Annotated in this window: 48 protein-coding genes and 1 pseudogene (2 of these 49 only partly in view); 17 read left to right on the plus strand and 32 right to left on the minus strand. The window is 65.0% G+C overall.

Annotation, left to right across the window (positions count from 1 at the left end):
- The 9 genes from GRB80_RS13150 to pilM form a co-directional block, all read right to left on the minus strand.
- Positions 1-540, minus strand: partial view of an FAD-dependent oxidoreductase gene (locus tag GRB80_RS13150; RefSeq protein ID WP_161423868.1) — the 5' portion only. It extends 879 nt beyond the left edge of the window; only the first 540 of its 1,419 coding nucleotides appear in the window; its start codon is at positions 538-540; the stop codon falls past the left edge of the window.
- A 204-nt stretch (positions 541-744) separates the two neighbouring features.
- On the minus strand, positions 745-5,196 hold the full coding sequence (gltB, locus tag GRB80_RS13155) for a glutamate synthase large subunit (protein ID WP_161423869.1): 4,452 nt from the start codon (positions 5,194-5,196) through the stop codon (positions 745-747).
- 459 nt (positions 5,197-5,655) lie between these two features.
- Positions 5,656-6,762 carry a 3-dehydroquinate synthase gene (gene aroB / locus GRB80_RS13160; protein ID WP_161423870.1) on the minus strand — a complete coding sequence of 369 codons (1,107 nt, stop codon included), beginning with the start codon at positions 6,760-6,762 and terminating at the stop codon, positions 5,656-5,658.
- 3 nt (positions 6,763-6,765) lie between these two features.
- Positions 6,766-7,308 (minus strand): shikimate kinase AroK, encoded by a 543-nt coding sequence (gene aroK / locus GRB80_RS13165; RefSeq protein WP_161423871.1) that lies wholly within the window; start codon positions 7,306-7,308, stop codon positions 6,766-6,768.
- Entirely contained in the window at positions 7,308-9,467 is a 2,160-nt protein-coding gene (locus tag GRB80_RS13170) for a type IV pilus secretin PilQ (protein WP_161423872.1), read from the minus strand. The genes aroK and GRB80_RS13170 overlap by 1 nt, the downstream gene beginning before the upstream one ends.
- A gap of 96 nt (positions 9,468-9,563) precedes the next feature.
- Positions 9,564-10,058, minus strand: coding sequence for a pilus assembly protein PilP (locus tag GRB80_RS13175; protein ID WP_237561993.1), 495 nt, complete (start codon positions 10,056-10,058; stop codon positions 9,564-9,566).
- 38 nt (positions 10,059-10,096) lie between these two features.
- Positions 10,097-10,720, minus strand: a complete 624-nt coding sequence (locus tag GRB80_RS13180) for a type IV pilus inner membrane component PilO (protein WP_132042769.1) — start codon at positions 10,718-10,720, stop codon at positions 10,097-10,099.
- The gene (locus tag GRB80_RS13185; protein WP_161423874.1) at positions 10,717-11,304 is read right to left on the minus strand and encodes a PilN domain-containing protein; all 588 of its coding nucleotides are present in this window, start codon (positions 11,302-11,304) and stop codon (positions 10,717-10,719) included. Before GRB80_RS13185 ends, GRB80_RS13180 begins: the two co-directional genes overlap by 4 nt.
- The gene (gene pilM / locus GRB80_RS13190) at positions 11,301-12,362 is read right to left on the minus strand and encodes a type IV pilus assembly protein PilM (protein WP_161423875.1); all 1,062 of its coding nucleotides are present in this window, start codon (positions 12,360-12,362) and stop codon (positions 11,301-11,303) included. The genes GRB80_RS13185 and pilM overlap by 4 nt, the downstream gene beginning before the upstream one ends.
- 274 nt (positions 12,363-12,636) lie before the next feature.
- Here pilM and GRB80_RS13195 point away from each other — a divergent pair, with 274 nt between their 5' ends.
- Together GRB80_RS13195 and GRB80_RS13200 are read left to right on the plus strand one after the other, a co-directional pair.
- Positions 12,637-15,153, plus strand: coding sequence for a penicillin-binding protein 1A (locus GRB80_RS13195; protein ID WP_161423876.1), 2,517 nt, complete (start codon positions 12,637-12,639; stop codon positions 15,151-15,153).
- Positions 15,154-15,368: 215 nt separating this feature from the next.
- Positions 15,369-16,028: a DUF481 domain-containing protein gene (locus tag GRB80_RS13200; RefSeq protein WP_309663446.1), complete on the plus strand. Its 660-nt coding sequence runs from the start codon at positions 15,369-15,371 to the stop codon at positions 16,026-16,028.
- Positions 16,029-16,101: 73 nt separating this feature from the next.
- Here the strand turns inward: GRB80_RS13200 and GRB80_RS13205 are convergent, their stop codons facing one another.
- Both GRB80_RS13205 and rpmE read right to left on the minus strand, forming a co-directional pair.
- Positions 16,102-17,370 (minus strand): malic enzyme-like NAD(P)-binding protein, encoded by a 1,269-nt coding sequence (locus GRB80_RS13205; protein ID WP_132042779.1) that lies wholly within the window; start codon positions 17,368-17,370, stop codon positions 16,102-16,104.
- A 185-nt stretch (positions 17,371-17,555) separates the two neighbouring features.
- Positions 17,556-17,768, minus strand: coding sequence for a 50S ribosomal protein L31 (rpmE, locus tag GRB80_RS13210; protein WP_132042781.1), 213 nt, complete (start codon positions 17,766-17,768; stop codon positions 17,556-17,558).
- Positions 17,769-17,967: 199 nt separating this feature from the next.
- Between rpmE and GRB80_RS13215 the strand changes: the two genes are divergently transcribed.
- The 13 genes from GRB80_RS13215 (at position 17,968) to tatC (ending at position 30,400) form a co-directional block, all read left to right on the plus strand.
- Positions 17,968-20,184: a primosomal protein N' gene (locus tag GRB80_RS13215; protein WP_337194369.1), complete on the plus strand. Its 2,217-nt coding sequence runs from the start codon at positions 17,968-17,970 to the stop codon at positions 20,182-20,184.
- Positions 20,185-20,334: 150 nt separating this feature from the next.
- Positions 20,335-22,020: an arginine--tRNA ligase gene (gene argS, locus GRB80_RS13220; protein WP_132042785.1), complete on the plus strand. Its 1,686-nt coding sequence runs from the start codon at positions 20,335-20,337 to the stop codon at positions 22,018-22,020.
- A 3-nt stretch (positions 22,021-22,023) separates the two neighbouring features.
- Entirely contained in the window at positions 22,024-22,746 is a 723-nt protein-coding gene (locus GRB80_RS13225) for an SPOR domain-containing protein (protein WP_132042787.1), read from the plus strand.
- Positions 22,747-22,892: 146 nt separating this feature from the next.
- A complete protein-coding gene (gene hslV, locus GRB80_RS13230; protein WP_132042789.1) occupies positions 22,893-23,426 on the plus strand; it encodes an ATP-dependent protease subunit HslV in 534 nt (177 codons plus the stop codon).
- A gap of 10 nt (positions 23,427-23,436) precedes the next feature.
- Positions 23,437-24,759, plus strand: coding sequence for an ATP-dependent protease ATPase subunit HslU (gene hslU, locus GRB80_RS13235; protein WP_132042791.1), 1,323 nt, complete (start codon positions 23,437-23,439; stop codon positions 24,757-24,759).
- Between the two features lie 221 nt (positions 24,760-24,980).
- On the plus strand, positions 24,981-25,364 hold the full coding sequence (locus tag GRB80_RS13240) for a gamma-butyrobetaine hydroxylase family protein (RefSeq protein WP_132042793.1): 384 nt from the start codon (positions 24,981-24,983) through the stop codon (positions 25,362-25,364).
- A gap of 93 nt (positions 25,365-25,457) precedes the next feature.
- Positions 25,458-26,225, plus strand: a complete 768-nt coding sequence (gene ubiE, locus GRB80_RS13245; protein ID WP_161423879.1) for a bifunctional demethylmenaquinone methyltransferase/2-methoxy-6-polyprenyl-1,4-benzoquinol methylase UbiE — start codon at positions 25,458-25,460, stop codon at positions 26,223-26,225.
- Positions 26,226-26,232: 7 nt separating this feature from the next.
- Positions 26,233-26,871 (plus strand): ubiquinone biosynthesis accessory factor UbiJ, encoded by a 639-nt coding sequence (locus GRB80_RS13250; protein WP_161423880.1) that lies wholly within the window; start codon positions 26,233-26,235, stop codon positions 26,869-26,871.
- Positions 26,871-28,493, plus strand: a complete 1,623-nt coding sequence (gene ubiB / locus GRB80_RS13255; RefSeq protein WP_161424353.1) for a ubiquinone biosynthesis regulatory protein kinase UbiB — start codon at positions 26,871-26,873, stop codon at positions 28,491-28,493. The genes GRB80_RS13250 and ubiB overlap by 1 nt, the downstream gene beginning before the upstream one ends.
- A gap of 40 nt (positions 28,494-28,533) precedes the next feature.
- Positions 28,534-28,869: a phosphoribosyl-ATP diphosphatase gene (locus tag GRB80_RS13260; protein ID WP_132042797.1), complete on the plus strand. Its 336-nt coding sequence runs from the start codon at positions 28,534-28,536 to the stop codon at positions 28,867-28,869.
- Positions 28,870-28,934: 65 nt separating this feature from the next.
- Positions 28,935-29,207 (plus strand): Sec-independent protein translocase subunit TatA, encoded by a 273-nt coding sequence (gene tatA / locus GRB80_RS13265; protein WP_132042799.1) that lies wholly within the window; start codon positions 28,935-28,937, stop codon positions 29,205-29,207.
- A 6-nt stretch (positions 29,208-29,213) separates the two neighbouring features.
- Entirely contained in the window at positions 29,214-29,636 is a 423-nt protein-coding gene (gene tatB / locus GRB80_RS13270) for a Sec-independent protein translocase protein TatB (protein ID WP_161423881.1), read from the plus strand.
- Entirely contained in the window at positions 29,633-30,400 is a 768-nt protein-coding gene (gene tatC / locus GRB80_RS13275) for a twin-arginine translocase subunit TatC (protein WP_132042803.1), read from the plus strand. The genes tatB and tatC overlap by 4 nt, the downstream gene beginning before the upstream one ends.
- Positions 30,401-30,523: 123 nt before the next feature.
- Here the strand turns inward: tatC and elbB are convergent, their stop codons facing one another.
- Positions 30,524-31,186, minus strand: coding sequence for an isoprenoid biosynthesis glyoxalase ElbB (elbB, locus tag GRB80_RS13280; RefSeq protein ID WP_132042805.1), 663 nt, complete (start codon positions 31,184-31,186; stop codon positions 30,524-30,526).
- A 203-nt stretch (positions 31,187-31,389) separates the two neighbouring features.
- Here elbB and hemB point away from each other — a divergent pair, with 203 nt between their 5' ends.
- A complete protein-coding gene (gene hemB / locus GRB80_RS13285) occupies positions 31,390-32,400 on the plus strand; it encodes a porphobilinogen synthase (protein ID WP_132042807.1) in 1,011 nt (336 codons plus the stop codon).
- A gap of 65 nt (positions 32,401-32,465) precedes the next feature.
- Here the strand turns inward: hemB and GRB80_RS13290 are convergent, their stop codons facing one another.
- The 9 genes from GRB80_RS13290 to rho form a co-directional block, all read right to left on the minus strand.
- Positions 32,466-34,589 carry a PhoX family protein gene (locus GRB80_RS13290; RefSeq protein WP_132042809.1) on the minus strand — a complete coding sequence of 708 codons (2,124 nt, stop codon included), beginning with the start codon at positions 34,587-34,589 and terminating at the stop codon, positions 32,466-32,468.
- A gap of 138 nt (positions 34,590-34,727) precedes the next feature.
- On the minus strand, positions 34,728-35,240 hold the full coding sequence (locus GRB80_RS13295) for a DUF3087 family protein (RefSeq protein ID WP_132042811.1): 513 nt from the start codon (positions 35,238-35,240) through the stop codon (positions 34,728-34,730).
- Between the two features lie 127 nt (positions 35,241-35,367).
- Positions 35,368-36,432 carry a 3-deoxy-7-phosphoheptulonate synthase gene (locus GRB80_RS13300; RefSeq protein WP_161423882.1) on the minus strand — a complete coding sequence of 355 codons (1,065 nt, stop codon included), beginning with the start codon at positions 36,430-36,432 and terminating at the stop codon, positions 35,368-35,370.
- A 324-nt stretch (positions 36,433-36,756) separates the two neighbouring features.
- Positions 36,757-36,885, minus strand: a complete 129-nt coding sequence (locus tag GRB80_RS16480) for a hypothetical protein (RefSeq protein WP_272922911.1) — start codon at positions 36,883-36,885, stop codon at positions 36,757-36,759.
- 80 nt (positions 36,886-36,965) lie between these two features.
- Entirely contained in the window at positions 36,966-37,094 is a 129-nt protein-coding gene (locus tag GRB80_RS16485) for a hypothetical protein (RefSeq protein WP_272922912.1), read from the minus strand.
- Positions 37,095-37,209: 115 nt separating this feature from the next.
- Positions 37,210-37,923: a dihydromonapterin reductase gene (gene folM, locus GRB80_RS13305; RefSeq protein WP_161423883.1), complete on the minus strand. Its 714-nt coding sequence runs from the start codon at positions 37,921-37,923 to the stop codon at positions 37,210-37,212.
- A complete protein-coding gene (locus GRB80_RS13310) occupies positions 37,920-38,699 on the minus strand; it encodes an NAD(P)H-flavin reductase (protein WP_161423884.1) in 780 nt (259 codons plus the stop codon). Before GRB80_RS13310 ends, folM begins: the two co-directional genes overlap by 4 nt.
- Positions 38,700-38,756: 57 nt before the next feature.
- Positions 38,757-40,220, minus strand: coding sequence for a 4-hydroxy-3-polyprenylbenzoate decarboxylase (ubiD, locus tag GRB80_RS13315; RefSeq protein ID WP_132042819.1), 1,464 nt, complete (start codon positions 40,218-40,220; stop codon positions 38,757-38,759).
- Between the two features lie 73 nt (positions 40,221-40,293).
- Entirely contained in the window at positions 40,294-41,553 is a 1,260-nt protein-coding gene (gene rho, locus GRB80_RS13320; protein WP_132042821.1) for a transcription termination factor Rho, read from the minus strand.
- Between the two features lie 436 nt (positions 41,554-41,989).
- On the opposite strand from rho, the pseudogene GRB80_RS13325 reads away from it, so the two are divergent.
- A pseudogene (locus tag GRB80_RS13325) lies at positions 41,990-42,964 on the plus strand (Ppx/GppA phosphatase family protein); the annotation flags it as partial.
- Positions 42,965-42,972: 8 nt separating this feature from the next.
- Here the strand turns inward: GRB80_RS13325 and tilS are convergent.
- The 11 genes from tilS to rseP all read right to left on the minus strand — a co-directional run.
- Entirely contained in the window at positions 42,973-44,256 is a 1,284-nt protein-coding gene (gene tilS, locus GRB80_RS13330) for a tRNA lysidine(34) synthetase TilS (protein ID WP_161423886.1), read from the minus strand.
- Positions 44,257-44,342: 86 nt separating this feature from the next.
- Positions 44,343-45,296 carry an acetyl-CoA carboxylase carboxyl transferase subunit alpha gene (gene accA / locus GRB80_RS13335; RefSeq protein ID WP_132042827.1) on the minus strand — a complete coding sequence of 318 codons (954 nt, stop codon included), beginning with the start codon at positions 45,294-45,296 and terminating at the stop codon, positions 44,343-44,345.
- Positions 45,297-45,550: 254 nt separating this feature from the next.
- A complete protein-coding gene (gene dnaE / locus GRB80_RS13340) occupies positions 45,551-49,054 on the minus strand; it encodes a DNA polymerase III subunit alpha (protein WP_161423887.1) in 3,504 nt (1,167 codons plus the stop codon).
- A 108-nt stretch (positions 49,055-49,162) separates the two neighbouring features.
- Positions 49,163-49,801: a ribonuclease HII gene (gene rnhB, locus GRB80_RS13345; protein ID WP_132042831.1), complete on the minus strand. Its 639-nt coding sequence runs from the start codon at positions 49,799-49,801 to the stop codon at positions 49,163-49,165.
- Positions 49,798-51,012: a lipid-A-disaccharide synthase gene (lpxB, locus tag GRB80_RS13350; protein WP_161423888.1), complete on the minus strand. Its 1,215-nt coding sequence runs from the start codon at positions 51,010-51,012 to the stop codon at positions 49,798-49,800. The genes rnhB and lpxB overlap by 4 nt, the downstream gene beginning before the upstream one ends.
- A 2-nt stretch (positions 51,013-51,014) precedes the next feature.
- A complete protein-coding gene (lpxA, locus tag GRB80_RS13355; RefSeq protein WP_161423889.1) occupies positions 51,015-51,782 on the minus strand; it encodes an acyl-ACP--UDP-N-acetylglucosamine O-acyltransferase in 768 nt (255 codons plus the stop codon).
- Positions 51,779-52,222, minus strand: a complete 444-nt coding sequence (gene fabZ / locus GRB80_RS13360; RefSeq protein WP_132042837.1) for a 3-hydroxyacyl-ACP dehydratase FabZ — start codon at positions 52,220-52,222, stop codon at positions 51,779-51,781. The genes lpxA and fabZ overlap by 4 nt, the downstream gene beginning before the upstream one ends.
- A gap of 100 nt (positions 52,223-52,322) precedes the next feature.
- Entirely contained in the window at positions 52,323-53,360 is a 1,038-nt protein-coding gene (gene lpxD, locus GRB80_RS13365; RefSeq protein WP_161423890.1) for a UDP-3-O-(3-hydroxymyristoyl)glucosamine N-acyltransferase, read from the minus strand.
- Positions 53,361-53,378: 18 nt separating this feature from the next.
- A complete protein-coding gene (locus GRB80_RS13370) occupies positions 53,379-53,858 on the minus strand; it encodes an OmpH/Skp family outer membrane protein (protein ID WP_161423891.1) in 480 nt (159 codons plus the stop codon).
- A gap of 60 nt (positions 53,859-53,918) precedes the next feature.
- Positions 53,919-56,264 (minus strand): outer membrane protein assembly factor BamA, encoded by a 2,346-nt coding sequence (gene bamA, locus GRB80_RS13375; protein ID WP_237561994.1) that lies wholly within the window; start codon positions 56,262-56,264, stop codon positions 53,919-53,921.
- A gap of 89 nt (positions 56,265-56,353) precedes the next feature.
- Positions 56,354-57,671 carry the 3' portion of an RIP metalloprotease RseP gene (gene rseP, locus GRB80_RS13380; RefSeq protein ID WP_161423892.1) on the minus strand. Its footprint extends 41 nt past the window's final position, so the window shows 1,318 of its 1,359 coding nt (coding positions 42-1,359); the start codon falls outside the window, past its right edge; it ends in the stop codon at positions 56,354-56,356.

The raw sequence follows: 57,671 nt of genomic DNA on the forward strand, positions 1-57,671 counted from the left end.
GCGATCGAACACCACCGGCTTGACGCCGTTACGCACCAGAATATCGGCGCACCCCAGCCCCGCGGGTCCCGCACCGATCACTGCCACCTTGCGGTCGGTCCAGGTGACCCGAGACAGGTCCGGGCGCCAGCCCATGGCAAAGGCGGTATCGGTGATGTACTTCTCGACCGAGCCGATGGTAACGGCACCGAAGCCGTCATTGAGGGTACAGGCTCCCTCGCAGAGACGATCCTGAGGGCACACCCGGCCGCACACCTCGGGCAGCGAGTTGGTCTTGTGGCAGAGTTCGACCGCCTCGAGGATATTGCCCTCGCTGACCAGCTGCAGCCAGTTCGGTATGTAGTTGTGTACCGGACACTTCCACTCGCAATAGGGGTTGCCACAGTGCAGGCAGCGATGCGACTGACCCGCCGCCTCCTGGGGCCTGAAGGGCTCATAGATCTCGGCAAACTCCCGCGAGCGGGTACGGGCATCCTTCTTGCTCGGATCCTGTCGACCCACCTCGATAAACTGGAAATCGTTGCTCAAACGGTTAGCCATGTTCTCTACTCCTGGAGTTCCTGTCGACCGTCCGCCCGCGCTCCGAACTCGACGGGCGCAGGTCACCCTGACGGTGAAGGCTGATGCCGGCTCTCTGCTCCGGCTGTTGTCGGCTCTTATTCCGGCAGACGCCGCCTCTTATTCCGGCAGACGCCGCCTCTTATTCCGGCAGACACCGCCTCTTATTCCGGCTGACGCCGCCTCTTATTCCGGCTGACGCCGGGACTGGGCCAACAGGCTCTTCAGGCTCGCCGCCTTGGGCTTCACCAGCCAGAAGTTGCGGACAAAGTCACTGAAGTCCTCGAGAATGGCGTGACCGCGGGCCGAGTCGGTCTCGAGGACAAACTCCTCGATGACCTCGCGCAGGTGACGCCGATGGGCTTCCATGGCCTCGGTATTGATTCGGTGGATCTCCACCAGCTCGTGGTTGACCTTGTCGACGAAGCTGCGGTCCTCGTCGAGCACGTAGGCGAAGCCACCGGTCATGCCCGCACCGAAGTTGTCCCCGCTCTCACCGAGCACGGCCACCAGCCCGCCGGTCATGTACTCACAGCCATGGTCGCCGAGGCCCTCGACCACCGCATGGACACCGGAGTTGCGCACGGCAAAACGCTCACCGGCGGTGCCCGCCGCAAACAGCTTGCCGCCGGTGGCTCCATACAGGCAGGTATTGCCGATGATGGCCGTCCTGTGACTCTCGAAGCGACTGCCACGGGGCGGCGTGATCACCACCTTGCCACCGTTCATGCCCTTGCCGACGTAGTCGTTGGCGTCACCTTCCAGATAGAGGTTGAGTCCGCGGGCATTCCATACGCCGAAGCTCTGGCCAGCCACCCCGGTAAAGCGTGCGGTGACAGGTGCCTCCGCAAGGCCCGCCTCGCCGTAACGCTTGGCGATCACCCCCGAGGCAAGCGCCCCCACGCTGCGATCGCAGTTGGTAATGGTGAAGGTGAACTCACCACCACTGCCGTGCGCGATGGCTTCCTCCAGCGCCGCCAATACTTCCTGGTTCTTGGCACCCGGGTCGTGAGGCACGTTGCGGTTCACCTTGCAGAACTGCGGCGCATCCGCCGGCACATGATCGTTACCGAGCAGTGGCGTCAGATCCAGCTTGCGCTGGGAGGCGGTCGCGCCCTCGATCACCTCGAGCAGGTCGGTACGGCCGATCAGGTCGGTCAGCCTGGCCACGCCCAGCATGGCCATCAGCTCGCGCACCTCCTCGGCGATAAAGCGGAAGTAATGCTTGACCATATCCACGGTGCCTCGGAAGTGCTCGTCACGCAGATAGTCGTCCTGGGTGGCCACGCCGGTGGCACAGTTGTTGAGATGACAGATGCGCAGGTACTTGCAACCCAGTGCCACCATGGGCGCGGTACCAAACCCGAAGCTCTCGGCGCCAAGGATCGCCGCCTTCACCACATCGAGGCCGGTCTTGAGGCCGCCGTCGGTCTGCAGACGAATCTTGTCGCGCAGACCATTGATACGCAGCGCCTGATGCACCTCGGGCAGCCCCAGCTCCCAGGGGGAACCGGCGTGCTTGATGGAGGTAATCGGGCTCGCCGCCGTCCCGCCGTCATAGCCCGAGACGGTGATCAGGTCGGCATAGGCCTTGGCAACCCCTGTGGCGATGGTGCCGATACCGGGCTCGGAGACCAGCTTCACCGACACCTGGGCGTCAGGGTTGACCTGCTTGAGGTCGAATATCAGCTGCGCCAGGTCCTCGATCGAGTAGATATCGTGATGCGGCGGGGGCGAGATCAGGGTCACCCCGGGTACCGCATAGCGCAGCCGTGCGATCAACTCGTTGACCTTGCCGCCAGGTAGCTGGCCGCCCTCGCCGGGCTTGGCGCCCTGGGCCACCTTGATCTGCAGTACCTCGGCGTTGACCAGGTAGGCCGGGGTAACGCCGAAGCGCCCCGAAGCGATCTGCTTGATCTTGGAGGAACGAATCGTGCCATAGCGCGCCGGATCCTCGCCCCCCTCGCCGGAGTTGGAGCGCCCGCCGGACTCGTTCATGGCCTGGGCAAGCGCCTCGTGGGCTTCGGGCGAGAGTGCCCCCAATGACATGCCGGCGCTGTCGAAACGCGGCAGCAGTGCCTCGACCGGCTCGACCTCCGAGAGCGGCAACGGCTCTGCTACCGGCTTCAGTCTAAGCAGGTCGCGCAGAGTGGCAGGAGAGCGCTCGTTGACCAGTGCGGCGAAGCACTTCCACTTGGCGTAACTCCCCTCCTGTACCGCCTCCTGAAGTGACTTGACCACGTCGGGATTGAAGGCGTGGTATTCGTGACCGTGCACATACTTGAACAACCCTCCCTGGCTGATGCCCTTGCGTGGAACCCAGGCATCGCGGGCAAGCAGCTCCTGCTGGAGCTGCAGCTCGGCAAAACCGGCGCCCTGAATGCGCGAGGCCATGCCCGGAAAGCATAGCGCCATCACCTCATCGTCGAGTCCAACCGCTTCGAACAGCTGGGAGCCGCGATAGGAGGCGAGGGTCGAGATCCCCATCTTGGAGAGAATCTTGAACAGCCCCTTCTGCAGACCCTTGCGGTAGTTCTCACGGGCATCGGCGGGATTACCGACCAGCTCACCGGTGCGATGCATGTCGGCCATCACCTGGTAGGCGAGCCAGGGAAAGACGGCGGTGGCCCCCACCCCGAACAGCACCGCCATCTGGTGGGCGTCGCGGGCATAACCGGTCTCTACCACGATGTTGCAGCGCGGGCGCAACGACAGCCGCCCCAGATGGTGGTGCACGGCACCAACGGCCAGGGCCGCATGAATTGGCAGCTCGCCCTTCTCGAGGCCGGCATCGGTAAGCACCAGAATCACCTTGCCCGCCTTGACCGCCTCCGTGGCCTGACGGCACAGCTCACTCAGGGCGGCCTGCAGGCCGTGGTGTTCGGGGTCATAGGCCATGCGCAGCCGATGACTGGCATAGGCCGCATCCTCCTGCTCCACCAGGGCGGTGAACTTGCGCGGCGAGAGGATTGGCGTCGTCAGGATGATGCGATGGGCATGCTCGGGAGTCGCCTTGAAGACGTTGCGCTCGGCACCGATACAGGTCTCCAGCGACATCACGATCGCCTCGCGCAGCGGGTCGATGGCCGGATTGGTGACCTGAGCGAACTTCTGGCGAAAATAGTCGCTGAGCAGACGCGGCCTGGCGGAAAGCACCGCCATGGGGGTATCGTCGCCCATGGAGCCTACCGCCTCCTGGCCGCTCTCGCCCAGCGGACGCAGCAGGAGGTCCCGCTCCTCGAAACTGACCTGGAACATCTTCTGGGCCACGGCCAGGCCATCGGCGTCCATGTTATGGAAGCTGGCCAGCTCGGTGAGCGACGACTCCAGATATTGCGCCTCTTCCTTGAGCCAGCGCTTGTAGGGATAGGCCGACTTCAGCCGGGCATCGATATCCTCGGTATGCAGCACCTCGCCGGTCACGGTGTCGACGGCCAGCACCTGCCCCGGTCCCACGCGCCCCTTGGCCACCACATCCTCCGGCGCATAGTCGTAGGTGCCGATCTCCGAGGCCAGGGTGATAAAGCCGTTCTTGGTGATCACCCAGCGCGCCGGTCTCAGGCCGTTACGGTCGAGCATGCAGAGTGCCTGGCGCCCGTCGGTCATCACCACGCCGGCGGGGCCATCCCAGGGCTCCACATGCATGGAATTGTATTCATAGAAGGCGCGCAGCTCGGGATCCATCAACTCGACGTTCTGCCAGGCCGGCGGCACCATCATGCGCACCGCACGGTGCAGCCCCATGCCCCCCATCAGCAGCACCTCGAGCATGTTGTCCATGCTCGAGGAGTCGGAACCCACGGTGTTGACGATCTCGTCGAGCTCGGCAATGTCGGGAAGCCGCTCGCAGACGAAATTCTCCTTGCGTGAATTGGCCCAGCCGCGATTGGCCTCGATGGTATTGATCTCGCCGTTATGGGCCAGCAGACGGAACGGCTGCGCCAGCGGCCAGCGTGGCGCGGTGTTGGTGGAGAAGCGCTGATGGAAGACGCAGATGGCGGTCTCCAGGCGCTCGTCACCCAGGTCCCGATAGAAGGCCGGCAGGTCCACCGGCATCACCAGCCCCTTGTAGGAGATCACCCTCTCGGAGAGCGAGCAGACGTAGAACGCCTCCTCATCGCGTAGCGACTGCTCGGCCAGGCGACGAGCCATGAACAGGTCGACCTCGAAGCGCTCGGCGCTGCCGTTTCTGCCCGGCTCCACGAACAGATGGCGAATACGCGGCAGGCACTCCAGCGCCATGGGGCCACACACCGAAGCATCCACCGGCACCTCACGCCAGCCACGAATCACCAGGCCGCGGGCGCGTAGCTCGCCCTCGAGCACCTCGGCAGCATGCTCGGCGCGGGCATCGTCATCGGGCAGGAACACCGCCCCCACCGCATAACGCTCGCCCAGGGCGGTGCCCAGCGCCTCCTCGGCCACTTCACGCATGAAGGTGTCGGGCAACTGCAGCAGCAGGCCGCAACCGTCGCCGGTCTTGCCGTCGGCGGCAATACCACCGCGATGCGTCATGCAGGTGAGAGATTCGATGGCGGTGCGCAGCAGCTCATGGCTGGCACGCCCCTCCATATGGGCGATCAGGCCGAACCCGCAGTTGTCGCGGAACTCGCCGGGCTGATATAGACCACTGTTCATAGGCGCGCCTCGATGAAATGGGTTTTTTCTTGCAGTAACCCCATGCTATATTCAAAGGTTTTTATCTCATGATGCCAGGCGAGTGCCTCGCACCGACCTGCGCGGAAAAGGTGCGCCCAGAATAGCCAGCCGCCACACTGCAGCGCAATACCGGCGACCTCTCCTTACTCAAAAACCACCGACAAATCCGTGTGTTGCCTTTCAGGCTCGCTAAAAAAAACCCCACCGCTCAGTCACTTGCAATCACCATAAACGGAAAACAAACGAAACGAATCCCGCATTAGACTTTTGTCTAAACAGAGCCATATCACCCATGCCAATAGCGCATACTCCATGCCAATCAATGGCTACCACCTCCTCCGGAGCCGCCTACTCAGCAGCATAGACGAGGAACGCCCGCACCAAGGTGGCGCGGGCGTTCCGGTCAAAAGAGGTAGCGATCAAAAGAGAAAGACGAGGTCAGCCGCGAGGAAACTGCTCCAGCAACTCCACCAGAAGCGCTTCCGGGGTGGCGTCATACACACAGGCATCGCCCATGGCACGCAGCAGCACCAGGCGCAGGCGACTGTCGACGTTCTTCTTGTCGAGACGCATGCGCGACAGGAAGTCATCAACACCCATTCCGGCCGGGGCATCCAGCGGCAACCCCGCCAGCCGCAGGATCACCCGCAACCGCTCGACATCACGCACCGAGAGCCAGCCCAGTCGCGCCGAAAGCTCGGCGGCCATCAGCATCCCGGCACCCACCGCCTCGCCGTGCAGCCAATCGCCATAGCCCTGATGCGCCTCGATGGCATGACCGAAGGTATGCCCAAGATTGAGCAGCGCCCGCACCCCCTGCTCGGTCTCATCCTCGGCGACGATCTCCGCCTTGAGCGCACAGCTGCGCTGGATGGCGCCTGCCAGGGCGTCGGGTTCCAGCTCGCGCAATGCGGGCAGCGACCGCTCCAGCCAGGCGAGGAAGTCCGCATCGCGAATCAGGCCATACTTGATCACCTCGGCCAGCCCGGCGGAAAGCTCGCGGGGCGGCAGGGTGTCCAGGGTATCGGTATCGATCAACACCCCTCGCGGCTGCCAGAAGGCGCCGACCATGTTCTTGCCCAGCGGGTGGTTGATTCCGGTCTTGCCACCCACCGATGAGTCCACCTGGGCCAGCAGGGTGGTCGGCACCTGGATAAAGGCCACGCCACGCTGATAGCAGGCCGCGGCGAAGCCCACCATGTCACCGACCACCCCACCCCCCAGGGCCACCAGGGTACAGCGCCGATTGAAGCCCGCCTCGAGCAGCGCATCCCAGATGCGCGAGACATGCTCTAGGTTCTTGGTGGCCTCGCCATCCGGCAGCACCAGCTCGCGCACCTCCACGCCCTCGGGCAGAGCGGCGCGGCAGCGCTCAAGGTAGAGTGGCGCCACCGTCTCGTTGGTGACGATCATCGCCTGCTGTCCGGCCAGCCAGGGGGCCAGGACACCGGGCTCATTGAGCAGGCCGGGGCCGATATGAATGGGGTAGCTGCGACTGCCCAGCGCCACCTCGAGGGTGTGCGGGCCGGAAGGGGTCTGGGTCATGGTTCAGGCCTTGGCTTGCAGAGGGTCGACCAGCCGCGTCAAGCGGCGGACGATATCGTTGACCACCGAGCGCGGACCACGCCGATCGGTGCGTACCGTCAGGTCGGCGGTGGCACGGTAGAGGGGGTCACGCTCACCGAACATCTGGCGCAGCACCGCCTCCTTGTCGGGGCGCTGCAACAACGGACGATTGCGATCCTTGGCGGTTCGCCTGAGCTGCTGCTCCACGGTGGTGAAGAGGTAGATGACGGTGCCACGCTCACGCAGCATGCGACGATTCTCCTCGCGTAGTACCGCACCCCCGCCGGTGGCGATCACCACCCCCTCGCGGTGGGTCAGCTCGTCGATCATCAAGGTCTCGCGATCGCGAAAGCCACCCTCACCCTCGACGTCGAAGATCCACGGGATATCGGCACCGCAACGGTCCTGGATCTCATGGTCGGTATCCAGGAAGTCGCGAGAAAGCTCGGCCGCCAGGAGGCGGCCGATGGTGCTCTTGCCGGCCCCCATGGGGCCGATCAGTATCAGGTTGGGTAGTGCCAGCATCAGCGAAGGGCCACACCGTCATCCAGGATTCGTGGGGTAATGAACACCAGCAACTCTACCTTGTCATCGCTCTGTTGGGTATAGCGGAACAGGTTGCCGAGCACCGGAATATCCCCCAGGAAGGGCGTCTTGATAAAGTTTTCCAGCTCTTCGGTCTGCAGGATCCCCCCCAACACCACGGTCTCGCCATTATCCACCAGCACCTGGGTCTCGATCTCGTTCTTGTTGATCGGCGGCTCCTCGCCAGGGTTGAACTCCCCGAAGGTGTCGTTGGTGATCGCCACATCCATGATGATGCGATTATCCGGGGTGATCTGCGGCGTCACCTCCAGGGAGAGCACCGCTTCCTTGAACTCCACCGCCGAGGCGCCACTGGCCGATGCCTCGCGGTAGGCACGCTCCTGCCCCTGCTTGATCACCGCGGTACTCTGATTGGCGGTAATCACCCGTGGCTGGGAGATCGTATAGCTCTTGCCATCGCTTTCCAGCGCTCTCAGCTCGAGGTCGAGCAGAATATCACCAGACAAATACCCGAAGCTAAATGCTGAGACAGGGTTTGCACTACCTAGGTCAACAGTTAGCCCACCCCGACTAAATAGATCAGGTGCATCGTTTTCAATCTGAACAACCCCATCCGTGACTGTTGTTGTCGTACTGCCTTGCAACTGCTCACCGCCTGAGTAGCGACGCCCACCATCACCAATATAAGGATTTCCTGTTGATGCACCTCGCGTATTAAAACGCCCACTGCTAGTTGATGACGCCCCCCAGTTCACGCCTAGCTCCCGAGCAGCACTATTGCTAGCAATGACGATACGCGCCTCGATCTGTACCTGGCGCACCGCCACATCGAGACGCTCAAGCGTATCCATGATCGTGCTGATCTGCTCGGCGGTATCTTGAATCAGCAGGGTATTGGTACGCGGATCCACCGCCACCTTCCCGCGCTCGGTCAACAGGCCGAAACCATCCTGCCCCCGCAGCAGCGCGGCGATATCATTCGCCTTGGCGTAATTGACCTGAATATATTCGGTCTCCAGCGGCGCCAGAACCTCCAGCTGCTCGCGGGTCTCGAGCTCCAGCTGCTCGCGCTGGGCCAGCTCGGCGGCCGGAGCCACCACGATCACATTGCCCTCCTGGCGGCTGGCCAGACCATGACTCTTGAGCACCAGGTCCAGCGCCTGATCCCAGGGCACATCCTCGAGATTGAGGGTCACGCGACCCTGCACGCTATCGCTTGCGACCAGGTTGAGACCGGTGAAGTCGGCGATGATCGCCAGCACCGAGCGCACCTCGATATCCTGGAAATTGAGGGTAATCCGCTTGCCGGTGTAGGGAAACTGCTCGCGCACCCGCCGCTCCTGCTGCTGGCGGGTAACCGGCTGGGCCTCGATGGTCAGCTGGCGGCCGCTCTGGGTAGAGACCATGGCATAGTCTCCACTTCCCTGAATATTCAGGACGACACCGTTGCGCCCCACCTGCGGCGTCACCCGCTGCAGCGGGGTGTCGAAGTCGCTGACATCGTAGACCTGGTCCAGCGAGGCGGGCAGATCGACCCCCATCAGCTCGGCGGTGATCCGGTTGCGACCGGTCTCGCGCACCCGGGCATCGATGCCGGCACGATCGAAGGTGACCACCAGCCGGCCGGCACCATCGTTACCACGACGAAAGTCGATATCTTCGACGCTTGGTCCGCGACTGACCGGCTGGCGGGAGGACGATGCGGGCTCAGCCGTCGACGCGTCGGTAGTCGACGCCACGCCGGTATCGGCGGCACCGCCACCAATGGCCAGGCGCAAGCGGTTGCCCTGCTCTCGGGTGTTGTAGGGCAGCGGCCCCTCGAGATCGAATACCAGACGGGTCCTCGAGCCCGCCTCCAGGGCGGTAACCCGCTGCACCCCGCCAATACCCAGGGAGTAGCTGCGACGATCGAGGCGGTTATCGGTCTCCATCAGATCGATGGTCAGCCGTGCAGGATCGTCAATGCGATAACCACGCACCTCGGGAACCAGGCCGGAAAACTCAAGATCGACCTCAAGCTCACCGCTGGATCCTTGCCGAAAATCGAGCTCTTCGAGCGTCGACGCGGCCATAGCAGCCCCCGAGACCGCCAACATGGCGAGCAGCGCCACGGTACGCTTGATAATGTGTGCTTGCATGGCTGGTTCCCTTCCCCCTGCTTGACGTTGCTCCCCGGGAGCAATGATAAACTGCTGCGCTGTTCGCACTTGTTATTGACTGCCGAGCCTGCTGAGCTAGCCGCTCTGCTGGCCGTTGAGCTCGAGCCGCGTGGTGCGCTCGACCCAACCACCACGCCCGGTTGGCACGATCTCGATCAACTGTACCGTTGATGAGGTGATACTGACGATACGACCGAAATCGCTCCCCATATGGTTGCCCACCCGCAGCCGGTGAACCTGGCCATCCGGTGCATGCACCAGCGCGGAGGGCTGACCACCCTCGGTCAGGGTGCCTACCAGACGTAGCTCCCCGAGGCTATAGGCCTCCAGCGCTTCCCGCTCACGGCCCAGATCGGGCGCCAGGTCGGTGGCAACCTGAGTCTGCTGCTCCTCCTCGGGCATGCGCGGCACAAAGGGGCTGCGCAGATCGGCATATGTGTAGGGCACTGCTTCGAAATCGGGTATCTCCGGTAGCTCGATCTCCGGTGCGGGGGCGGGATTGTTACGAATCTCGGCCAACTCGCGGTCGAGACTGGTCAGCTGCGGATCGGCACAGCCGACGACCAACAACAGGACTGCACTCCCTGCGACTACTCTCTGCCCGGCCCTCATGAGTCGCCCTCCGCGTCTTTCCGATAGCTGTAAGTTCGCGCCACCAGGGCAAGCCGCAGGTTGTGACCGTTATCCCCCTCCGGTGACAACGTCATGTCATGCAGGGTAACAATGCGTGGCAGGCCGGCGACGCCGGCCAGGAAGGCGGCGATACGGTGATAGTCGCCACGCACCTGAATATCGAAAGGCTGCACGACATAGTGTTCCTGGGCCGCCGTGCCACGCAGACGGATGTAGTCGATCGTCAGCTGGTTGTCGAGGGCAGTCTCGGTGATATTGTCGAGCAGGGCCGGAATCTCCGCACCACTGGGCAACATCTCGCGCAGTTCGTCCATGCGCACCTCGAGAGCCTCCACCTGCTCACGAAGAGGCTCAAGCCTGGCGGCCAGCGCCGCCTTGGTTCTGAAGGCGCGAATCAACTGTGGCTCTTCGGCCCTGACCTGCTCGAGCTGTGCTTTGGCTGGCGCAGCCAGATACCAGTGCATGGCGAAGAAAGTCACACCCAGCGTCAACAGACAGAGCAGCAGCTGCAATGACCAGGGCCACACCCCGGCCTCCTTGATATCGAGCTCGCGCCAGTCCAGCTCGCGCAGCCGACGCATCTCGGCATTGAGGTTCATGGCCTCTCCTCCTCGGTTCCGCCGGATGACTTTTCCGCGTGCGTTGCGGGCATGCGCTGACTCATGCTGAGACTGAAGCTTCTACGCTCCCCGCCGCCCTCGGCTTCGACTCCCGATAGCACCGGCTCGGTAAAGGAGGCTGCCGCCCCCAGCCGGCGCAGCTGATCCGACACCTGGCCGTTATCCTCGGCTCGCCCGGAGAGGCGCAGACCGTCATCCTGTCGGCTGAACTGGGTGTAATGCACTCCCTCCTCGAGACTGGTGATCAGATCGCTCATCACGTGAACCGTCTGGCTGCGCCCGTTCTGCAGCTCGGTAAAGACGCCAACCTTCTCGATCACCTGATCACGAACCGTCTCCAGGTCGCCGACCTCTCTGATCGATGAGTCAAACTGACGAGTCTGGGTCTCGATATAGGCATTGCGCTGACGCTGAACCTCGACTTGCTGCTGATAGAACCAGGTCATGGCATAGCCTCCAGCAATTCCCAGCAGCGCCGCCCCCCCCAGTGCCACATAGAAGCGCTTGCTGCGCCGCGCCCGCTTCTCTTCTCGCCATGGCAGCAGGTTGATCTCGATCGTCATGAGCGCGCCCTCAATGCCAGACCACAGGCCGTCAACATGGCTGGCGCTTCGCCGGAAAGCGTCTGTACATCGATGCGGCTGTTGACCTTCATGCGCGCCAATGGATTGGCGATGGAGACCTCCATTCCGCTCTCCTGGGCCAGGCGCTCGGCCAGGCCAGGCAGTACGCTGGTACCTCCGGCCAGCACCATATGACGCACCTCCTGCTTGCGCCCGGCGGTGTAGTAGAGCTGCAGCGAACGCCCGACCTGCTGGGCCAGGGTATCCAGGAAGGGAGTAAGGACGCTGTGCTGGTAGTCTTCCGGCAAGCCGCCGCGCTTCTTGGCGAGCCCCGCTTCGTCATAGCTCAGGCCGTAGCGATTACGAATCTCCTCGGTCAGCTGACGACCGCCGAATACGGTGTCACGACTGTAGACGATCCGCCCATGACGCAGCACATGGAAGGTATTCATGTTGGCTCCGATATCCACCAGTGCCACGCAATCCTCCTCTTCGACATGTGCCGGCAACTGGCGGCGCAACTCGGTGAAGGCCCTCTCCATGGCAAAGGTCTCGACATCTACTGCTGCCGGCGTCAACCCTGACTGCATCACGGCGTCGGTCAGCTGGCTGACCTCCTGCTGCCGGCAGGCCACCAGCAGCACGTCCTGCTGGTCGGCATAGCGCGCATTGAGTCCCAGGCGCTGGAAGTCATAGGCGACTTCACTGAACGGAAAGGGAATGTGCTTGTCAGATTCAAGCTCGATTCGCGACTCGATTTCATCGCTGCTTAGCGATGCGGGTAGCGTGAGCGTCTTGGTGATCGCTGCGCTGGCGGGTACGGCTACCACTGCCTTGCGGGTGCGAGGCTTGGCCTGATGGACGGCTCGGGTAAGGGCGTCAACCACCTCGTCCATATCCTGTATGCGTCGCTCGACCACCGCGCCCTCGCGCAGCGGCCTGACGGCATAGCTCTCCACCTGATACGTGGCGCCAGTTCGCCTGAGCTCCACAAGCTTGACCGTGGCCGAGGTGATATCGACACCGATCACTCCCTTGCTTGATGCCATCAATCGCATCTCTGCTTTGCCCCTGCTGAGTCGTGCGGCATGCTTGCCTTGACGTGGTGCCTGCCTTGCTTCTACCACGGCAGGTCTCGATTGTTTATCTCAGTCTTGTCGCATGAGGTTACATGATCTTGCCATTACTAACACGGTAAACCTTGGGCTAGCATCGTCAACGCTGGTGACCCTCGGCCGGGCTTTCTATAATGGCCCGGCAACCAATGTCGCAACCAACGTATCGTCATCGCTTCACATCCGCTCCAGTTCCCAGCATGGACACCGCCATTTCATGACGTTTATCAGAACCCTGCTCTTTTCCCTGGTCTGGCTCACCGTCTCGCTGATCGCCGCGGCGGGCCTGGGCGTAGTGGGCGCCGCCCTCTACTTTGCGCCCGGGCTGCCCGACGTGCGCCAGCTCCAGGACTTCGAGCTGCATTCACCACTGCGCATCTATACCCGCGATGGCAAGTTGATCGGCGAATATGGTGAAGAGCGCCGCCTGCCCATCGACCATGACGAAATCCCTGCCGAGTTTATCCAGGCACTGCTGGCCGCCGAGGATGACGGCTTCTTCGAGCACCGTGGCGTCGACCCCATGGGCCTGCTGCGGGCGGCCGGGGAACTGGTAGCAAGCGGCGGCGAGATTCAGTCCGGCGGCTCCACCATTACGATGCAGGTAGCGCGCAACTATTTGCTGACCCTGGACCGTACCTTTACCCGCAAGATTCGGGAGATCCTGCTCGCCCTGCAAATGGAGCGAGTGCTCAGCAAGGAAGAGATCCTCGAGCTCTACGTCAACAAGATCTTCCTGGGTCATCGCGCCTACGGCATCGCCGCCGCCGCCGAAATCTACTATAACCGTCCGCTGGCCGAGTTGACCCTGGCCGAGAAGGCGATGATTGCCGGCCTGCCCAAGGCCCCCTCCAGCTTCAACCCTCTGACCAACCCCGAGCGCGCGCTGATTCGCCGCAACTGGATTCTGTTCCGCATGCGGGAACTGGGGCATATCGACCAGGCCACCTATGATGAGGCGGTGCAGGCCCCCATCACCGCCGAGCGCCATGTGGCTAAGGCCGAAGTCGATGCCGATTACGTCGCCGAGATGGCGAGACAGTATGCCGTCGACCGCTTCGGCGAAAGCGAGGTCTATACCGGCGGATACAAGATCACCACCAGCCTGGATAGCGAGCTCCAGCCCATGGCGCGCCGCGCCCTGGCCCGTGGCCTGATCGACTACGACACCCGCCACGGCTGGCGCGGGTCGGAAGAGCAGCAACTGCCGCCGAGTCTGGCAGAGGCCCAGGATCGCACCGAGCGCAGCGGCCTGGAGGAGGAGCTCGAGGAGTCCCCCGAAGTGCTGGAGACCGCCCGACGCGCCGCCGAGCGAAGCGAGACCCGTATCGAAGGAATCGACGGCGACGTCAGCAACTGGGTGCAGGTGCTGGAGCGCACGCCACGCTATGGCCTTCTCCAACCTGCCATCGTGGTAGAGAGTGAAGGCCGCCAGATGCGCGTGCTGATGCGCGAAGGCAAGCTGCGGACCATCGAGTGGGACGGCCTCTCCTGGGCCCGCGAGTACAAGAGCGCACGCTACCGCGGCGCCGAGCCAGGCTCGGCGGCCGAGATCGCCGGCCGTGGCGACCTGGTGCGCGTGATGGAGCGCGACGACGGCAGCCTGCGCCTGGCTCAGCGCCCCGACGCGGAAGGCTCCCTGGTGGTGATGCATCCCGATACCGGCGCCATTCTCGCCCTTCAGGGCGGTTTCGACTTCAACGCCAGCAAGTTTAATCGCGCCGTACAGGCTCAGCGCCAGTCGGGCTCCATCTTCAAGCCCTTCATCTATCTGGCGGCGCTCGAGAGCGGCATGATGACCGCCGCCAGCGTCGTCAACGACGCTCCGGTGGTGATCGACGACGGCAGCAACGAGCTGTGGCGCCCGGTCAACTCAAGCGGTGACTTCCTCGGCCCGATGCGCCTGCGCAATGCCTTGGCGCGATCTCGCAACCTGGTGACCATCCGCGTGCTTCGCGAGGTGGGCCTCAGCGAGACCATCGAGTTCCTCAAGGGGTTCGGTTTCGATGAATCGCGCCTTCCCCATGGCCTCTCCCTGGCGCTGGGCAGCGCCAGCCTGACCCCTCTGGAGATGACCAGCGCCTATGCGATTCTGGCCAACGGCGGCTTCAAGATCTCGCCCTGGTTTATCGAGCGCGTCGCCAAGGGCGAAACGATTGTAGAAGAGACGCAGACGGTCGTGGCTTGCCGCGAGTGCAGCGCCGGGCAGGAGGAGGTAACGATTGAGGGTGAGCGCCATGCCGTCGCCGAGCGCGTGGTCGATCCCATCAACCTCTATATCCTGCGCGACATGCTGCGTGATGTGATCGAGAACGGCACCGGCCGCCGTGCCCTGGAGCTGGGCCGCGAGGATATCGTCGGCAAGACCGGCACCACCAACGGCCAGCGCGACACCTGGTTCGCCGGTTTCAACAGCGATCTGGTGGCCACGGTCTGGCTAGGCAAGGATGACAACACCACCACCGCCGAATACGGCGCCAATGCGGCCCTGCCGATCTGGATAGCGTTCATGGGCGAGGCCCTCGACGGCAAGCCCCTGGCCATGCCCGAGGCTCCTGGCGAGCTGATCACCGCACGCGTCGACCCCGAGACCGGCCGACGCGTATCGAGCGGCGGCATCAGCGAGCTCTTCCACCCCGACCACCTTCCTGAGCGGCAACCACGCCGTGTGGAGCGTGAGGTGGAACAACAGAGTGGCTCCCAGGGTACGGGCGTCTACGAGGCAATCTTCTAACGTTTCGACCAATCCCGGCATTCGCTGGCAGCGGCGCGGAGGCTCTCGTCCCTCGACTGATTCACGCGCCGCTCTCCACTTACGATACCTGGCAACCCGAGAGACCGACCATGCCGCATTCTGCGTTTCGGTCCTGCACATCTGTATGGCTGGCGCTTTTCGGCCTGTTAGCAATTGCGGGCCAGGTGCACTCCAGCCCCTTCTATGCTCCGCCCTTGCCCACAGAGGACGACGAGGCCTTCAGCGGCAGCACCGAGCTGGGCTACACCCATATGTCTGGCAACACCGACAGCCAGACCTTGATCGCCAAGGGCCGACTCACCTGGTTTACCGACAACTGGACTCACACCCTGCGCGGCGAGGTACGCAATGTCAGCCGTGATGGCGACACCAGCGCCGAGCAGTACCTGGTGGCCGGTCGCGAACGCTTTGACCTCGAAGGCCCCCACTACCTCTTTGGCTTCGCTCGCGGAGAGAGAGACCGCTTCAGCGGCTATGACCAGCAATTCACCACCATCGCCGGCTATGGACGAGACCTGCTCGACGACGAGCGTCACCGACTTTCACTGGAATCGGGACCGGGCTATCGCTACGACCGCATCGAGGGGAAGGAGAACGCCTCGCTGGGCGTGGCATATGGCGCGATGGCCTACGAATGGGCTTTCTCGAAGACCGCGAGTCTGGAGCAAGAGCTGTCGGTGGAGGCCACTGACGACAACACCACCTCACGCTCACTTTCGTCACTCACCGCTCGGCTAAACTCACACCTGGCCTTGAAGCTGTCGCACGAGATCAAGGATACCTCGCGCCCTCCGGCGGACGCTGAGGCACGTACCGACGAGACCACCAGCGCCTCCATTCTCTACGACTGGTAATCCAGTAACACATAAATACTGACGCCGGCTCGAGGGCCGGCGTCGTCATGGGCGGTGGCGAGTACTCAGAGGCTCATGCTCCGTAGATGTCATCCACTGCGGTCAGCGGGTAATGGGAGGGGTAGGGCTTGCGCGCCACACCGGAGTCCACGGCAGCCTGAGCGACGGCGGAGGTCACCCGGTCCAGCAGGCGTACATCGACCGGCGTGGGAATGATGTAGTCGCGACCGAAGCTCATGCTCTCCTTGCCATAGGCCTCGAGCACATCTCCGGGCACCGGCTCCCGCGCCAGGTCCTTGAGCGCGTGCACCGCCGCCACCTTCATCTCCTCGTTGATTCGCGTGGCCCGAACATCCAGGGCACCGCGGAAAATGAACGGGAAACCCAGTACATTGTTGACCTGGTTGGGATAGTCGGAACGACCGGTGGCCATGATCACATCATCACGGGTCTCGTGAGCGACATCGGGGTGGATTTCCGGGTCCGGATTGGTGCAGGCGAACACCACCGGGTTCGAGGCCATCTTGCGCAAATGATCGGCACTCATCAGCCCTGGGCCGGAAAGTCCCACGAAGGCGTCGGCGCCATCGATGGCATCATCGAGGGTGCGCTTGTCGGTCTCCACGGCAAACATCGCCTTGTACTGGTTGAGATCCTCTCGCCCACTATGGATCACGCCCTTGCGATCGAGCATCACGATATTCTCGGCGCGAGCACCACAGGAGACCAGTAGCTTCATGCAGGCGATGGCCGCGGCGCCAGCCCCCATGCAGACAATTTTCGCTTCGGAAAGCTTCTTTCCGGCAATATCCAGGGCATTGAGCATGCCGGCCGCGGTGACGATGGCGGTTCCATGCTGGTCATCATGGAACACCGGGATGCTGCACTGCTCGATGAGCGTGCGCTCGATCTCGAAGCACTCTGGCGCCTTGATATCCTCGAGGTTGATTCCCCCCCAGGTATCGGCGATGCGCGCCACGGTATCGATAAAGGCCTGAGGACTTTCGGCATTGACCTCGATATCCACGGAGTTGATACCGGCGAAGCGCTTGAACAGCACTCCCTTGCCTTCCATGACCGGCTTGCTGGCCAACGCCCCGAGATTGCCCAGGCCTAGGATGGCAGTCCCATCGGAGATCACTGCCACCAGGTTACCCTTGCCGGTGTAACGGTAGGCATTTTCAGGGTCCCGAGCGATCTCGCGCACCGGCTCGGCCACGCCGGGGCTGTAGGCCAGTGCCAGATCCCTGGCAGTGGCGGTAGGCTTGGTGAGCTCGATGGAGAGTTTTCCGGGAATGGGTTTTGCGTGGTAGTCCAGCGCCGCCTGTCTTGCATCAGTCATGCTCGAGATCCATCAGGAAGGGTGACTTGTTCAACAAGTATAGAAAAATATTCCACAACTGAACAGCGCCCCACGAAGCGCCTGCTGGACGCTCGTTTGACGCCGTTGCCGGCACCTTGTCGCCAAAACGCAAGAACCCGCCAGGAAGGCGGGTTCTCGTGACGGCTGACCGACATCGGTCACGATCAGCGCTTGAGCGCGGCGCCGAAACGCTTGTTGAAGCGCTCGACACGACCACCGGTGGTGGCCTGCTTCTGCTTGCCGGTATAGAAGGGATGGCACTGAGAGCAGACGTCCAGTTCCAGATCGCGACCGGCGGTGGAGCCGACCTCGAAGGTGGCGCCGCAGGAACAGGTTGCGCTGATCGTCTTGTATTCGGGGTGGATACCTTGTTTCATCTTGAGCCTCGTTGCGCTGTATGCCGCCACCTGATCCGCTGCCAGGCACCGCACACGGTTGTCTATCGATTGACGAGCAACACTATTGATTGCCAAACAATCATGGGATCACCGGAACCCCTCGTCGCCGACCAGGCGCCGGGGAGCGCCGCATACTACCAGAGTCGCCGCCGGAGGCCAATTGCCAGGTTCACCAATTTTGCGGGTACTACGCGTCGCCATTCCCTCGCCACTGCATCGCCTGTTCGACTACCGCCCAGCCCCCGACGTTCCGGCCTGCGGCTGGCAGCCGGGGCTACGAGTGCGAGTGCCCTTCGGTCGCCGCGAGGTGGTCGGTATCGTGGTGGAGTGTCGCGAGCAGAGTGACCTGCCGCTGACTGCCCTCAAGCGAGTCACTGCCTGCCTGGACGACGCCCCGCTGCCCCCGGACTGGCTATGGCTGTGCCGCTTTACCGCACGCTACTATCAACACCCACTGGGCGACACCCTGCACCAGGCATTGCCGGTCCTGCTGCGTCAGGGACGTGCGCTGGCCCCACGCACACGCGAGCGCTGGGCGCTTACCCAGGCGGGACACACCGCGGGGAGCGACGCCCTGCCCCGTGCCCCACGCCAGGCGGCGTTGCTGGAGATGCTGCGCCAGCACCCCCACGGCCTGGTCAGTCAGGCGATCCTCGCCCAGTCATTCAGCCGCGACCAGCTCAAGGCTCTCACCGCCAAGGGGCTTGTCGAGCGTCACGAAGAACCCCTCACCGCCGCGCCCCTCCCCGACCCTGACCATCTGCTGGCCAGCCCTGCGCTGCCGCTCAACCGCGAGCAGGCTCATGCTCTTTCGGCGCTCCACGAGCGGCTCGATGGCTACCATCCCTGCCTGCTGGAGGGCGTCACCGGCAGCGGCAAGACCGAGGTCTACCTGCAGTTGATCGAAGCGGTCGTGGGACGCGGCCGCCAGGCGCTGATACTGGTGCCGGAGATCGGACTCACCCCCCAGACCCTGGCACGCTTCCGCAAGCGCTTCCGAGTACCGGTGGTCGCCCTGCACTCGGGGCTCACCGAGCATGAGCGACTGGATGCCTGGGAGGCCGCGGCCAGCGGCCGGGCCCCCATCGTGGTCGGCACCCGCTCGGCGATCTTCACCCCTCTGGCCCGCCCTGGTGCGCTAATCGTCGACGAGGAGCATGACGCCTCCTACAAGCAGCAGGATGGGCTGCGTTACCATGCCCGAGACCTCGCCGTGGCCCGCGCCCATCACCACCGTATCCCGCTATTGCTGGGCAGCGCCACGCCCTCGCTGGAGAGCCTGGCCCGAGCGCACCGCGGCGAGTGGCGTCACCTGCCACTGACCCGGCGCGCTACTCGCCACGCCCCCGCGCGCCTGGAGCTGCTCGACCTGCGGGGGCGCCCTCGCCTGGGTGGCCTGGCCCCACCGGCGCTGGAGGCGATCTCGGAGACCCTCGACGCCGGCCACCAGGTATTGGTGTTCATCAATCGCCGCGGCTTCGCGCCCACCCTGGCCTGCCATGCCTGCGGCTGGCTGGCCGAGTGCGACAGCTGCGACGCGCGCATGACGCTTCATCGCCAGCCGCCGCTACTGGCCTGCCACCACTGCGATCGCCGCCGCGTCTTGCCCGACGCCTGTCCCGAGTGCCAGAGCATCGACCTGCGGCCGCTGGGCAGTGGCACCGAGCGCACCGAGGAGACTCTCGCCGAGCGCTTCCCCAAGGTGCCGGTGCACCGCATCGATCGCGACAGCACCCGCCGTCGCGACGCCTTCGAACAGGCCCTGACCGAGGTTCGCCGAGGTGACCCCTGCCTGCTGGTGGGCACCCAGATGCTCGCCAAGGGACACCACCTGCCTCATGTCACACTGGTCGTGGTAGTCAATGCTGACGCCGGCCTCTATGCCAGTGACTTCCGCGCCCTTGAGCAGGGTGCTCAGCTGCTGGTGCAGGTGGCCGGCCGCGCCGGTCGTGCCGCCCACCCCGGGCGAGTGCTGGTCCAGACCATGCATCCCGACGACCCTCACCTGCGCCTGCTGGCCGAGCGCGGTTATGCCGCCCTCGCCGAGCGCCTCCTGGAAGAACGACGCGCCGCCGCGCTGCCACCATTCCGCTTCCTGGCCCTGCTGCGCCTGGAAAGTGCCAGGGAAGAGGCCGCCGGCGAGTTGGGCCGCCGCACCGCCGCCGCACTGCGGGCCTGGCTGGCCGAACGCCAGCTGACGGTGGACTGCCTGGGCCCGGTGCCGGCCCCCATGGAGCGGCGCCAGGGTCGCTATCATCTGCAGCTGATGCTCGGCGCCGAAAAGCGTAGCGCCCTTCACGAGGCCGGCGCCTGGCTCACCGCCTGGCTGGAGGCCACCCCCGAAGCCCGCCGGGTACGCTGGTCGCTGGATATTGATCCGCAGACGCTCAGCTGAAGCCTGCCCTTTAAAGCCGCCCCACAATTGCCGATAATGGCCGGCCATGCCCGCTCAGGGCTCCATTTCCATGCCCACGCCGGGGCGAGCGCCTCTTTATCGCCGGTTCATCGGCCGCTCACCCCGACGCCACAGGACATCCAACGCCCCATGAAAGAGACCATCGTTGCGCTGCTCGAGGACGCCCTCGACTCCCTCAGGCAGCAGGGCGTGCTGCCCGCCGACCTCGCCCCGACCATCAAGGTCGATCCCACCCGAGACAAGGCGCATGGCGATTACGCCACCAACCTGGCACTGATGCTGGCCAAGCCAGCCGGCCGCAAGCCCCGTGAGCTGGCCGATATCCTGGTGGCCGCCCTGCCCGAGAGCCCGGCGGTCAGCCGGGTCGAAATCGCCGGTCCCGGCTTCGTCAACTTCTTCGCCGCCACCGACGCCGCCGCCCAGGTGGTCCGCCAGGTGCTCGATTCGGGCGATGCCTATGGACGCAGCCTCACCGGCCAGGGGCAGAAGGTGCAGGTGGAGTTCGTCTCCGCCAACCCCACCGGGCCGCTGCATGTCGGCCACGGTCGCGGGGCGGCCATCGGCGACTGCGTCTGTCGCCTGCTCGAAGCCACCGGCTTCGATGTGACCCGCGAGTTCTACTACAACGACGCGGGCGCCCAGATCACCAACCTGGCGCTCTCGGTACAGGCCCGCGTCAAGGGGCTCGGCCCGGAGGATGAAGGCTGGCCGGCGGACGGTTACCGCGGCGGCTATATCATCGATGTGGCCAATGCCTACCTGGGTGGCGAGACCGTGCATGCCGACGACCGCCACGTTACCGCCAAGGCCGACCCGGACGACCTGGCGGCGATCCAGGAGTTTGCCGTGGCCTATCTGCGCCGCGAGCAGGACCTCGACCTCAAGGCCTTCGGCGTGAACTTCGACGTCTACTTCCTCGAGTCCTCGCTCTACCGCGACGGCAAGGTGGAGGCGACCGTCGAGCGTCTGGTCGAGAATGGCCACACCTACGAGCAGGATGGCGCCCTGTGGCTGCGCACCACCGATTTCGGTGATGACAAGGACCGGGTGATGCGCAAGACCGACGGTCAGTACACCTACTTCCTGCCCGACGTGGCCTATCACCTCGACAAGTGGCAGCGCGGTTTCACCACCGTGATCAACGAACAGGGGGCCGACCACCACTCCACCGTGACCCGGGTACGCGCCGGTCTGCAGGCCCTGGAAGCCGGCATCCCTAAGGGCTGGCCCGACTACGTGCTGCATCAGATGGTAATGGTGACCCGCTCCGGCGTGGAGGTGAAGCTCTCCAAGCGCGCCGGCAGCTACGTGACCGTTCGCGATCTGATCGACGAGGTGGGGCGCGATGCCACCCGCTTCTTCCTGGCCGCGCGACGAGCCGATTCCCAGCTCACCTTCGATATCGACCTGGCGCGCTCGCAGTCCAACGACAACCCGGTCTACTACGTGCAGTACGCCCACGCCCGGGTGTGCAGCGTCGAACGTCGTGCAACGAATGACGGACTGCCCTTCGACCACGCCCTGGCCATGGGCAATCTGGGTCGTCTGGAGGAGGACCAGGAGAAGGCGCTGCTGAACCGCCTGGCCCGCTTCCCCGAAGCGGTGACACACGCGGCCGCCGCCCGCGAGCCTCAGCAGATCGCCCAGTACCTCCTCGATCTGGCCGCCGACTTCCACACCTGCTACAACGCGGTGAAGGTAATGGTCGAGGATGACGCCCTGCGCAACGCCCGCCTGGCCCTGGGCCTGGCCACCCGCCAGGTGCTGCGCAACGGCCTGGAGCTGATGGGAGTCGGCGCCCCGGAGGAAATGTAACCCATGGCGACTCGCAAGCAGCCTGCGAAAAAGCGCGGCGCCACCAACAACCGGCGCCAGCCCAGCAAGAAGCCCCGTCGCGAATGGCGTCTTCCCGGCTGGATATGGGGCCTGGCCGGCCTGGTGGCCGGCTTCCTGCTCTCCCAACACCAGCACGGTGTGGCACCCTGGCAGGTAGAGGACTCACCGCTGGCCACGGTACTGCCGCGGAGCGTCTCGCCCGAGAGCGCACCAGCGCCACCCGCGGAGCCCAGCGAGCCGCCGATGCCGACCTTCGAGTTCTATACCCTGCTGCCGGAGTCCGAGGTGATCGCCCCCGGCGGGGAGATGCCCGCCTCCACGGCGACCCCGCCACCGGCGGCGGAGGTCGCAACCAATGCTGACTCGGCTCCCGCGGACGATCCGATCGCCGAGGTGATCGCCGCCAATCAGGCCGGCGACCGCCGGAGGTCGACTGAGCAGAGTACGACCGCCACCAACGCTTCGGGTCAGCGCTATATGCTACAGGCCGCCTCCTTCCGCGAGGCCAGCGATGCCCGGCAGCTGCGCAGTCGGCTACGTGACTTCGGCCTGCTGGCGCAGGTCAGCGAGGTCAAGGCAGGCGGCGGTCAGACCTGGCACCGCGTTCAGGTGGGACCCTACGAGGACCGCCGAGAACTGTCGCGCGCCCAGGACCTGATGACCACCCAGGGCATCGAGCCACTGCTTATCCAGCTCAACAACTGAGCAGGAACGCCCCATCTGCACGCTGCCCGCTTGAATTTCTGGCGCCACGCCCACACCTACTCCCACCAGACAGATCCATTACGGCGCCCGCAGGGCGCCGAAAGTCATCGGGAGCCGTTGACCCGCTCCCCCAAGGAGTCCCCTCCATGACGACGATCGTATCCGTGCGCCGCGGTGACCAGGTAGCGCTGGCCGGCGACGGCCAGGTTTCACTAGGCAACACCGTAATGAAGGGCAACGCCAGCAAGGTGCGGCGCCTCTACCGCGGCGACGTGCTGGCCGGTTTCGCCGGCGGCACCGCCGATGCCTTTACCCTCTTCGAGCGCTTCGAGGCCCAGCTGGAGAAATATCAGGGCAACCTGGTCAAGGCCGCCGTGGAGCTGGCCAAGGAGTGGCGCACCGACCGCGCCCTGCGCCGCCTGGAGGCGCTGCTCGCCGTGGCCAACAAGGACGCCTCGCTGATCATCACCGGCAACGGTGATGTGCTGGAACCCGAGGGCGGCATCATCGCCATCGGCTCCGGTGGCAATTTCGCCCTGGCCGCGGCGCGTGCCCTGATCGAGAACACCGACCTCGGAGCCCGCGAGATCACCGAGAAGTCGCTCGAGATCGCCGGCGATATCTGCGTGTTCACCAACCATAACGTCACCCTCGAGGAGCTGCCTGCCAAGGCGGGCTAAGGCCGACACCATGACCCAGATGACCCCCCGCGAGATCGTTCACGCCCTGGACCAGTTCATCATCGGCCAACAGGATGCCAAGCGCGCCGTGGCCATTGCCCTGCGCAATCGCTGGCGGCGCATGCAGCTCGACGGCGATCTTCGCCAGGAAGTGACGCCCAAGAACATTCTGATGATCGGTCCCACCGGCGTCGGCAAGACCGAGATCGCCCGCCGCCTGGCCAAGCTGGCCCGTGCCCCCTTCATCAAGGTCGAGGCCACCAAGTTCACCGAAGTGGGTTACGTGGGCCGCGACGTGGAGTCGATCGTGCGCGACCTTACCGAGGCGGCCATCAAGCTGGTTCGCGAACAGGCCAAGGAGGAGGTCGCGCATCGCGCCGAGGATGCCGCCGAAGAGCGCATCCTCGATGCCCTGCTGCCACCGCCCCGGGGCCAGGAAGACGAGCCCCGCCACGACAGCTCCACCCGCCAGATCTTCCGCAAGAAGCTTCGCGAAGGGCAGCTCGACGACAAGGAGATCGATATCGAGGTCTCCCAGCAGGGGCCCAATGTCGACATCATGACCCCGCCGGGCATGGAGGAGATGACCAGTCAGCTACAGAGCCTCTTCTCGGGCATGGGCAAGCAGAAGACCGAGACGCGCCGCATCGCGGTGAAGGATGCCTTCGCCGTGCTGCGCGACGAGGAGGCCGGCAAGCTGGTCAACGAGGAGGAGATCAAGGCCCGCGCCATCGAGTCGGTGGAACAGAATGGCATCGTCTTCCTCGACGAGATCGACAAGGTCTGCAAGGGCGGCGGCCAGTCCAGCGGTGGCGAAGTCTCCCGCGAGGGCGTGCAACGCGACCTGCTGCCGCTGATCGAGGGCTCCTCGGTCTCGACCAAGTACGGCATCGTGAAGACCGATCATGTGCTGTTTATCGCGTCCGGCGCCTTCCATCTGTCGCGCCCCTCGGACCTGATTCCGGAGCTGCAGGGCCGCCTGCCGATCCGCGTCGAGCTCAACGCCCTGACCCCGGATGACTTCAAGCGCATCCTCACCGAGCCCTCCGCAGCGCTGACCAAACAGTACCAGGCACTGCTGAACACCGAGGGGCTGGAGGTCGCCTTCACCGAAGACGGTATCGAGCGCATCGCCGAGATCGCCTGGAAGGTCAACGAGGGCACCGAGAACATCGGCGCACGCCGCCTGCACACCGTGATGGAGCGACTGCTGGAGGAGGCCTCCTTCCAGGGCAGCGATATCGGCACCCCGTTGACCATCGACGCGGCCTACGTCGACTCCCAGCTCGGCGAACTGGCGATGGACGAGGATCTGTCGCGGTATATCCTGTAACCCCAGCTTTAAGCCATAAGCCATAAGCCATAAGCTGGAAGCTGGAAGCTGGAAGCTGGAAGACATCATGCCCCCGCTAACTCTGGAGCCAGAGTTTGTCTTCCAGCCCCAGGCATAAGCCTGCAAAGCGGGCTCTCTTCCCATTCTCGGCGTAACCAGACGCTTCCAGCTTCCAGCCGCGAAGCGGCGCTCTTCCAGCTTCAAGCTCACAGGAGGTGCCCATGACCGCCCCTATTCCCGCGAATGTTCACTACCATCGCAAGGCCCGTGAGCTGGAGCTCGGCTATGCCGATGGCCAGAGTTACCGGCTCGCCATCGAGTACCTGAGGGTCTTCTCACCCTCCGCCGAGGTACGCGGCCATGGCAAGGGCCAGGAGACCCTGCAGACGGGCAAGCAGTTCGTCGGCCTCAAGGACATCACGCCTGCCGGTCGCTACGCCCTCAAGCTGCACTTCGATGATGGCCACGACAGTGGCCTCTTCAGCTGGGACTACCTGTGGTGGCTGATCAACCACCGCGAGGCCAACTGGGCCGACTATCTCCAGCGTCTGGAGGCGGCCGGCGCCAGCCGCGAGCCACTGGGCATAGAAATCAAGCAGCTGTAACCCGCGTCAAGACAATCGCCGCTGCGGGAGGCTACAATGGCGCCCATCCGAGGCCTTGACCTCTCCCATGCAGCGATTCGGGAGCCCCATCGCATGAGCGCCAACTCCAGCTCCAGGGACCAGCAGACCACCGATTTCGGCTACCAGGAAGTGCCTCTCGACGAGAAGGCCTCCCGGGTCGCCGATGTGTTTCACTCCGTGGCGGCTCGCTACGACGTCATGAACGACCTGATGTCGTTCGGCATCCACCGCCTCTGGAAGCGCCTGACCATCGAGCGTGCCGGCGTGCGCCCGGGGCACAGTGTGCTCGACATCGCCGGCGGCACCGGCGATCTGACGCTGAAGTTCTCGCGCACGGTGGGGCCTCGCGGACGTGTCGTCCTGGCCGATATCAACGAGTCGATGCTGCGCGTCGGCCGCGACAAGCTGCTCGACCACGGCGTGGGCGGCAATGTCGAGTATGTCCAGGCCAATGCCGAATGCCTGCCCTTTCCGGACAATACCTTCGACTGCATCACCATCGCCTTCGGCCTGCGCAACGTGACCGACAAGGATGCCGCCCTGCGCTCGATGACCCGGGTACTCAAGCCGGGCGGCCGACTGCTGGTGCTGGAGTTCTCCAAGCCGCGCAACCCCCTGCTGACCCGTGCCTACGACGAGTACTCCTTCCGTCTGCTGCCGAGAATCGGGCAGGTGGTGGCCAGCGATGCCGACAGCTACCGCTACCTGGCCGAGTCGATCCGCATGCATCCCGATCAGGAGACACTCAAGTCGATGATGGAGGCGGCCGGCCTCGAGCGGGTGGAGTACACCAACATGACCGGGGGCATCGTGGCCCTGCACCGCGGCATAAAGCTCTGAGGTGGGCATGGCCGTGACCCCGACCCTGCTGCTCGCCGCCGCCGAGAGAACCCTGAACGCCCTGCTGGCCCGTGACCCGGCGGCGCCCTCACGTCTCGCCCGCCTCGCGGGCCAGCGCCTGCTGTTGCGTCTCGAGAACCCCGAGCTGGCACTCGCCATCCACTTCCATCCCGGTGGCCTCGACCTGCTGCGCGCCGAAGGCGGCGCCGAGGAGGACCATGATGCCGTGGTCGAGCTTGACGCCGAGAGCCTCGGTGCCCTGCTTGGCGGCGCCTCCATGGAACGTCTGATGTTCCAGGGACGTCTGGCGGTGCGTGGCCGCATCCCGCTGCTGGAAGCTACCCGCGACCTGTTGCTGGACCTCGACCTGGACTGGGAAGGAGAGCTGGCCCGCTGGCTCGGGGATATCCCGGCCCACAGCCTGGCCGAGGGTCTGCGCCGCCTGGGCCGCTTCGGGCTGCGCTCCCGCGACGAGTTCTATGCCGACCTCTCGGAGTACCTGGTCGAGGAGGCGCGCCTGCTGCCGGGCCGCCCTCAGCTCGAGGTGCTGCGCGACCACCTTACCGAGCTCGAGGTAGCCTCCGACCGCCTCGAGGCACGCCTGGCCCGCCTGCACCGGCGCCTGGCGGACAGGGTGACGGCATGATCCTGCTGCGTCTGCTGCGCATCCTGTGGGTGATCACCCGCTACCGTCTCGACACCCTGCTGCCCTTCGAGCGTCTTCCCTGGCCGCTGCGGACCCTGTTCAGGCTTTCGCCGCTGCGACTGGTCCCCATCGGTGAGCGCTCACGCGGGGAGCGCCTGCGCCTGGCCCTCGAGTCGCTGGGTCCCATCTTCATCAAGTTCGGCCAGGTACTCTCCACCCGCCGCGACCTGTTGCCCGAGGACGTGGCCGACGAGCTCAAGCGGCTACAGGACCAGGTCCCCCCCTTCCCCGGCCAACAGGCCCGAGAGGTGGTGGAAGCGGAGCTTGGGCTATCGGTGACCGAGGCCTTCGCCCGGTTCGACACCGAGCCGCTGGCCTCGGCCTCGATCGCCCAGGTACACGGTGCCCGGCTGCACGGCGGCGAGGAGGTCGTCGTCAAGATCATCCGCCCCGGCATCGAACGGGTGATGCGCCAGGACATGGCCCTGCTCTACCGTTTCGCGCGACTGCTGAGCCTCGTGCCCGAGGCGCGACGCCTGCGTCCGGTAGAGGTGGTGCGCGACTACGAGACCACCCTGTTCGACGAGCTCGACCTGCACAAGGAGGCCGCCAACACCTCCCAGCTCAAGCGCAATTTCAAGGACTCCCCACTGCTCTATGTGCCCGCCATTCACTGGGAGCTGACCCGCCAACGGGTGATGGTTCAGGAGCGTATCTATGGCGTGCCGGTCGCCGATATCGACGCACTCGAGGCCCAGGGCACCGACCTCAGGAAGCTTGCCGAGCGCGGCGTGGAGATCTTCTTCACCCAGGTGTTTCGTGACAACTTCTTCCACGCCGACATGCATCCGGGGAATATCTTCGTCTCCCGCAAGCACCCCCACGACCCCCAGTACATCGCGATCGACTGCGGCATCGTCGGCAGCCTGACCCGCGAGGATCAGGACTACCTCGCCCGCAACCTGCTGGCCTTCTTCCATCAGGACTACTACGAGGTAGCGGCGCTGCATATCGAATCGGGCTGGGTCGGCGAGCACACCCGCGCCAACGAGTTTGCCGCGGCGATTCGCACCGTGTGTGAGCCGATCCTCGAGAAACCGCTCAAGGACATCTCCTTCGGCCAGGTGCTTCTGGGCCTGTTCCAGACCGCCCGTCGCTTCGACATGGAGGTACAGCCCCAGCTGGTCCTGCTGCAGAAGACCCTGCTCAATATCGAAGGCCTGGGGCGTCAGCTCTATCCCGAGCTGGACCTGTGGCAGACCGCCAAGCCCTATCTGGAGCGCTGGATGCAGGAGCGCGCCGGGGTAAAGGGGCTATGGGCCTCTCTCAAGCGTCACGCCCCCGAGCTCAGCCACCAGTTGCCCGAGCTGCCAACCCTGGCCCACCAGGCGCTGGCTCAGGCCGAGCTGGAAAATCGTCAGCGCCGGCGCCAGGGCGAGGCCCTGGGGGGCATCCAATATCAGCTGGAACGCCAGGGGAGGCGTCATCGCCGATTGCGACTGGGCCTGCTGCTGGTGGCGCTGGCCATGGCCTGGCAGCCTCTGGTCGAATGGGCCGATGGCCAACCCTGGCCGGCGCTGGTCGCCACTGCCATCGGGCTGGTACTGCTGGCCTGGTACTGACCCCGTTTCACGCCCCCCTTTTTTCACGGAGACGTCATCGATGAGCGATATTCTTGAGCGGCTTCAGGTTGTCCTGGATCAACGTCGCGAGGCCAATCCAGCAGACTCCTACGTCGCTGCCTTGCATCACAAGGGCTTGAACAAGATACTCGAGAAGGTCGGCGAAGAGGCTACCGAGACCCTGCTTGCGGCAAAGGACGCTGAGGACGGCGGTGACGCCGAACGTCAGGCATTGATCGCCGAAACCGCCGACCTGTGGTTTCATAGCCTGGTGATGCTGTCGCATCTCGGGCTCGAGCATGGTGCACTACTCGACGAACTGGCTCGTCGCTTCGGCATCTCCGGCCACGACGAGAAGGCCGCACGCGAGCCATAACCCGCTGGACACGACATCACTGGCCGTTCCGGGTGAGCCGGAACCCCCAACAAGAGGAAGCACTAATGTTAGGTGGCATCAGTATCTGGCAGCTGCTGATCGTACTCGGCATCATCATTCTGATCTTCGGCACCAAGAAGCTGCGCAACGTCGGCACCGATCTGGGTGGCGCCGTGAAAGGCTTCAAGAAGGCGATGAGCGAGGAAGAGAAGGGCGAGCAGGACGAGAAGAGCGGCGCCGAGAGCGAAGCACAGGCCCGCGTCGACCACAAGGAAGCGCCCAACACCTACGACGTTCAGGCCGAGCGAAAGCCCGAGGAACAAGAAGAGCGCAAATAAACCGCCATGTTCGATATCGGCTTTCTCGAACTCCTGCTGCTCGGCGTGGTAGGCCTGCTGGTGCTGGGACCGGAGCGGCTGCCCAAGGCGGCGCGCACCCTGGGCTTATGGATCGGCAAGATCAAGCGAACCGTTTCCGGCATGCAGCGCGAGATCAGCGCCCAGCTGGAGGCGGAGGAGCTGCGCCAGAAGCTCGACGAGCAGCAGAAGAAGCTGGACGACAGCGTCTCCCGGGTGAAACACGGCGTCGAGGGCCTCGCCAAGTCCGAGGATAGGACCCACGATGCCGTGAAGCCGCCTCAGCAGGCGCCCGCATCATCCCCGGAACAGCGCCTGGATGATGCCCTGGCACGCGCCCGCGAGGGTGCCGCCGACGCTGACGCCGCTCCCCAGCCCTCCTCCGTCGACAAGGACGCCCCACAACGATGAGCAACCCCGGTGACGGCCCGGAACAGCACCAGGCCCCGCTGATCGAGCACCTGATCGAGCTGCGCTCGCGTCTGTTGCGCGCGGTGGTGGCGGTGCTGGTGATCTTCCTCGGCCTCTACGCCTTCGCCAACGACATCTACCTCTTCGTGGCCCAGCCGCTGATGGCGCTGCTGCCGGAAGGATCACAGATGATCGCGACCGAAGTCGCCTCGCCCTTCCTGGCCCCCTTCAAGTTGACCCTGGTGGCGGCCGTGTTTATCGCCGTGCCCTATGTCCTGCATCAGGCATGGGCCTTCGTGGCCCCGGGCCTCTACGACAACGAGAAGGCCCTGGCCATCCCGATCCTGGCCTCCAGCGTGCTGCTGTTCTACGCCGGCGCGGCATTCGCCTATTACGCGGTCTTTCCGCTGCTGTTCGAGTTCTTCACCCAGACCGGGCCGGAGAACGTGACGGTGATGACCGATATCAATGCCTACCTCAACTTCGTTCTGAAGTTGTTCTTCGCCTTTGGCATGGCCTTCGAGATCCCCATCGCCACCTTCCTGCTGATCGCCTCGGGCGCCACCACGGTGGAGAGCCTGTCGAAGAAGCGTCCCTATGTGGTGCTTGGCTGCTTCGTGGTCGGCATGCTGCTCACCCCACCGGATGTGATCTCCCAGAGCCTGCTGGCGATCCCCATGTATCTGCTCTACGAGGTGGGGCTGCTGTTCGGCCGCCTGGCCCGACGCAAGAAGGAGCGGCGCGAGGTGGAGGACGACTCGTAAGCTGGAAGCTGGTCCGCAGCCTAGAACAGATCGCCCCCATGGCAACGCCATGGGGGCGATTTATCTTCCAGCTTCCAGGCGCGAAGCGCCGCTCTACAAGCTTACGGCTCCCGGCACGCCGGGTCAGAGATCCATCAGCTCGTCGACCCTGTCGACCAGCTTGAAGATGCCGGTGGCGGCCTCGCTGATGCGGGTGGCGAGCATATAGGCCGGTGTGGTGACCACCCGGTGCTCGAAGTCGACCACGATATCCTCGACGCCGCAGCTGCGGTGCAGGCCCCCCATGGCGCTGATGGCACCCGACACCCCGGGATCCTGACCGATGGTGACGGCGATGCCTGTACCGAGCAGCTTGGGCACCATCACCGGGCTGATGCACATCAGCCCGATGGGCTTGCGCGCCTCATGGAAGCCCTGCAGCGTCTCCTTGAGCTCATCGAGTACCCGCATCTCGGCGCCATCCAGGGCGAAGCTGGAAAGATTCTTGGCGGCACCGAAACCTCCGGGCAGAATCACCGCATCGAACTCGTCGGCGTCCAGTTCGTCCAGCGCCTGGATATCACCCCGCGCCAGGCGAGCCGACTCACTGAGCACATTGCGCGTCTCGCCTTCCACCTCCTCACCGCTTCGATGATCGATGACGTGATGCTGGGCAATATCCGGGGCAAAGCAGCGATAGCCCAGACCCAGCTGGTCGAGCCGCAGCAGCGTCAGGGTGGTCTCGTAGATCTCGGCGCCATCATGGACACCACAGCCCGAGAGGATCACCGCCACCTGTTTGCTCATGCCTATCTCCTTGCAGAAGTCGCCTGCCAACGAGCGACAGGACCAATAATCGAATATGACACTCTAGAGCCATCCCTCGGGTGCGACAAGGCAAGCCTTTCGGCACCAGGCCACACTGATATACTCATGGGCCGTCCATTCCCATCCAAGTCATCAAAGAGCGCCGGACTTCCGTCGGTGGCGCCAGAGCCGGAGAGACGATCTTGAGCTTCACGACCCCACGCCACTTTCCCGCCACTCGCATGCGCCGCATGCGCCGCGATGCCTTCTCGCGCCGTCTGATGAGCGAGAATGTGCTGACGCCGGCCGACCTGATCTGGCCGGTCTTCGTCCTGGAGGGCGAGGGCCAGCGCGAACCGGTACCCTCCATGCCGGGTGTCGAGCGACTCTCGGTGGACCTGCTGATCGAGGAGGCCCGCGAAGCACTCGAGCTGGGCATTCCCGCCCTGGCCCTGTTCCCGGTCGTGGATGCCTCGCTGAAGAGCGAACTGGCCGAGGCGTCCTATAGTCCCGACGGCCTGGTGCAACGCAGCGTGCGGGCCCTCAAGGAGGCTCTCCCCGAGCTGGGCATCATCACCGATGTGGCCCTGGACCCCTACACCAGCCACGGCCAGGATGGCATCCTCGACGAGCAGGGCTATGTGCAGAATGACCGCACCGTGGAGACGCTGCTCAGGCAGGCGCTCTCCCACGCCGAGGCCGGTGCCGACGTGGTGGCACCCTCGGACATGATGGATGGCCGCATCGGCGAGATTCGTCAGGTGCTCGAGCAGGAACAGCGGGTCAATACCCGCATCATGGCCTACAGCGCCAAGTATGCCTCGCGCTACTACGGCCCCTTCCGCGATGCGGTGGGCTCCGCCGCCAACCTGGGCAAGGCCGACAAGAGCACCTACCAGATGGACCCGGCCAATGGCGACGAGGCACTGCATGAGGTGGCCATGGACCTGAGCGAGGGTGCCGACATGGTGATGATAAAGCCCGGCATGCCCTACCTCGACGTGGTGCGTCGGGTGAAGGATGAGCTGAAGGTACCCACCTATGCCTATCAGGTCAGCGGCGAGTACGCCATGCATATGGCGGCCTTCGAGAACGGCTGGCTGGATGCCGATAGCGTGATCCTCGAATCCCTGCTGTGCTTCAAGCGCGCCGGCGCCGACGGCGTGCTGACCTACTTCGCCAAGCGGGCCGCACGACTGCTCACCGAGCAGTAGCGGCGTCAGGCGTCGGCCTCCGGGCAACCCCCCCCCGGCCGACGCCGATGACCTGCCGACTCGCGCTACACCGCGATCTGCCCGCCATCCTGCCTCTGAATCACCACGGTAGACGCCCGGGGCCGCACACTACCCTGGGCCTGCTCGGTGGCATCCTCCGAGGCCGGCCAGTTGCCTGGATGCTGGATATTGATAAACAGCGCCGTCCTGTCCGGGGTGGCGAAGATCCCGGTGACCTCGCAGCCATTGGGTCCCACCGCGAAGCGCTTGAGGTGCTGCTGGTTATCGGCAGTCATCACGGCCTGCTCGCCGCCCGTCCCCAGGGCCCCCGGCACCACCGCCAGCAGCTGATCATTGGTATGCTCGGCGACCCCGGCGTAGCCGTTATCGGTCTGGATCCACAGGATCCCCTGCCCATCACCACGGTCGTCGTACCAGAGGCCATCGGGGCTGGCGAACTGATTCATCTCGGTCAGCCCCGAGAGATTGTCGCTATCGGCGGCTGCCGCCCCGAAGACGAACACTTCCCATGCGAAGCGAGTCACTCCATCGCCCTCCCGCCAGCGGATGATATGTCCCGCACCGTTGTCGGGTCGCGGGTTGGCGGGGTTGGTCGGGGCGGTGGCAAACCCCACACCGGGCTCCTCGACCGCACCGCCGCCATTGGTGAAGGTCGCCTCGCTCCCCTCCCCGGTGCGCTGGCTGTTGTTGGTCAGGGTGATATAGACCTCGCCGGAGGCGGGGTCCACGCTGGCCCACTCGGGACGATCCATGGGCGTGGCCCCCATCAGATCGGCGGCGTCGCAGGTGTTGATGATGATGCCTGCCAGATCGTCGGCGGCCAGCCCCAGGGCCTGGTGGAGGCGGCGGCCGTCAACGGTCTGCGCCTCCGGGGTCAATGGCAACCACTCTCCTCGACCGTTGGCATCGAAGCGCGCGGCATACAGCACGCCGTGGTCCAGGTACTTGGCCCCGATGGTCAGCCGGTCGTAGGCCTCGCCTGGGCGGTTGGCATCGGCCGGTTCCCAGGCGGCGGCGGAGACGAACTTGTAGATATACTCGTTGCGTGCGTCATGGCCGGAGTAGAAGACCACCGGCTTGCCGGGCTCAAGCTTGCCGAGCCAGCAGCCCTCGTGGCGGAAGCGGCCAAGGGCGGTGCGCTTCACGGCGCGACGAGAGCCGTCGTAGGGATCGATCTCCACCTGATAGCCGAAGGTTCGCGCCTCGTTGCGATAGTCATCGCGAGCATCGGCGCCCCGCGGGGTGATATCGAAGCGGGCAAACTCGTCGTTCTGCTCGGAGGAGTCACCCGCCGAGGTCTCCCAACCATAGCGGGAGCGCTGTGTAGGGATTCCAATGCGAGCATCGTCCCGAAAGCGCTCGCCGGTATTGACGAAGATATTCGGCCAGTTCTCCTCGCAGGCCAGGTAGGTGCCCCAGGGCGTGAAGCCGTTGCCGCAATTGTTGTTGGTGCCGCGGGCAAGCCTGCCCTCCGGCGAGAAGCGCGTGCGCACATAGTCGCTGCCGGCGACCGGTCCGGCGAGTTCCATCACGGAAGCACTGGTAAGCCGACGGTTATAGGGAGAACCAGGCACATGGTGCCAGTGGCCATCGGCGGACGCCTCTACCTCCACCAGGGTCACCCCGTGGGCATTGATCTCGGTGCGCGACTCCTCGGCGGGGCGGACACCCTCCTCGGCATTGGTCGGGCCTCCCTCAGGCGCCCACAGCGCCTGCTGGTCGATATACTCGTTATTCAGCGCCAGCACGAAGCGCCGGGAGGCCGTCGACTCATCCAGCGCAAAGCCATGCATGCCATCATGGTGCATGCCCACGCTGGTGGCCTGACGCTCCGCGGTCATGGGCAGATCGTCATGCCACTCCTGGGTCTCTTCAGCGAGCGATGTGCCCCAGGGCACCAGCACCTGGGCAGTATAGCCCGGCGGCACCACCACGGCGTCGGTGCGCGAGCCGCGTACCGATTCGAAGGCCAGGGCCAGTGGCGTCTTCTGGTCGACACTCGAAGCCAGCACCCGAGCGGCCCCACCGAAACCCAGCATCGAGGCGGCCGCCAGCCCCAGGCCGCCACGCATCACGCTGCGCCGCGTGACATGACGCTCGAGAACGGAGGCGAAGGGCTCGTTGCCGCTGGGGTTCAGGACGCGGTGATCCTCGATTTCCTTGCTCATGCTGCTTTCCTCGTCGGATGGGGGAAGCGTCAGGCGCCTCCAGGGAACGAGGTCAGGCTAGGCGAACGGGGTGACAGTACGATGAACCGCCGATAGAGAGGTGACATCTTGGCCGCCTGACAGGCGGGCATGCTAGAGCTACCCCTTGCGGAAGGCAGCGAGGTCGTGGGGATCGAACCCCTCGACGCGCTCGGGCAGGCCCCGCTCTTCTCGGGCCTGACGCACCCTCATGCGCTCGGCAACGGCTTCGCCATCATCATCCAGGGTGCGACCGTTGAGGTCGGCGAGCTGCAGCATGCCTTGGTGGTAAAACGCGAGCAGATCCAGGGCGGTATCATTGCCCTCCTTGGAGGCACGCCGCAGCCCCGGCAGATAGCCGCTGACCCGAGCGAGGTGATGCTTGAGCTGCCACGCATAGCGCACTTCCGCCATCCAGGGGCGCTCACGCACCACGGCAAATACTAGGCTGGTCGATACCAGACCCAGCACCACCCCCAGCACATTGAGCCAGAAGCCGCCGTCGAAGGCGGCCTGCAGCAACTGGGAAAACAGCAGCCCGAAGACGACCAGCTGGGCCGCCATGGCCAGGCTGATCAGGCGCCCCTTGCGGCGGTAGGTTTCGGGGTCGTGCTCCTCGAAGTGAAACGACATGCTGGACTCCTGGTTGGCGAATCGGTGATGGCCGGCATTATCCCGTCATCGTTATCGGTGGTACAGCGTAAGCCGTCACCCATATCGCTCGGGGCCGATCCGGGGAAAGGCCCGCGAGGAGACGCTCTCAACGCAACCGCTCGGCGGCGGAGAGCAGCAGATGCTCGGTGGTCTCCCAACCGATGCAGGCGTCGGTGACCGACACCCCGTGGCGCAAGCGCCCCGGCTCCAGCGCCTGCTTACCCTCGTGAAGATGGCTCTCCAGCATCACTCCAGTGATCGCCGTCTCGCCGGCCTGGCGCTGTGCCAGCACGTCGAGCAGCACCTCGCTCTGGCGGCGATGATCCTTGCGTGCGTTGGCGTGGCTGCAGTCCACCATCAGCCGCGGGGAGAGACCACCCTCCTCCAGGGCGCGACGAGCCGCCTGAACATGATGTGCCTGATAGTTGGGTTCGCCGTGACCGCCGCGCAGCACCAACTGGGTGTAAGGATTGCCCTCGGTATCGCGGATCACCGGCCGCCCCTCGCTATCCATGCCGAAATGGCTATGGGGATGAGCCGCGGCACGCATGGCATCCAGGGCTACACCGATATCACCGCCGGTGGCATTCTTGAAGCCCACCACCGCCGCGAGTCCACTGGCCAGCTCACGGTGCAGCTGGGATTCGGTGGTACGGGCGCCGATCGCCACCCAGGAGAGCAGATCCTCCAGATAGGGCGCCAGCATCGGCTGCAGAAGTTCGGTGGCCACCGGCAGGCCCAGTGCCGAAACATCGCGCATCAGCCGGCGCGAGACCTCGAGGCCGCGGGCCATGTCCCCCGTGCCGTCGAGGCCAGGATCATAGGCCAACCCCTTCCACCCCACGGTAGTACGCGGCTTCTCGACATAGACCCGCATGACAAGCAGCAGGCGGTCTTCCACTCGTGCCGATAATTCTGCCAGCCGCTGGGCATACTCCAGGGCCGCCCGGGGGTCGTGGATGGAGCAGGGGCCGACCACCACCAGCAGGCGATCATCGTGGCCGGCAAGAATATTGTGCACGGACTGGCGCTGGCTCTCGACGCGACGCTTCAGGTCAGCGGAGAGCGGTAGCTCACGGCACAGGTCGCCGGGCGTGGGCAGCACTCGAGCGGGATGGGCGGCGGGGCGCAGGGAATCGTTCAGGGGGGCGGCGGCAAGAGTAGCATTCATGACGTCATCAACTCCGGGTAGCGGTCATACATCGTGTTTGTCGGATGCCACCGATTTCGCTACGGTCGGATGTGGCGGAGTGAGCCGACCGCAGCTCGCTAAATCGCCAGTAGCCGTAATAGCCCACGCAGCATAGGGTCTGGCGGATGGCGATGGATGCGTTCATGATTCTCTCCTCGATATCTACTGTGCTGTCGGGCGACGTGGCCGTGATGGTTTCGGGCACCCAGGAACGCAGAACCCCCGGGCGGGGCTGCCGTCCGGGGGTTCTGGTGGAGGCGGCCCTGGGGGGGTGTGCCTCCGGCGATGTCGTCTCTTGCGCGTTCAGGACATGGCCGCCGGCACACCGGTCATAAAGTAGCCATACCAGAAACCGCTTGTGGCCGCGCACAGCGATCCCACACGCTCGCTGGCGGCGTGATGGTGAAAGCGGTGAGTGGCGGATGCGGTCATGGGTCTCTCCTGTGCAGTCGCTTTATCGTGCCGCATCGCGGCAGGGCTGACAAGGCCCATCACACCAAAGGCCAAATGGTTCAGCTGGCGAACAACTGGTACCAGCCGATGGTGGCCGGCAGACAGCTCATGGCCACCAGCACTATCAGGCCCATGATGATGGACAGCAGGCCGCTGTTGTCGCTGAAGTTCTCGTCATGTCCCGCCATGTGTCGCTCCTTCGATTGCGTCAGGATATTGGGTCAGGGTAAGGCACTATTCTAGCGAAGATGACGACCACCGGCACGGCGCCGATGGTCGCACTCTGCTGATCCATGTGCAGGCTCAGCGCAGATGGCGACCGCCGTCCACCGGCAGGGTAGCGCCGGTGACATAGCGGTTGTCGAGCAGGTAGCGCAGGGTCTGATAGATGACCCCGGGGCCAGGCACCTTCTGCATCACCGACTTGGCGCGCGCCTTCTCGGCATAGGCCTCGTCGTCGTCCTCACCCAGCATGATCAGCGCCGGGGCGATGGCGTTGACCTGAATATCGGGGGCGTACATGGCGGCGAACGACAGGGTCAGATTATCGAGCCCCGCCTTGCTGGCGGCGTAGGCGGCGTGCTTCCGGGAGCCCTTCTGCACCACGTAATCGGTCATATGTACGATATCGCGCTGGGGCTCGCTGCACGCCTCGAGCAACCCGCGGGCGTGCAGGTTGATCAGATAGGGGGCCAGCATATGCACCCGGAACAGCCGCTCGAAGGTCGCCCCCGCCTCCTCCCCGCAGGAGTCGGGCGCCCAGTCGCTGGCGTTATGCACGATGGCACGCAGCGACGCTGTCTCGCGCTTGAGCCGCGCAAGGAAGTCGAGGATACCCGCCTCGCTGGAGAAGTCGGCCTGCAGGGTGACGATGCCTCGCTCGCGCAGCGCCTCGAGCTCGGGGCGCTCGCGACGATAGCTGATGATCACCGGATGGCCGTCGTTGATCAGCTGTTCGGCGCAGTGGCGACCCAGCCGCTGGGCGCCACCGGTGATCAGTATCGGTGAGGCACTCATGCACCGGCCTCACGCCGCAGGCTGCCCGCGGTGGGCACGATGGGGTCGCGGGGCGCATAGGCGAACACGTCGGAGAACACCCGCGAGGGCGACAGGCCCAGCGAGGCCAGCACATCGACGCAGGCGTAGACCATGCCCGGTGAGCCGGAGAGGTAGACATCATGGCCCGAGACATCCTCGAGCCCATTGGCCAGCGCCTGGTCGATGCGGCCGTGATGCCCCACTACTCGCTCGCCGGACCAGGGCAGCGCCGGGGTCACCTCGGTGACCGGATGGAAGTGAAAGTGGCGATGCGCCTCGGCCCATTCTCGGGGCAGGCTCTCCAGATAGAGATCACGCTCCTCGCGCGCCGCCCACCACAGGGCGATCTCGCGTTCGGGGTCGGCGGCCAGCGCCCCCTCGACCAGCGCCTTCATCTGGGCAAAGCCGGTACCGGCGGCGATCAGGAGTAACGGCCGCCGACTGTCGGGGTCGAGCACGCAGTCACCGCCAGGCAGGCGCAGGGTCAGGCGGTTGGCCACCTTGACCATCTCGCGCAGCCGCACGGAGTTATCACGCTCCGGCCAGTGCTGGATATGCAGCTCGATCTCGCCGTCGCCACGCCAGGCATTGGCAATGGAGAACGGCACCCAGATCTCCTCGGCGAGCTTGAGCTCCAGGTATTGGCCAGGGTCGTGGGCGGCCGCCTCGGCGCGTCCGTCGAGCCGGACGCGAAATACGTCCTGGCTGAGGTCCTCGACCTCGGTGACCGGGCAGGTCAGGATCCTTGGCGTCATGAAATCCTCGTACGCATGTCAGGGGGTCTTGTTGTCGGGGGAGCGTGTATCAGGAAGCTAAATGCCCAGCTCGTTCCAGCGCTCGCTGACGCGGGCCTTGACGGCCTCGTCCATGACGATGGGCTCGCCCCACTCTCGGTCGGTTTCGCCGGGCCACTTGTTGGTGGCATCCAGGCCCATCTTGGAGCCCAGGCCCGAGACGGGCGAGGCGAAGTCCAGATAGTCGATGGGAGTGTTCTCCACCATCACGGTATCGCGGGCCGGGTCCATGCGCGTGGTGATGGCCCAGATCACATCTTTCCAGTCGCGGGCATCGATGTCGTCATCGAGCACCACCACGAACTTGGTGTACATGAACTGGCGCAGGAAGCTCCAGACCCCCATCATCACCCGCTTGGCATGACCGGGATACTGCTTCTTCATGGTCACGACGGCCATGCGATAGGAGCAGCCCTCCGGTGGCAGATAGAAGTCGACGATCTCGGGGAACTGTCGACGCAGGATCGGCACGAACACCTCGTTCAGCGCCAGGCCCAGGATCGCCGGCTCATCGGGGGGACGTCCGGTATAGGTGGAGTGATAGATGGCATTCTCGCGCATGGTCATGCGCGTCACCGTGAATACCGGGAAGCTGTCGACCTCGTTGTAGTAACCGGTATGGTCGCCATAGGGGCCTTCCGGCGCCATGTCATCGGGGTAGATGAAGCCCTCGAGGATGATCTCCGCCGAGGCCGGCACCTCCAGGTCGACATGGCCACACTTGACCAGCTCGGTGCGCGAGCCGCGCAGCAGCCCCGCGAAGGCGTATTCGGAGAGCGAGTCGGGCACCGGGGTCACCGCACCCAGGATGGTGGCCGGGTCGGCCCCCAGCGCCACCGCCACCGGGAAGGGCTCGCCGGGGTGTGCCTGCTGAAACTCCTGAAAGTCCAGCGCCCCACCGCGATGGGAGAGCCAGCGCATGATCAGCCGGTTCCTGCCGAGCTTCTGCTGCCGATAGATGCCCAGGTTCTGGCGCTTCTTGTGGGGCCCCCGAGTGATCACCAGCGGCCAGGTGACCAGTGGTGCGGCATCACCGGGCCAGCAGTGCTGAATCGGCAGACGGTCAAGATCGACCTCATCCCCCTCGTAGACCAGCGCCTGCACCGGAGCCGAGCGCACGCTCTTGGGCCCCATGCTCATCACCTGCTTGAAGATCGGCAGCTTGTCCCAGGCATCACGAAAGCCCTTGGGAGGCTCCGGCTCCTTGAGGAAGGCGAGCAGCTCGCCTACCTCACGCAGGGCGGCAACCGACTCCTGGCCCATGCCCAGGGCCACTCGGCGCGGCGTACCGAAGAGGTTGCCCAGCAGCGGCATATCATGGCCCTTGACGTTCTCGAACAGCAGGGCCGGCCCCCCCGCGCGCAGGGTGCGATCGCAGATCTCGGTGATCTCGAGGTAGGGGTCCACCTCGGCGCTGATGCGCCTGAGCTCTCCCTGAGCCTCCAGGGCAGCGATAAACTCGCGCAGATCCTTGTACTTCATTCGGACTTCCCGATCCCAGAATGACGAAAGGGGCAGCATAGCATGCTACCCCTTCGCTCACTGACTGATACGGCTAGCGGCGCTTCATTGCCTCGAAGAACTCGATGTTGGTCTTGGTATCCTTGAGGCGGTCAATCAGGAACTCGGTGGCCGCGGTATCCTCCATGGGATTGAGCAGCTTGCGCAGGATCCACATGCGCTGCATCTCGTCCTCGGAGGCCAGCAGATCCTCTCGACGGGTACCGGAACGGCGGATATTGATCGCCGGATAGACGCGACGCTCGGCCAGCTTGCGATCGAGGTGCGCCTCCATGTTGCCGGTACCCTTGAACTCCTCGAAGATCACCTCGTCCATCTTGGAGCCGGTGTCGACCAGTGCGGTGGCGATGATGGTCAGGCTACCGCCCTCCTCGATATTGCGCGCCGCACCGAAGAAGCGCTTGGGCTTCTCGAGGGCGTGGGCATCGACACCACCGGTGAGCACCTTGCCGGAGCTCGGCACCACGGTATTGTAGGCACGCGCCAGACGGGTGATGGAGTCGAGCAGGATCACCACGTCCTTCTTGTGCTCCACCAGGCGCTTGGCCTTCTCGATCACCATCTCGGCGACCTGCACATGCCGTGCCGGTGGCTCATCAAAGGTCGAAGCCACCACCTCGCCGCGCACGGTGCGTGACATCTCGGTCACCTCCTCCGGGCGCTCGTCGATCAGCAGCACGATCAGATGACACTCGGGGTTGTTGCGGGTGATCGAGGTGGCGATATTCTGCAGCATCAGCGTCTTGCCCGCCTTGGGCGGAGACACCAGCAGGCCGCGCTGCCCCTTGCCGATGGGGGCCACCAGATCGATGATCCGAGCCGTGAGATCCTCGGTGGAGCCGTTGCCGATCTCCGTGCGCAGCCGCTCCTGAGGGAACAGCGGCGTGAGGTTCTCGAACAGGATCTTGTGCTTGGCGTTCTCCGGCCGATCGAAGTTGATCTGGCTGACCTTGAGCAGGGCGAAGTAGCGCTCTCCCTCCTTGGGCGGGCGAATCTTGCCGGAGATGGAGTCGCCCTTGCGCAGGTTGAAGCGGCGAATCTGTGACGGCGAGACATAGATGTCATCGGGCCCGGCCAGGTAGGAGCTGTCGGCGCTGCGCAGGAAGCCGAAGCCATCCTGAAGGATCTCCAGCACGCCATCGCCATAGATCGGCTCGCCACTCTTGGCGTGCTTCTTGAGGATGGCAAAGATGATGTCCTGCTTGCGAGAACGTGCCAGGTTGTCGATGCCCATCTCGCGGGCCATCTCCAGCAGTTCCGGCACGGGCTTTTGCTTGAGTTCGGTAAGATTCATCGGTGTGTTCAGACGTTGCTCTTGGTAAGCCGGGCGGCATGCGCCGTGAGGAAAAGCGACAGGAGGCGAGAAGAAGACGCCCTGTAGGTGCGTTCAGAGCCCGGACAGGCTACCTCTGGACATGATGCGTCGTATGGCCATGGGCGGTCGGCCGCACGGGGCTGCCGAACCGATAGCGAGAGCGAGGAAGCAGGTTCATTTCACCTGATCAGGGGTTCGGGGCCGCTAGGCCGGGAACACGATCTGATGCAGTGGGCTGTCTGACGACTTGGAAGTGACCGAGACGAATCGCCGGTTCGGTCGGAAAGCATTTGGAACAGGCGAACGCCTCGATACTAGACAAGCCCGCCGATGAACGCAAGCCCTGCCATCCGTGGCGATTGACAGCGCCGCGGCTTGGCAGCACCCTTTTTCGAGGCCCGTCGAAGGAAGATTCATGAACTCGCCACAGGACCCGGCTCCCCTCGCCCAGGATGGCACCAGCGCCCCCCGCCTGGCCGCCATCGACCTGGGCTCCAACAGCTTTCATCTGCTGGTGGCCGGCTACCGGAACCACCGCCTGCAGATTATCTCGCGCCTCGGCGAGAAGGTGCAGCTCGCAGCGGGTCTCGACGATAGCGGCACCCTCGACGACGCGAGCATGGCAAGAGGCCTGCGGTGCCTGGAACAGTTTGCCCCCCTGCTGGAGGGTGTCACGCCGCGCCACCTGCGCATCGTGGGTACCAGCGCCCTGCGCGAGGCCACCAACAGCGGGGCCTTTATCGAACTTGCCAGGTCCCGACTGGGGCACCAGATCGAGATCATCTCCGGCCACGAGGAGGCACGCCTGATCTACCTGGGCGCCGCCCATGCCCTCGCCGCCCGTGACCTCGACGACCAGGCTCTCGGACCAGCCAACAGACGACTGGTCACCGACATCGGCGGCGGATCCACCGAGGTCATCATCGGCGAAGGCTTCGCGCCACTGGCGCTGGAGAGTCTGAGCATGGGCTGCGTGACCTTTTCTCGCCGCTTCTTCGCCGACGGCGAGATCACCGAGCAGCGCATGCGCCGGGCTGAGCTGGCCGCCCTCTCCGAGCTGGCCGCGATCTGTCCGGCCTATCGAGAACTGGGGTGGCAGCAGGCGGTTGGCACCAGTGGCACCCTCCAGGCCGCCGCCTCGGTGCTGGCGAAGAGTGGCGACTGCCGGGAAGGGCAGATCACCCGCGGGGGCTTGATCGAACTGCGCCGCCGGCTGATCGAGTTCAAGCATCTGGACAGGGTATCCCTGGAGGGGCTGAAGCCCGATCGTGCAAGGGTCTTCCCTGCGGGCATGGCGATACTTGGCGCCATCTTCGAGGCCTTCGGGCTCGAGCAGATGGACTACACCGATGGCGCCCTGCGCGAAGGTGTGCTCTACGACCTGGTGGGGCTACACGACTAGGGCGCGGCCGCCTGCCACCCCTCGGCCAGCGCCAGCCAGCGCCCGGTGTCCGGTACGAGGACCGCCACCGGCGTTTCCCCCGCCAGGATCACCACCAGCCGCTCGCGCTCCCAGGGCGGCACTTCCAGCTCCTGAAGCAGCCGTTTGAGGTCGCGTCGTCCACGCCCGGCCAGGCGCAGGCGCTCGCCACCGCGGCGCGGCATGGCCCTCAACGGCTGCCCGCCCCCCTCCGGCCCCGCCAGCGCGACCTCACAGTGACCATAGGGCGTGACGAGCGGCGAGGCGCCATCCCACTCCACCTGCCATAAGGCCGAGAGAGGGGGCATCGACGCCATCAGATAAAGATGGCCTCTCCATATTCGCGCCTCGCCGCCAGGCCAGGTGATTCGCGTCTCGGCGTCTCGGCGCGCATGCAGCTGCGCCAGCAGACTCTCCAGGCGACGCGCCGGCGGTAGCACCAGCCCCAACCGCCCACAACAGTGACGCACCAGCAGGCGACGACGCGGCAACGACAGCCGAGTCAGGGCATCGAGGGGCAGACAGCCCGGATCGCCGCTCAGGGAGACCAGATCAAGCTCCGCCAGCTCCCCCAACAAGCCATCGGCCTCGCCACAGAGCGCTGCACTGCGCCCCAGCGATCGAGTGGCCTGGGGCCAACGCTCGGCGAGACGCGGCAGGATGGCATGGCGCAGATAATTACGGTCCTGATCGCTTGCCGCGTTGCTGGGATCTTCCGTCCAGGCGAGGCCACTGCGTGTCGCCTCGGCCTCGAGCCGCGCTCGGGAGATCTCCAGCAACGGGCGCAGCAGACGCCGACCCTGCCAGTCTCGCTCGGCAGGCATGCCGGCCAGGCCGCGAACCCCGCTCCCGCGCAGGGCGGCGAGCAGAAGCGTTTCCGCCTGATCATCGCGATGCTGGGCCAGCATCAGGCTCTCGCCTGGCGCCACATGCCGATCGAAGGCCGCGTAGCGCGCCTCTCGGGCGGCGCCCTCGAGCCCCTGGCCGGTGGCAAGGTCGACATCGACCCGCGCCACGCTGAGCGGCACCTCGAGGCGCTCGCACAGCACCCGGCAGTGTGTCTCGAAGTCATCGGCGGCGGCCTGCAGGCCATGGTGAACATGAATCGCGCGAAGGGGACGGGGGTGACGCCGACAGGCATCGGCGGCCAGGGTCAGCAGCAGGGAGGAGTCCAGGCCACCGGAGAGGGCTACCCATACACAACGCCCCGGCGCAGTCTGCGCCAGGGCGTTGTCGATGACGGCCTGGAGAGGCAGCCCCATGGGGTCAGACCCCGGCGTCGGCAAGGCAGACCGACAGGGTGCCACCGCAGGGGGCTAACTCCATGAGCGTCACCGAGTCCATGCCGTTACGCAGGCGCCCCATAGCTCATCAGGCGCTGATAGCGACGCTCCAGCAGGGCATCGGTATCCATGGCATCGAGACGCTCCAGGCTGGCCAGCAAGGCCTCCTTGACGCGTTCAGCGGTGGCTTCCGGCTGGCGATGGGCGCCGCCCAGGGGCTCGGGAATCAGGGTATCGACCAGTCCCAGCTCCTTGAGGCGCTCGGCGGTGATCCCCATGGCCTGGGCCGCATCGGAGGCCTTGTCGGCGCTCTTCCACAGGATCGAGGCGCAGCCCTCGGGGGAGATCACCGAGTAGGTGGAGTACTGCAGCATGGCCAGCTCGTCGCAGACGCCGATGGCAAGCGCCCCGCCGGAGCCACCCTCGCCCACCACGGTGGCCAGCACCGGTGTGCGCAGGCGCGACATCACGCCAAGGTTGTAGGCGATGGCCTCCGACTGGCCGCGCTCCTCGGCGTCGATGCCGGGGTAGGCGCCGGGGGTGTCGATGAAGGTCAGCACCGGCATGCCGAAGCGCTCGGCCATCTCCATCAGTCGACACGCCTTGCGGTAACCCTCGGGACGCGGCATCCCGAAGTTGCGGCGTACCTTCTCGTGGACATCACGCCCCTTCTGGTGGCCGATCACCATGACCGGGCGGTCGTCGAGGCGTGCCACCCCGCCGACGATGGCGGCATCATCGGCGAAACGGCGATCACCATGAAGCTCGTCGAAATCGCTGAAGACGTGCTCCAGGTAGTCCAGGGTGTAGGGGCGCTGGGGGTGCCGAGAGAGCTGCGAGACCTGCCACGGGGTGAGGTCCTTGAAGATCGACTCGGTGAGCTTGCGGCTCTTCTCCTCGAGGCGCTCGATCTCGTCACTGAGGCTGACCTGGCTGTCGTTGCCGACCAGCCTGAGCTCCTCGATCTTGGCCTGGAGCTCGGCGATGGGCTGTTCGAAGTCGAGATAGTTGGGGTTCATTGGCGGCTGGCCTTATGGTGTTCTGCCGGCCGCCACAAGCGGCACGACCGGCACGTATAAAGGAAAGTGACAGGCATTATCGCACCCTCAACGCGACACGCAAGGCGGCGGGAACAGGGGCGAGAAGCACCGTGGACAACCCGCAAGGGAGGTCCCAGGAGCATGGATGGCTGAGGTAGCACCCAGGAAGGGGGCACAGCGCCTCCCTGAAGGGCTATCACCGGAGGGAGCTTCAAGCCCGGCACCTTTCGGCGTCAGCGATATTTCAGCCGCACCCCATCCTGGCCTTGGACCTCGCGCAGGCCGATCAACAGCTCATCGGTCGGGGCCACCCTCCATTCCTCGGCCAGCTCCAGCCAGCCGGTGGCCTGGGCATTGCGATAGCGTAGCCGAACCGGTAGCCCCTCGGCATCGCGATGAGGGTCGAGGCTTGCACGTAGCGAGTCGACCAGTCGCCCGTTGACAGCCGAGCCGTCCAGAGAGAGCTCCACCGCCTGACCGTAACGGGTCCGTGCGGCGACCATGGGGGTGATCTCCTTGCCACGCAGGCGAAGCCCTCCCGAATAGTCGTCACTGGAGACCTCACCCTCGACGATCAGCACCTGGTCGGTCTCGAGCTGGCCACGCACCTGGTCGAAGAGTTCGCCGAACAGCGACGCCTCGATGCGGCCGGTGCGATCGTCCAGGGTCAGGAAGGCCATGGTGTCGCCACGCTTGGACTTCATGGTTCTCACCCCCACGACCAGCCCCGCGACACGCTGAGGCTCCCGAGAGGGCTTGAGGTCGGCGATACGGGTGGAGACGAAGCGCTCCAGCTCCTTCTCGTACTCGTCGATGGGGTGGCCGGTAAGGTAGAGACCCAGCGTGTCCTTCTCACCCGAGAGACGCTGCTTGTCGCTCCATTCACGCACTCCGCGATACTCCGCGTAGGCGTCACCCTCCTCGGAGGGCTCGGCAAAGGCCTCCCCGAACATGTCGATCATGCCCAGGCTCTGGTTGGTCTGGGTCTGGGCAGCGGCCTTGAGGGCATCGTCCAGGGCGGCGGTGAGCACCGCACGATTGGGCCCCAGGGTATCCAGGGCGCCGGAGCGAATCAGCGCCTCGAGCGTGCGCTTGTTCATGCGCTTGGGATCGATACGGCGGCAGAAGTCGAAGAGATCAGTGAAGGGCCCCCCGGCCTCGCGAGCCTCGACGATGGCGCCGATGGGCCCCTCGCCCACACCGCGAATCGCTCCCAGGCCGTAGATCACTCGCGCCTGTTCATCGACGCTGAACTTGTAGCTGCCGACATTGACGTCCGGTGGCGTCACGGTCAGCCCGAGGTTGCGACACTCCTCGATCAGCGGCACCACCTTGTCGAGGTTATCCATCTCGGTGGAGATCACCGCCGCCATGAAGGGGCCGGGATAGTGCGCCTTCAGCCACGCCGTCTGGTAGGAGACCAGTGCGTAGGCCGCCGAATGAGACTTGTTGAAGCCATAACCGGCAAACTTCTCCACCAGGTCGAAGATATTGCCTGCAAGATCCGCATCGATACCGTTGGCTTCGCACCCCTCCATGAAACCGGCGCGCTGCTTGGCCATCTCCTCGGGCTTCTTCTTGCCCATGGCCCGTCGCAGCATGTCGGCTTGCCCCAGGCTGTAGCCGGCCATCACCTGAGCGATCTGCATCACCTGCTCCTGGTAGAGGATGATGCCGTAGGTGGGGGCAAGCACCGGCTCGAGCAGTTCATGCTGGTAGTCCGGGTGAGGGTAGGAGATTTCGGCCCGGCCATGCTTGCGGTTGATGAAGTCGTCAACCATGCCGGACTGCAGGGGCCCCGGACGAAACAGCGCCACCAGGGCGATCATGTCCTCGAGGGAGTCAGGCAGCAGACGCTTGATCAGCTCCTTCATTCCGCGGGATTCGAGCTGGAACACCGCCGTGGTCTCGGCACGCTTGAGCATCTCGAAGGTGGGCGCGTCGTCCAACGGAATGGTGTCGATGTTCAGCGGCCCCTGTCCCTCGACGGCCCGCACCTTGTCGACCATCTCCAACGCCCAGTCGATGATGGTCAGGGTGCGCAGGCCGAGGAAGTCGAACTTGACCAGGCCGGCATCCTCGATGTCGTTCTTGTCGAACTGCACCACCAGACCCGAGCCGTCCTCGTCGCAGAGCAGTGGCGAGAAGTCGGTGAGCTTGGTCGGTGCGATCACCACGCCACCGGCATGCTTGCCGGTGCCCCGAGTGATGCCCTCCAGCTTGAGGGCCATTTCCCAGATCTCGGCGGCTTCCTCGTCGTTGTCGAGGAACTCCTTGAGCGCCGGCTCGGCCTCGATCGCCTTGGCCAGCGTCATGCCGACCTCGAAGGGGATCAGCTTGGAGAGCTTGTCGCCCAGCGAGTAGGGCTTGCCCTGGGCACGTGCCACATCACGCACCACCGCCTTGGCGGCCATGGTGCCGAAGGTGACGATCTGAGAGACGGCGTCGCGCCCGTAACGATCCGCCACATAGTCGATCACCCGGTCGCGCTTCTCCATGCAGAAGTCGACGTCGAAGTCGGGCATCGAGACCCGCTCGGGGTTAAGGAAGCGCTCGAAGAGCAGATCGTAACCGATGGGATCGAGATCGGTGATCTTCTGGGCATAGGCGACCAGCGACCCGGCACCGGAGCCACGTCCGGGGCCTACCGGCACATCGTTGTCCTTGGCCCACTGGATGAAGTCCATCACGATCAGGAAGTAGCCGGGAAAGCCCATCTGGATGATGATCTCGAGCTCGAAGTCGAGCCGCTGGCGATAGCGGGCATCGATCTCGGCGTACTCGGCACCATCCCGTGGATACTGCTCGGGCGGAAAGAGGAAATCCAGGCGCTCGGTGAGGCCGTCGTGGGAGACCTTGCGGAAATAGTCGTCCTGGGTCAGCCCGTCGGGGATCTCGAACTCGGGCAGGAAGATCTCGCCCAGGCGCACCTCGACACTGCAGCGGGCAGCGATCATCACGCTGTTGGTCAGCGCCTCGGGGACGTCGGCAAACAGCGCCGCCATCTCCTCGGGGCTCTTCAGGTACTGCTCCTCGGTGTACTTCTTCTCGCGACGCCGGTCATCCAGCGCCTTGCCCTCGCCGATGGCCACGCGAGTCTCGTGGGCCCAGAAGTCCTCCTTCTCGAGAAAGCGCACGTCATTGGTGGCGACCACAGGGGTACCGGTCTCGGCGGCCAGCGCCACCGAAAGGTGCAGGCACTCCTCTTCGCCCGGGCGACCGGTGCGCATCAGCTCCAGATAGAAGCGCCCAGGGAAGGCCTCATTCCACTGCGCCAGAATCTCTCGAGCCTCATCGGGATGGTCGCTGAGCAGGTGGCGGCCCACCTCCCCCTCACGCCCACCGGAGAGCGCGATCAGTCCTTCGCTACGCTCCAGCACCCAGTCACGCTGGAGCAACGCCTGGCCCAGCCGCTGCCCCTCCATCCAGCCCCGGGAGATCAGCTCGGTCAGATGCCGGTAGCCCACCTCGTTCATGGCCAGTAGGGTCACCCGATAGGGGTGAGCGTCATCATGAGGGTTGGTCAGCCACAGGTCGGCACCGATGATCGGCTTGAGACCGGCGCCCTGGGCGGCCGTATAGAACTTGACCAGCCCGAAGAGGTTGGCCTCGTCGGTAACGGCCAGTGCCGGCATGCCCAGCCTGGCCGCCTGCTTGACCAGCGGCTTGAGGCGTAGCAGGCCATCGACCAGGGAGTATTCGGTATGGACGCGCAGATGGACAAAGGGCGTGGTCATAAAAGGCTCGGGGCTTGGCGGTATAAAGATCTGTCGGAAAGCCAGGCTATCGGATCTGGCACATGACGTGGAAATCGCACTCTGCTCCGCTCGGAGCCCTCGAGAAGGTCAGAACAGCGCCAGCTGGCGCTTGACCGGGCCAAAGGAGCGGCGGTGCTCGGGCAGCGGCCCCAGGCGTTCCAGGGCGGCCAGATGCTCGCGGGTCGGATAGCCCTTGTGGCGGGCGAAGCCGTAGTCGGGGTGGCGGGTATCGAGGGCCAGCATCTGGGCGTCGCGCGCGACCTTGGCCAGTATCGAGGCCGCGCCGATCGCCGGATGACGGGCGTCGCCCTTGACCACCGCCTGGCCGGGCACATGATGCCCGGGCAGACGATTGCCGTCCACCAGCAGATATTCGGCCGCCGGGGCCAGGGCATCGATGGCACGGCGCATGGCCAGATGAGTGGCGTGGTAGATATTGAGTTCATCCACTTCGATGGCGGAAGCCTCTGCCACCGCGAAGGCCAGGGCCTGCTCGCGAATCTCGGCGTCAAGCGCCTCCCGGCGTTTCGCCGTCAGCGCCTTGGAATCGGTCAGCCCCTTGATCGGCCGCGCCGGATCGAGGATCACCGCGGCGGCCACAACGCTGCCGACCAGGGGGCCACGGCCGACCTCATCGACCCCGGCCAGCCGCTCCCCGCGGTAGTCGACCACCAGCGGCGGCAGGTCACTCTTCTGCCTGGCATTCGCCGCTTTCGTCCGGGTCAAGACGCCGCCTCCTCGCCGCGTGCGGGGGCGACACTGGCCGGCAACGGCTTCCCCGCCACCAGCGCCTCGATGGTCTCCGCGGCACGGCGGCTGGCATCGCGCTGCAGGCCGGCATGCATCGCGGCGAAGCGCGCCTCAAGGGCTTCACGCCCCGGTGCGTCGTCGAGCATCTCGCCTAACCGCTCGGAGATCGTCTCCGGGTTCGCCTCCTCCTGGATCAGTTCCGGCACCAGGCTCTCCCGGGCAATCAGGTTGGGCAGCGAGATCCACTCGGTCTTGACCAGCTTCTTCGCCAGCCAGTGAGTGGCCGGCGCCATGCGGTAGGCCACCAGCATCGGCCGGTGGCAGAGCATCGCCTCCAGGGCCGCGGTACCCGAGGCCAGCAGCACGGCATCCGCGGCCACCATGGCTTTCCGGGCCTTGCCGTCGACCAGCGTCAGGCGCCCGGCGAGAGCGGGATGGGCGGTGAACAGAGCCTCGAGTTCATCGCGTCGCTGGGGGGTCGCAGCCGGAATCACCACGCGCAGCTCGGGCCGAGCAGCACACAGCCGTTCGGCGGCGGCGAGGAAGGTCTCGCCCAGGAAGCGAATCTCGCTCGCCCTAGAGCCGGGCAGCACGGCGAGCACCGGGGCGGTGGTCGCCACCCCGAGTGCCGCGCGAGCGGCAGCGCGATCGTTCTCCAACGGCAGCTCATCGGCCAGTGGGTGGCCGACGAAGGCCACCGGGACACGGTGGCGGGCATAGAAGGCGGCTTCGAAGGGCAGGAAGGTGAGCATGGCGTCGACGGAGCGTGCGATCCCCTTGACTCGCCCCTGGCGCCACGCCCACACGGAGGGGCTGACATAGTGGGCGGTAGTCACCCCGGCCTCGCGCAGCTGACGCTCCAGGCCGAGATTGAAGTCGGGGGCATCGATGCCGATCATGATATCGGGCTGCCAGGCCAGGGCATCGCGCCTGAGCTCGCGGCGCACACCCACCAGCCGCGGCAGATGCCTGAGCACCTCGACCAGCCCCATCACCGACAGGGTCTCCAGGGGAAAGCGACTCTCGATGCCCTCCTCGATCATGCGCGGCCCGCCGATACCGCGGAACTCGACATCGGGATGACGCGCCTTGAGCGCGCGCATCAGGCCGGCGCCGAGGATATCGCCGGAGAGCTCGCCGGCCACCAGATAGACACGCCGCACGACGCTCCCCTCATCGCCGCCCATGACTAGCGGACGATGCCGCGGGTCGAGGCCTCAATGGAGGCGGCGAAGGCCTCGGTCTCGACGGCCTGAAAGCGGCGACGAATCTCGACCAACGCCTGGTCGACGGTAAGTCCCTGGCGATAGACCAGCTTGTAGGCCTCGCCCAGCGCCTTGAGGGCGTCACGGGAGAAGCCGCGGCGCTTGAGCCCGACCAGGTTGAGGCCGTGTACCTGAGCGGGGTTGCCGTTGATCATCACGAAGGCCGGAGTGTCCTTGGTGATGATCGAGCCGCCGCCGGCCATGGCATGAGTGCCGAAGTGGCAGAACTGGTGCACCGCGGAGAGCCCGCCGATAATGGCGAAGTCACCCATCTTGACGTGTCCGGCCAGGGTCACCTGGTTGGCCAGGATGCAGTCGCTGCCGATCACGCAGTCGTGGCCCACATGCACGTAGGCCATGAACAGGTTACGCGAGCCGATGGTTGTCTCACCACGATCCTGAACGGTGCCGCGATGCAGGGTGACGCCCTCGCGGATCACATTATCATCGCCCATCACCAGGCGGGTCGGCTCACCGTTATATTTCTTGTCCTGGCAATCCTCCCCCACCGAGGCGAACTGGAAGATCCGCGTGCGTGCGCCAAGTACCGTCGGCCCCTTGATCACGACATGGGGGCCGATGCGCGAGCCCGATCCGATCTCGACATCGGGCCCGACCACCGTAAAGGGACCGATCTCGACGTCATCGGCCAGCCTGGCGGCGGGGTCAACAAGGGCGGTGGGATGAATCAAGCAACCTTCCTCTCGGCGCAGATGATATCGGCCTCGCAGGCCAGCTCACCGGCCACGCTGGCCTTGCAGGCAAACTTCCAGATCCCGCGCTTCTCGCGCACCACATCGGCACGCAGGTCGAGCTTGTCTCCTGGCATGACCGGGCGCTTGAAGCGCACGTTGTCACTGCCCACCAGGTAGTAGACATAGCCATCGGCCGGCAGCTTGTTGACGGTCTTGAAGCCGAGGATGCCACACGCCTGGGCCAGCGCCTCGATTACCAGCACTCCTGGCATGATCGGATGGTGGGGAAAGTGACCATTGAAGAAAGGCTCATTGATGCTGACATTCTTGTAGGCAACGATGGTTTCGCCCAGGGCCAGCTCGGTGACCCGATCCACCAGCAGAAAAGGATACCGGTGGGGCAGATACTCACGGATCTCGTTGATGTCCATTACCATCGTCACAACCTCTGAAGTCTCGGGGTGCCTGCCGTCCCGGCAGGCGAGAGCCGGCGATCATGCCGGTCAGGCGGGGATTATAGCGCCCCTCGCGGAGCCCTCAAGCGCCACGCCCCTTCTCGAGTCGGGCGAGCCGCTTGGCCATATCATCCAAGTGCTTGAAACGCACTGCATTCTTTCGCCACTGGGCATTGCTCATGGCGCCAGTGCCCGAAGAGTAGACCCCCGGTTCATGAATCGAGTTGGTGACCAGGCTCATGCCCGTCACCTGGACGCCATCGCAGAGGGTCAGGTGACCGGCCAGCCCCACGCCACCACCCAGCATGCAGTGGCGCCCCACCTTCGTCGAGCCGGCGATGCCCACGCAACCGGCCAGCGCACTATGCTCGCCGATCTGCACGTTGTGGGCGATCTGCACCTGACTGTCGATCTTGACGTCATTTCCAATCAGGGTGTCACCCAGCGCGCCACGATCGATGCTCGAGCAGCTGCCTACCTCGACGTCGTCACCCAGCACCACCCCGCCGAGCTGGGCGATCTTGTGCCAGCGACTGCCATCATGGGCGAAGCCAAAGCCGTCGCCGCCTACCACGCAGCCACTATGCAGGACCGCACGCCGACCGATCACCACGCCGTGATAGACCGTGACATTAGCATGCAAACGAGACTCGGCACCGATGGTGGTGTCGGCTCCCACCACCGAGCCGGGGCCGACGGTGACATCGTCGCCCAGGCAGGCACCGGCCTCGATCACCGCCAGCGGTCCGATCTCGACCCGGGCTCCCAGGGTGGCCGTGGGGTCCACCACGGCCGAGGGATGGATACCGGCCGGTTCACGGCCGACCAGCGGATCGAACAACCGCGATGCCGCTGCATAGCCCAGATAGGGGTTGTCGAGCTCGAGACGATCCACCGGGCAGCTCTCGGCATGCTGGGGGTGCAACAGCACCGCCGCGGCTCGTGTGCCGGGAAGGTCCTTGAGATAGGCTCGGTTGGCCAGAAAGGCCACCTGTCCCGGCTCGGCGGTGTTGAGCGTCGCCAGGCCACTGACCTGCCGCCCGGCATCGCCAACCAGGCGTGCGCCGAGTCGTTCGGCCAGCTCGCCCAGGGTCATCTTGGGGGTAGCGCTTCGCGTCATGGCAAGGTTCCGCCGCGGTTACAGCATGCTGTTAAGGATCTCGGTCACCTCGGCGGTGACGTTCTGCAGGTCGCTCTCGGCATGCAGCACTCCTTGGGGCTCCACCAGTACCTGAATGCTGTGGCGGGCGATGATCTGCTCCACCGCCTGTTGCAGCTTGGGTTCGGCACGCTGCAGCAAAGCCTGCTCCGACTCCTGGCGCGCCTGCATCACCTCACCCATCAGGCGATTGAGCTCGGCGACCTTCTGGTTGGCCTGCTGGCGTTCGCTGTCAGTCAGGCTGTCGGCGCGCTGCTGCAGCTGGTTGAGCTCCTGCTCGAGCGCCTGGGCGCGCTGCTGCTGGCTGCCGACACGACTCTCCAGGTCGCTCATGGAGCGCTGGGCCGCATCGGTTTCCATCAGTGCACGACGCCAGTCCAGCACCGCCACATCGTCGGCCACGGCCGGCAGGGCAGCGGTGGACAGCAGCAGGATGAGGGCAATGGTCAACTTGCGCATGGTGGGACTCCTGTTGGGGCCGCCGACGGCGGCCAGGGGTAAAGGGAGTACGTCCCCGGGTCAGAAGGTCTGCCCGAGGGAGAACTGGAAGAACTGGGTATCATCACCGCTCTTGTCGTTGAGCGGTTCGGCGATACTGAAGGTCAAGGGGCCCACCGGAGTCAGCCAGGAGAGGCCCAGACCGACGCTGTAGCGCAGATCACCGAGGTCGACCCCCGAGCTGCAGCTGGAGCTGGCGTCCGCTTCCACGGGGTAGCAATCGGTCAAGAAGGTGTTGCCGCCGTCGATGAACAGCGAGCTCTGCACCGAGCGCTGATCGCTCACGAAGGGGGTCGGGAAGATCAGCTCGGCACTGCCCTGGACCAGCACGTTACCCCCCAGGGTGCGATCACGGGTGGAATTGCCCGACGGCGTGGTGGGCTGACCCAGGGTATTGCCGGTGAAGCCGCGCACCGAGCCCAGACCACCGGCATAGAAGTTCTCGTAGAAGGGATAGGGGTCGCTGCCCCCCAGGGTATCGGCATAGCCCAGCTCGCCCTTGAACTTCAGCGCCCAGTCATGGTTGTCATCCAGTGCGAAGAGCTGGCGAGCCTGGGCACGCAGCTTGGCATACTCCGCATCGCTGCCCGGCACCGCGGTCTCCAGCGACAGGCGCTGGTAGCTGCCGTCGGTGGGCATGATGCCGCGGTTGAGGTTGTTGCGGGTCCAGCTGGCGGTCAGCTTCAGTGCCTGGGCATCGCTACCCTGATCATCGACGTAGCGCTTGATTTCCGACGCCGTATCGTTGTAGGTCTTGATGCTCAGGTCTTCCACCACGGTGCCGAAGTTAAGCCGCGTGATCTCGTTGATCGGATAACCGAAGTTGATCCCCGCCCCGTAGGCATCGGTGGAGTAGGTCGAGATATCGGAATCTTCGTAGTCGGACTCGCGATAATAGAGGTTATAGCCCCGTGAGATGCCATCCATGGTCCAGTAGGGGTCGGTGAAGCCGAAGTTGAGGCTGGTGAAGGTATCACTGCGCTGGGCACCGATATTCACCCGGTTGCCGGTGCCCAGGAAGTTGCTCTGGGAGAGGCCCACGCCGTAGATCACCCCGGCACTCTGGGAGAAGCCGATACTTGCCGAGATCGACCCGGAGGGCTGCTCCTCGACGCTGTAGGTAACGTCGAGCTTGTCGGGCTCGCCGGCCACCGGCTGGGTCTCGACCTCGACCTGCTTGAAGAAGCCCAGGCGCTCGAGTCGCTGCTGGGACTTGCTGATCGCCTCGGTAGAGGCAGGCGCCCCCTCCATCTGGACCATCTCGCGGCGCAGCACCTCATCCATGGTGGTGGTATTGCCGACAAACTCGATGCGCCGCACATAGGCGCGGCGGCCCGGGTCGACCCGGAACACCAGGTCGACGGTCTCGCCGTCGGCGCCTGTCTCGGGAATGCCATCGACGCTGGCGAAGGCGAAGCCGTCGGCCCCCAGGCGTGCACGCAGCGCCTCGCTGGAGGCGGTCACCTCGCTGCGCGAGAAGGTCTCCCCGGGAGTGACCTTCAGCAGCTCACGCGCCTCACGCTCGCTGATCGTCAGGTCGCCCACGAAGCGCACGTCGCCCAGCCGATACTCGGCGCCTTCGTCGACATTGATGGTGACGAAGATCTCGGACTTGTCGGGGCTGATCGAGACCTGGGTCGACTCGATGTTGAAGTTGACATAGCCGCGGTCCAGATAGAACGAGCGCAGGCGCTCGAGGTCACCGGCCAGGGCCTCTCGCGAATACTCATCCTTGGAGAACCAGCCGAAGATGCGACCGGGGCGGTCGTTGAGCTCGAACACCTCACGCAGGGTCGCATCATCGAAGGCCCGATTGCCGACGATATTGATCTGGCGGATCTTGGCCACCGCCCCTTCATTGATCTCGATATCGACCTGCACCCGCCCCTCGTCGACCTCGCGCACGCTGGTCTCGATACTGGCGCTGTAGCGACCCTGGGCCTGATAGACGCCCTCGAGCTCACGCTCGATCTCCTCCAGGGTGGAGAGCTGCAGGACCTGCCCCTCGTCGAGGCCCGCCTCGCGCAGGCCCTGGCGTAGCTGGTCATCGTCGAGCTGGCGGTTGCCGTCGATGTTGAGGCGGCTGATGGTCGGGCGTTCGACCACCTGAATGATCAGGACATCGCCCTCGCGAGCCAGCCTGACATCCTCGAACAGGCCGGTGGCGAAGAGCTCGCGAGCGGCCTCGGCGAGCTCGCGCTCGTCGACGCGATCACGGGCGGAGACAGGAAAGGCGTTGAAGACGGAGGCGGCAGAGATACGCTGCAGACCCTCTACCCGAATGTCGGCAACGTCGAAAGGTTCCGCCTGGGCCACACTGGCCCCGGCGAGCAGCAGCGCCGCCAGTCCGATGGTCTTGATTTTCATGCAATCGATTCGCTCGCGTTGATCTGCCAAACCTGTCCAGACAGGCACCTTATACATTTGTGCAGTCTACTGACAAGGCGAGGGAGTGCCTACCAGAGCCGCATCAGGTCGAAATAGATCGCCATCAACATCAGGCCAGCCACCAGGGCCAGGCCGATGCGCAGCCCAATGGCCTGAGTGCGTTCCGAGACCGGCCGGCCGCGAACCAGCTCCATGGCATAGTAGAGCAGGTGGCCGCCATCCAGCACCGGAATCGGCAACAGATTGAACACCCCCAGGCTGATCGACAGGTAGGCCAGGAAACTGACAAAGCTCTCCAGGCCGGCACGCGCCGAGTCGCCGGAGATCTGGGCAATGGTGATCGGCCCCGAGAGATTGGAAGGCGAAATCAGCCCCACCAGCATCTTGCGCACCGCATCGAAGGTGAGCAGGATCATCTCGCCGGTGCGCGAGAAGGCCTCGCCCACCGCGGCGACCGGCCCGTAGCGGATCTCGCGACGGTACTCCTCGGGCCACTCCACCGGCACCACCCCGGCACCGACATAACCGATGCTGATGCCCTCATCCAGCTCGCGACGGCCCGGCGTGACGGTCAGCGTCAGCCGCCGTCCCTCCCGACTCACCTCGAGCTCGAGTGGCTCACCGGGGTGGGCGCGCACGCTCTCGACGAAGTCGCGCCAGCCATCCACCGGCTGGCCGTCCACACGGAGGATCTCGTCCCCCGCCTCGAGGCCCGCCAGCGCCGCGGCCTCGCCCTCGACAACCTGATCCAGCACCGCCGGTATCGGCGGCCGCCAAGGTGTCACGCCAAGCGTGACCAGCGGCTGAGGCGGATCCTGTCGCACCAGCCAGTTGTCTACCGGCACCCGGTGCTCGCGCGGCTCGGCGGTGGCATTCGGCCGGGTGGCGATGGAAAGCGCTTCGGGCTCGCCGATGGCCGCCACCAGCTTGAGGTTGATCTCCTCCCAGGAGCGCACGGCCTCGCCCTGAACGGCGGTGATCTCATGGTCGACCCTCAACCCGCCCCGCTCGGCGGGTGAGCCAGGCGCCACCTCGCCGATCACCGGCGCCACCGTTACCGTGCCGGCAACGAACAGCATCCAGTACGCCACCAGGGCCAGCAGGAAGTTGGCAAGGGGGCCGGCGGCGACGATGGCGATACGCTGCCAGACACTCTTGCGATTGAAGGCACGGTCGAGCTCGTCGGGGGACACATCACCCTCGCGCTCGTCGAGCATCTTGACGTAGCCGCCCAACGGAATGGCGGCGATGGCGTACTCGGTGCCCTGGCGATCATGTCGCGACCAGATCGGCGTGCCGAAGCCCACCGAAAAGCGCAGCACCTTCACACCACAGCGCCGTGCCACCCAGAAGTGGCCGAACTCGTGAAAGGTTACCAGCAGGCCC

Source organism: Halomonas icarae (assembly GCF_009901955.1).
In the GTDB taxonomy this organism is placed as follows: domain Bacteria; phylum Pseudomonadota; class Gammaproteobacteria; order Pseudomonadales; family Halomonadaceae; genus Halomonas; species Halomonas icarae.

Excerpts from the sequence above, each read along its gene's own strand:
- elbB (WP_132042805.1), bottom strand. The coding sequence starts at position 31,186 with ATGAGCAAACAGGTGGCGGTGATCCTCTCGGGCTGTGGTGTCCATGAT.
- lpxB (WP_161423888.1), bottom strand. The coding sequence starts at position 51,012 with ATGGGCGGCGATGAGGGGAGCGTCGTGCGGCGTGTCTATCTGGTGGCC.
- argS (WP_132042785.1), top strand. The coding sequence starts at position 20,335 with ATGAAAGAGACCATCGTTGCGCTGCTCGAGGACGCCCTCGACTCCCTC.
- bamA (WP_237561994.1), bottom strand. The coding sequence starts at position 56,264 with ATGAAAATCAAGACCATCGGACTGGCGGCGCTGCTGCTCGCCGGGGCC.
- GRB80_RS13310 (WP_161423884.1), bottom strand. The coding sequence starts at position 38,699 with ATGACGCCAAGGATCCTGACCTGCCCGGTCACCGAGGTCGAGGACCTC.
- tatA (WP_132042799.1), top strand. The coding sequence starts at position 28,935 with ATGTTAGGTGGCATCAGTATCTGGCAGCTGCTGATCGTACTCGGCATC.
- ubiD (WP_132042819.1), bottom strand. The coding sequence starts at position 40,220 with ATGAAGTACAAGGATCTGCGCGAGTTTATCGCTGCCCTGGAGGCTCAG.
- GRB80_RS13170 (WP_161423872.1), bottom strand. The coding sequence starts at position 9,467 with ATGCAAGCACACATTATCAAGCGTACCGTGGCGCTGCTCGCCATGTTG.
- GRB80_RS13260 (WP_132042797.1), top strand. The coding sequence starts at position 28,534 with ATGAGCGATATTCTTGAGCGGCTTCAGGTTGTCCTGGATCAACGTCGC.
- GRB80_RS13290 (WP_132042809.1), bottom strand. The coding sequence starts at position 34,589 with ATGAGCAAGGAAATCGAGGATCACCGCGTCCTGAACCCCAGCGGCAAC.
- tilS (WP_161423886.1), bottom strand. The coding sequence starts at position 44,256 with ATGGGGCTGCCTCTCCAGGCCGTCATCGACAACGCCCTGGCGCAGACT.
- accA (WP_132042827.1), bottom strand. The coding sequence starts at position 45,296 with ATGAACCCCAACTATCTCGACTTCGAACAGCCCATCGCCGAGCTCCAG.
- dnaE (WP_161423887.1), bottom strand. The coding sequence starts at position 49,054 with ATGACCACGCCCTTTGTCCATCTGCGCGTCCATACCGAATACTCCCTG.
- tatC (WP_132042803.1), top strand. The coding sequence starts at position 29,633 with ATGAGCAACCCCGGTGACGGCCCGGAACAGCACCAGGCCCCGCTGATC.
- lpxD (WP_161423890.1), bottom strand. The coding sequence starts at position 53,360 with ATGACGCGAAGCGCTACCCCCAAGATGACCCTGGGCGAGCTGGCCGAA.
- GRB80_RS13240 (WP_132042793.1), top strand. The coding sequence starts at position 24,981 with ATGACCGCCCCTATTCCCGCGAATGTTCACTACCATCGCAAGGCCCGT.
- aroK (WP_161423871.1), bottom strand. The coding sequence starts at position 7,308 with ATGCTGGCACTACCCAACCTGATACTGATCGGCCCCATGGGGGCCGGC.
- GRB80_RS13185 (WP_161423874.1), bottom strand. The coding sequence starts at position 11,304 with ATGACGATCGAGATCAACCTGCTGCCATGGCGAGAAGAGAAGCGGGCG.
- GRB80_RS16480 (WP_272922911.1), bottom strand. The coding sequence starts at position 36,885 with ATGACCGCATCCGCCACTCACCGCTTTCACCATCACGCCGCCAGCGAG.
- fabZ (WP_132042837.1), bottom strand. The coding sequence starts at position 52,222 with ATGGTAATGGACATCAACGAGATCCGTGAGTATCTGCCCCACCGGTAT.
- tatB (WP_161423881.1), top strand. The coding sequence starts at position 29,214 with ATGTTCGATATCGGCTTTCTCGAACTCCTGCTGCTCGGCGTGGTAGGC.
- GRB80_RS13195 (WP_161423876.1), top strand. The coding sequence starts at position 12,637 with ATGACGTTTATCAGAACCCTGCTCTTTTCCCTGGTCTGGCTCACCGTC.
- GRB80_RS13250 (WP_161423880.1), top strand. The coding sequence starts at position 26,233 with ATGGCCGTGACCCCGACCCTGCTGCTCGCCGCCGCCGAGAGAACCCTG.
- gltB (WP_161423869.1), bottom strand. The coding sequence starts at position 5,196 with ATGAACAGTGGTCTATATCAGCCCGGCGAGTTCCGCGACAACTGCGGG.
- GRB80_RS13180 (WP_132042769.1), bottom strand. The coding sequence starts at position 10,720 with ATGAACCTCAATGCCGAGATGCGTCGGCTGCGCGAGCTGGACTGGCGC.
- GRB80_RS13205 (WP_132042779.1), bottom strand. The coding sequence starts at position 17,370 with ATGACTGATGCAAGACAGGCGGCGCTGGACTACCACGCAAAACCCATT.
- GRB80_RS13295 (WP_132042811.1), bottom strand. The coding sequence starts at position 35,240 with ATGTCGTTTCACTTCGAGGAGCACGACCCCGAAACCTACCGCCGCAAG.
- pilM (WP_161423875.1), bottom strand. The coding sequence starts at position 12,362 with ATGCGATTGATGGCATCAAGCAAGGGAGTGATCGGTGTCGATATCACC.
- GRB80_RS13300 (WP_161423882.1), bottom strand. The coding sequence starts at position 36,432 with ATGAATGCTACTCTTGCCGCCGCCCCCCTGAACGATTCCCTGCGCCCC.
- ubiE (WP_161423879.1), top strand. The coding sequence starts at position 25,458 with ATGAGCGCCAACTCCAGCTCCAGGGACCAGCAGACCACCGATTTCGGC.
- aroB (WP_161423870.1), bottom strand. The coding sequence starts at position 6,762 with ATGACCCAGACCCCTTCCGGCCCGCACACCCTCGAGGTGGCGCTGGGC.
- hslV (WP_132042789.1), top strand. The coding sequence starts at position 22,893 with ATGACGACGATCGTATCCGTGCGCCGCGGTGACCAGGTAGCGCTGGCC.
- GRB80_RS16485 (WP_272922912.1), bottom strand. The coding sequence starts at position 37,094 with ATGGCGGGACATGACGAGAACTTCAGCGACAACAGCGGCCTGCTGTCC.
- GRB80_RS13225 (WP_132042787.1), top strand. The coding sequence starts at position 22,024 with ATGGCGACTCGCAAGCAGCCTGCGAAAAAGCGCGGCGCCACCAACAAC.
- rho (WP_132042821.1), bottom strand. The coding sequence starts at position 41,553 with ATGAATCTTACCGAACTCAAGCAAAAGCCCGTGCCGGAACTGCTGGAG.
- folM (WP_161423883.1), bottom strand. The coding sequence starts at position 37,923 with ATGAGTGCCTCACCGATACTGATCACCGGTGGCGCCCAGCGGCTGGGT.
- rpmE (WP_132042781.1), bottom strand. The coding sequence starts at position 17,768 with ATGAAACAAGGTATCCACCCCGAATACAAGACGATCAGCGCAACCTGT.
- GRB80_RS13370 (WP_161423891.1), bottom strand. The coding sequence starts at position 53,858 with ATGCGCAAGTTGACCATTGCCCTCATCCTGCTGCTGTCCACCGCTGCC.
- hslU (WP_132042791.1), top strand. The coding sequence starts at position 23,437 with ATGACCCAGATGACCCCCCGCGAGATCGTTCACGCCCTGGACCAGTTC.